Genomic DNA, 57,128 nt, shown 5'->3' with positions numbered 1-57,128 from the left:
GCAGAGCCGGCATCATCGGCCAGCTGATCGTGATTGCCGCCTTGCTGGGCGCTTGGCAGATCGGCATTGCCAGCCTGGGCGGCGCGCTGCTGCTGGGCCTGTTCCTGGGGGTGGCGGGCGCTTCGTTTGCGGTATCGCTGCCGCTGGCCTCGCGCTGGTATCCGCCGCAGCACCAGGGCACGGCCATGGGCATTGCCGGGGCGGGTAATTCCGGCACGGTGCTGGCCGCCCTGTTTGCCCCGGCGCTGGCGCTGGCCTTTGGCTGGCAGAACGTATTCGGCCTGGCCTGCATTCCGTTGGTTGCTGCGCTGTTCATCTTTGTGGTCTGTGCCAAGGACGCGCCGAATGCCCCGCCAGCCAAGAAGCTGGCCGACTACCTGGCCGTGCTGAAGGAAAAAGACGCCTGGTGGTTCATGTTTTTCTATTCGATGACCTTTGGTGGCTTCTCCGGTTTTGCCAGCGCGCTGCCGGGCTACTTTCACGACCAGTTTGCCTTTGATGCCAAAACAGCCGGCATGTACACCGCAGCCTGCGTATTTGCCGGTTCGGTGATGCGTCCGCTGGGCGGCATGCTGGCCGACCGTCTGGGCGGCACCCGCTCGCTGCTGGCGGTGTACCTGTGCTGCGCGCTGCTGATTGGCGCGGCGGGTTTCAATGTGGGTGGCCCGTCGGTGGCGCTGCTGCTGTTCATCCTGGCCATGCTGTGCCTGGGCGCGGGTAATGGTGCGGTGTTCCAGTTGGTGCCGCAGCGCTTTGGCAAGGAAATCGGCGTGATGACCGGCCTGGTAGGCATGGCTGGCGGGGTAGGTGGCTTTGCCCTGGCCGCCAGCCTGGGTGCCATCAAGCAGGCGACCGGTGGCTATGCCGCTGGCCTGTGGCTGTTTGCCTGCCTGTGCTGCCTGGCCTGGCTGAGCCTGGCCGGGGTGAAACAACGCTGGCGCAGCGGCTGGACCGTTGCCGCAGCCCGCGTATAAGAAGCGAAGGAGAACACGATGGATATGGCAGAACTGCAGGGCAAGACCCGGCAAAAGCTGGTGGTGGTGGGTAATGGCATGGCCGGCATCCGCACCGTGGAAGAGTTGCTGGGCTTGGCACCAGAGATGTACGACATCACCGTATTCGGTGCCGAACCCCACCCCAACTACAACCGCATCCTGCTGTCGCCGGTACTGGCCGGGGAACAGGACTTCAAGGACATCATTCTCAACAGCGTAGAGTGGTATGCCGAGCATGGCATCACCCTGCACATGGGCAAGAATGTGGCCACCATCGACCGGGTACGCCGCAAAGTCATTGCCGAGGATGGCACCGAAGCTGCTTATGACCGCCTGCTGCTGGCCACCGGCTCCACACCCTTTATCCTGCCGGTGCCGGGCAAGGCGCTAGACGGGGTGATCAGCTACCGCGATATCCGTGATACCGAGCTGATGATGGATGCCGCCAAGACCAAGCGTCAGGCCGTGGTAATAGGCGGCGGTCTGCTGGGGCTGGAAGCTGCCAATGGCCTGAAGCTGCGCGGCATGGAGGTGACCGTGGTGCATCTGGGCGACTGGCTGTTGGACCGCCAGCTGGACGATGTGGCCGGCGACCTGCTGCGCCGGGCACTGGAAGAGCGCGGCATCGGCTTTTTGCTGGGCAAGCAGACTGCCGCCATCCTGGATGACGGCCAGGGCGGCGTGGCCGGGGTGCGCTTTAGCGATGGTGAAGTGCTTGATGCCCAGCTGGTGGTGATGGCAGTGGGCATTCGCCCCAATACCGCGCTGGCCGAATCCTGCGGCCTGTATTGCGAGCGCGGCATTGTGGTGAGCGATGCGCTGCAAACCTACGACCCGCGCGTATACGCGGTGGGCGAGTGTGTCAGCCATCGTGGTGTGGCCTATGGCCTGGTGGCACCCTTGTTCGAGCAGGCCAAGGTATGCGCCAACCATCTGGCCCAGTTGGGCATTGGCCGCTATCAGGGCTCGGTGCTGTCCACCAAATTGAAAGTCACCGGCATCGACCTGTTCTCCGCCGGTGACTTCATGGGCGGCGAGGGCATGGAGGACATCGTGCTGTCCGACCCGGCTGGCGGCGTGTACAAAAAACTGGTGCTCAAGGACGACAAGCTGGCCGGGGTCTGCCTGTATGGAGATACCGCCGATGGGGCCTGGTATTTCAAGCTGCTGCGCGAGGGCCGCTCGGTGGCCGAGTTGCGTGACACGCTGATGTTTGGCGAATCCACCATCGGTGATGCCGGGGTGCAAGGCCAGAGCAAGGCAGCCAGCATGAAGGACAGCGACGAAGTGTGCGGCTGCAACGGCGTGTGCAAGGGCAGCATCGTCAAGACCATCAAGGACAAGGGCCTGTTTACCCTGGATGAGGTGAAGAAGCACACCAAGGCGGCCAGCTCCTGCGGCTCCTGCTCCGGGCTGGTGGAACAGATCCTGATGAGCGTGGTGGGCACGGATTTTCAGGAAACGCCCAAAACCAAGGCCGTGTGCGGCTGTACCGAACGCAGCCATGGCGAAGTGCGCAAGGCCATCCGCGAACAACATCTGCTGACCCATGCCGAAGTGTTCCACTTTCTGGAATGGCGCACCCCCAATGGCTGTGCCACCTGCCGCCCGGCCATCAATTACTACCTGCTGTCCAGCTGGCCGCACGAGGCGGTGGATGATCCGCAAAGCCGCTTCGTCAACGAACGGGTGCACGCCAATATCCAGAAAGACGGCACCTTCTCGGTGATTCCGCAAATGAAAGGCGGCGTCACCACCGCCAGCGAGCTGCGCCGCATTGCCGACGTGGCCGACAAATACCAGGTGCCAATGGTGAAGGTGACCGGCGGACAGCGTATCGACCTGTTGGGCGTGAAGAAGGAAGACCTGGTCAATGTCTGGCAAGACCTGGGCATGCAGTCCGGCCACGCCTACGGCAAATCCATCCGCACGGTAAAAACCTGCGTCGGCAGCGAGTTCTGCCGCTTTGGCACCCAAAACAGCACCCAGATGGGCATTGATCTGGAAACCATGCTGGCCAATATGTGGTCGCCGCACAAGGTGAAACTGGCGGTGTCCGGCTGCCCGCGTAACTGTGCCGAAGCCGGCATCAAGGACGTGGGGGTGATCGCGGTGGATTCCGGCTGGGAGCTGTATGTCGGTGGCAATGGCGGCATCAAGACCGAGGTGGCGCAGTTTCTGTGCAAGGTAAAAACCGCCGAGGAAGTAAAAGAATACAGCGGCGCCTTTTTGCAGCTGTACCGCGAGGAAGCCTATTACCTGGACCGCAGCGTGCACTACATCGCCCGTGTCGGCCTGGAATACATCAAGGCCAAGGTGGTGGCCGATGCCGCCACCCGACAGGCACTGTACCAGCGGCTGCTGTTTTCCCTGCAAGGCCTGCCCGACCCATGGGCGGCGCGCATTGCCGGGTCGCAGAAAAACGAATTCATTCCGATCAAGCTGCAGGCCTGAGGAGCGCATACCATGACAGACAGCCAACACTGGGTACATATCTGCGCCCTGACTGATATTCCGCCGCAAGGCAGCCGGGTGGTGGAACGCGCCAGCGGCAATGTGGCGGTGTTTCGCACCCACGACGACCAGGTGTTTGCCCTGCTGGACCGTTGCCCGCACAAGGGCGGGCCGCTCAGCCAGGGCATCGTGCACGGCCACGGCGTCACCTGTCCGCTGCACAGCTGGCAGATTGATTTGGCTAGCGGCGAAGCACGTGCGCCGGACCAAGGCTGCGCCCGTCATTTTCCGGTGAAGCTGGAACAGGGCATGGTGCTGCTGGCGTTATGAACAAGGTGGATTGCAACGGGACCTTGTCATCAGAAAAGGATGGGCAAAATGGGCAAAACTGAAACCCGCTCCACCTGCTGCTATTGCGGCACAGGCTGTGGCGTGCTGATTGCCAGCGAAGATGGACGTATTACCGGTGTGCGCGGCGACCCTGAGCATCCGGCCAATTTTGGCCGGCTGTGCAGCAAGGGGCTGAACCTAGCGGCCAGTGCCGTCAGCGACAGTGGCCGCGCGCTGTATCCGGAAATGCGGCTAACCCGCGATGCGCCGCGCCAGCGCGTTGCCTGGGATAGCGCGCTGGACAGCGTGGCGGAAAGTTTTGCCCGCATCATCCAGCAGCACGGGCCGGATGCGGTGGCATTTTATGTGTCCGGCCAGTTGCTGACCGAGGACTACTATCTGTTCAACAAACTGGCCAAGGGCGTGGTGGGAAGCAACAATATCGACACCAATTCCCGCCTGTGCATGTCCAGCGCCGTTACCGCCTATAAAAAGGCTTTCGGGGCCGATGGCCCGCCCACCTGTTATGCCGATCTGGAACAGGCTGACTGCGTGCTGTTTGCCGGCAGCAATCTGGCCTATGCCCACCCGGTGCTGCTGCGTCGGCTGGAAGACGCCCGTGCGGCACGGCCTGACACGCGCTGGATTGTCATCGACCCGCGCCGTACCGACACCGCCGCCATGGCCGACCTGCACTTGCAGATTCAGCCCGGTACCGATGTGGCCTTGTTCAACGGCATGCTGCATCACCTGATCTGGGAAGGGCTGGTGGCGGAGGATTACATCAACGCCCACACCGAAGGCTTTGCCGAACTCAAGCAGATGGTGCGCAATACCACGCCCAAGATGGCGGCGGAAATCTGCGGCATCCGCGAAGAAGACCTGATCCAGGCCGCCGAGTGGTTTGGCCACAGCCCGGCCAGCCTGTCGCTGTACTGCATGGGGCTGAACCAGTCCAGCCACGGCACCGACAAAAACCTGGCGCTGATCAATCTGCATCTGGCCACCGGGCAGCTTGGCAAGCCCGGAGCCGGGCCGTTCTCGCTCACCGGCCAGCCCAATGCCATGGGCGGGCGCGAAGTGGGCGGCATGGCCACCATGCTGGCGGCGCATCGCGATATCGATAATGCCGAGCACCGCGCACAAGTCGCTGCCCATTGGGGCGTGCCGTTCGAGCGGCTGTCCGCCACACCCGGCTTGCCGGCCATTGCCATGTTCGAAGCCCTGCAGCAAGGGCGCATCAAGGCCATCTGGATTGCCTGCAGCAACCCGGCGCATTCGCTGCCCAATCTGCCACAGGTGCGCGCCGCACTGGCGCAGGCCGAGCTGGTGGTGGTGCAGGACGCCTTTGCCCATACCGATACCACCGCGCTGGCCGACATCCTGCTGCCCGCCGCCACTTGGGGCGAGAAAGAAGGCACGGTCACTAATTCCGAACGCCGTATCAGCCGGGTGCGGGCCGCCGTGCAGCCACCGGGCGAGGCGCAAAGCGATGGCTGGATTGTCAGCCAGATTGCCCGCCGCCTGGAAGCGCTGCTGCATCCCGGGGCGGCCAGCCTGTTTGGCAATACCGCTATCGCCAGCGTGTTCGATGAACACCGCGGCCTCACCAGCGGACGCGATCTGGACATCAGCGGGCTGGACTATGCCTTGCTGGATAAGGCCGGGCCGCAGCAATGGCCGCTACCGGCCGGGGCGGTACAAGGCCAGGCGCGGCGCTATGTCGACGGTGTGTTTGCCACCGCCAATGGCCGGGCGCGCTTTCATGCGCTGCGCTACCAGCCCCCGGCAGAAAATGTGTCGGCGCATTACCCCTTCCGCCTGCTGACTGGCCGCTTGCGTGACCAATGGCATGGCATGAGCCGCACCGGCCGTCTGCCGCAGCTGTTTGCCCACCGTCCGGAACCAGCGCTGGAGATGCACCCGGACGATGCCGAACGGCGTGGCCTGCAAGCAGGCGATCTGCTGCGCATCAGCAGCAAGCGCGGCCAGCTGGTGCTGCCGCTGGCCCTTAGCCGTGAACTGCCCGGCGGCACGGTGTTTGCCGCCATGCACTGGAATGGCCAGTTCCTGAATAGTGGCGGCATCAATGAAACCAGCCAGCCGCAGGTGGACGGCCAGTCCTTCCAGCCCGAGCTCAAGCATGCGGCAGTCAAAGTGGAAAAAATCAGCCTGCCGTGGCGGGTGACGGCGGCGCTGCGCTGTGATGATCTGCCCGCCATGCAGGCGCGGCTGGCCCCGCTTCTTTGCCAGTGCCGCTATGCGGCGATTGCGCTGCATAGCCCGGATGTCTTGCTGTTGCGCGCCGCGCACGAGCAGGCACTTGAGGGCTGGCTGCAGCAACTACTGGATGTGCTGGGCTTGCAGCCGGGGCCAGATGCACTTGAATACCGTGACGACCGCCGTGGCGTGGTCAAGCGCGTGGCATGGGCCGATGGCCAGCTAGCGGCCTTTGTGTTTGCCAGCAGCAATGCGACAGACGGTCCTGCAGCGGACAGCCTGCTGCAGCAACTGCAAGCAGGGGAACCATGGCAGGGCTCTCGCCTGACTGTGTTTTCCCCGGCCGGGCAGCCTGCAGTTGTAAGGGAAAAAGTCATCTGCCAGTGCAAGCAGGTGGGAGAAAACGCCATTCGCAAGTGTCTGGAGCAAGGCGATAGCGTGGAACAGCTTAAGAGCACACTGGGCTGCGGTAGCGTTTGCGGTTCCTGCGTGCCGGAAATAAAACGCATGGCCGCCAGCGTGGCGCAGCCTGCCTGACAACAGGAGTAACAGCATGAAACGCGTAACAGGTAAGGTAGTGCTGCTGGGGGCCGGCCCCGGCGATCTGGAACTGCTCACCCTCAAGGCTGTGCGGCAGTTGCAGGTGGCCCAGGTGCTGCTGCTGGACGAACTGGTAAACCCGGACATTGTCAGCTTGGCCCCGCAGGCGCAGGTGGTGCGGGTGGGCAAGCGCGGCGGTTGCAAGTCCACGCCGCAGGATTTCATCCAGCGTCTGATGCGCCGCTATGCGATGCAGGGCAGGCAGGTGGTGCGGGTAAAGGGCGGCGAGGTGCTGTTGTTTGGCCGCGCTGGCGAGGAAATCCGCTATCTGCAACAACACGGTATTGCGGTGGAAGTGGTGAACGGCATCAGTTCGGCCCTGGCCGCTGCCGCCAGCCTCCGCGTATCGCTCACCCATCGCCAGCATTGCCGGGGCGTAACGCTGGTAACCGCCCATGCGCAGGATCACAGCGAGCCGGACTGGCAGGCACTGGCAGCCACCGGCACCACGCTGGCCATCTATATGGGCATGAGCCGCATTGCCAGCCTGAATCAGGCGCTGTTGCAACATCTACCGGCCAGCACCCCGGTGGCCGTGGTGCAGTGGGCCAGCACCCCGCAGGAACAACGCCTGCTGAGCACGCTGGCCACACTGGAAGCTGATGCTATTGCTGCAGACATGGGCAGCCCAGCTATCATCCTGGTAGGTAAGGCAATCGGTGAGTCAAACGGGTTTGTATTACCAGAAATCGATGGTCTGCTATCAACGCGAGCCTAACAAGCCTGATATGTACTTAGTGAATAAGTTGAAATCCGATGCTGAGTGTGTCCGAACTCTTGTGGAAATCGGTCGCTACGCCTCATCATGTGAAGGGCTGCTTTGGCCGGATTCTGTTGAAAAACACGTCAAGAGCAACGACTTCCCTTGGCTGATTAGGCCCTGTTCTTGATTTTCAGCCCCAAAATGGCCGAGTCAGCCCGCTTTTCTGTGCTATTTCACCGTATTTCACTTCCTACAGGCGCAACTTGCCCGCCGAAAGGGGACGTTGGACTGCTCAACTTGGCCAGTCGGCGCAAGTTCTGAGCAGTCGCCGCCAAGGTAAATTCATCTTGCGCACCCAACCGCCCTCGAAGGCGAAGGCGGTCAAGTTTTAGAATCCGTTTTAGATGGGCGAACAGCATTTCCACTTTCTTACGCTTGCACCGGGATCGCTCATAAGCCTCGGTTTCTCGGATTCGCCTGGCAACATCACGGGCATTCTCGTAGAGGCTGCGGGCGATCTTCCGGAAGGTGGTATTCGGGCAGCATTGCTGTTTCATCGTGCAGGCCTTACAGTCCGACTGGCTGGCTCGGTAAATGACGGTGGAGCGTGTCCGAAATTCTGTGTAAACCAGCCGTTATGCCCAGCCACTCTCATTGACCGCTTTGGCCGACTAACAGCCCGTAGCGAGGCCTGGTAGGCGGCAGTTCGGCCAAAGCGGCCAGTCATCGGTATGGTACGCAACGCCGGGTTTGCAAATAGTATCGGACACGCTGAGTTCATGCCGTAGCAACGCAGCGATCAGGATCGCATGCAACTTGCGCTTAATTCAGACTGAGCGCTGCCGGAGTAACAGCCATGCCACTCCGGCAATGATAGCGCCGGCATAGAAGGTTGTTGATGCACCCCAGTACTGCCACAGGCTGCCTGCAATCACGCTGGCCAGCAGCATGGCCAGTCCACTGAGCAGGTTGAAGACGCCAAAAGCCGTCCCCTTCATATCACTGGGCGTGGTATCGGCGACCATGGTGGCCAGTATGCCCTGGCTGAAGCCCATGTGTAGTCCCCACAGCGCGGCACCTACATAGACGGCGCTGATGCTTGTTGCCTGACCTAGTACCAGATCGGCGACCACCAGCAAGCCCAGACCGTAGCCCAGCAGATGCCGACGGCTGATGCGGTCGGACAGCCAGCCGGCAGGATAGGCTGATGCCATATAAAACATCGACATGACCACCATTACCAACGGTACCCAGCTGCTGCCAATCCCCATCTGTTGAGCACGCAAGATAAGGAAAGCCTCGCTGAATCGCGCAAGGGTGAACACGGCACCAATCAGGACGATCCACCAGTAATCTGCGCTGAACCTGCGCAACTGCTCACGATGAATCGGGGAGCGGAAACGTCCTGTTGCTGTCTCCCGTACCGGTTCCTGCACCCCGAAAACGATCAGTACGATAACCAGAGCTGCCGGCACGACAGCAAACCAGAGCACCTGCTGGATGTTGTTCAACCACAGCATCAGGGCAATGGCCAGGCCCGGCCCCATAAAGGCCCCCACCGTATCCATGGATTGGCGCAGCCCAAAGCAGGCACCACGGATTTCTGCTGGAGCCACATCTGCCACCAGCGCATCACGTGGAGCCCCCCGGATACCTTTGCCGATCCGGTCCAGAAAGCGCGCCGTAAGTACGGTCTCGATGGAGTGTGCCAGCGGGAACAGTGGCTTGGTCAGGGCGGCCAGCCCGTAACCCAGCAGCAGCAAACCTTTGCGTTTGCCGATGTAATCGCTGAGCGCTCCGGAAAACACTTTAATGATCAGTGCGGTGGCTTCGGCGATGCCTTCGATGATGCCGATGGATAGTACGCTGGCCCCCAGCGTTGTTGCCAGAAAAACCGGTAGCAGGCTATGGACCAGTTCCGATGACACATCCATGCACAGGCTAACAAATCCCAGCGCCCATACCGTTCTGGGTATGGTGGGCAAGGCCGTTTTGGGGGTGGTGACCGGGCTTTCCATCTGCATCCTTAATACGGATTCATGGTAATGGCGAGGTATGAGGCCAGGTTGGGCGATGCAATCGGTACTCGTTACCGTATCAGCGGTAGCCGACCGATTTTGACATACATTTTTTCAAGAACAGCGACCAGTCGGATGCCCTGTTGGCGATATTGCAAAAATTGCATGAGCAGCCAGGCCGTAGGTAATGCAAGCAAACCGGCTCCAATGATATCCAGTGGAAAGTGCACACCAAGAAACACGCGCGCCCAGCCAACCAGAATGCCAGCAAGCAGGACAAAACCACCCAGCTGTCGCAGCCCTGCTAGCAGCAAACCAAAGCCAAGAGCAAAAAATACCGTGGCATGGTCACTGGGAAAGGAGGCTTCTGGCTTGTGCTCCAGAAATTGATGCCCCAGTCCCACCATGAAGGGCCGCGGGTGTGGCCACACCGCGATGATCATTTGTCCAATAGCCAGGGCTACGCCAACAGTGAGTGCAGCACTGACGGCTGCTTTTCTTTCTAGATGGCTGCCTTTCACCCATAGCCAGATAAGAAGCACGGGAACGCCGTAGATCAGCCACTGAGCCAGGAATATTGCAAATAGCAGCGTAGCGGAAGACGGCTCGCTCCCCGCATTGATCAGTAAAAACAGACTGTGGTTCCAGTTTTCCATATGCATCACCTTGATATCGTCCAGAACACAGCTGTTCCAGTGGCAATGCACACTAGCAGACACAAACTTAAGCACTGCTGAAGATAACTGCATTTTCAGTAGCACTTCAGCTGGGTGCGATTATCATTCGGCTTGCACAAAGAGGCCGGCGAAGATGACGCTGGTGCGTATTGCACCGCCGGCCACGTGCTATGCGATGGTATGTGGTATCAGTCAATGAACAGGAAGAGCAAATGCGCGTATTGCTGGCGGAGGATGATGCCATGATCGGTGCCGGTTTGCAGCAAGGGCTGCGTAAAGCCGGATTTACTGTGGATTGGGTGCAGGATGGACACTCGGCCTTGCTGGCCGTGAAAACGGTTGCCTATGAGATGCTGCTGCTGGATCTTGGCCTGCCCCAACAAGATGGCATGGCGGTACTCAATGCACTGCGGCGCAAACAGGACAATTTACCAACCATCATCATCACTGCACGAGATGGCTTGACGGATAGGCTATCCGGGCTAAATGAAGGTGCGGACGACTATCTGGTCAAGCCATTTGCACTGGAAGAGCTTGTCGCCAGGATTCATGCTGTTAGTCGGCGTCTGGCCCGTCGGGCCCAGGCAGAAATCCAGATCGGCTCGTTGAGGCTCGATCCAGTCAGCCACTTACTGTGGTTGCATGAACAAGAAATGACAGTCTCGGCAAAAGAGTTTGTATTGCTGCATGAGCTGATGCGAGAGCCCGGTGCCGTGATTTCGCGTGAGCAGCTGGAAGATCGCCTGTATGGCTGGGGGGAGGAGGTCGGGAGCAATGCGATCGAGGTTCATATCTACAACTTGCGCAAAAAAATGGGGGCGGGGATTATCAGGACGGTCCGTGGTGTCGGCTACCGCATAGGAGAACTTTGATGCGGCTGTCGCTGCGTGAACTTCATGGCTGGCTGATTTCGTCGTTACGACGTCGTTTATTGCTGTGGTTGCTTCCTGCCACATTCATGGCTGGCGTGCTGGCTAGCATCGGTACCTATTGGGGTGCCTTCCTCCGGCTGGATGATCTGCTGAATGATCAGATGCAATACCTTGCAAAGCATGTTGATGTGGAGAATGGCAATCGCATTTCCCTGACGCACATTGCTGACCTGAAACAGCAGCAGGATACTGACAAGGCGGACGAGATCCTGCTGCAGGTTTGGCGTGCAGGTAAACTCGAATACACCACAAATCCCGATCTGGTACTGTCCCCTCCGCAACATGCAGGTCTGGCAGACATGCAATTCAATGGGCAGACCTGGCATACCTATTCTCACTTGCGCGATGGACGACTCATTCGCGTAGCCCAAACCAAGGATGCCCGCTGGGAGGCGTTGGCTGGACTCGCCGTCAATCTGTTTTGGCCAGTATTGTCGCTACTCCCCTTGCTGGCATTGTTCCTGTGGTTTGGCATCGGCTATGGGCTCCGCCCCTTGCGTAAAATATCTACTGAACTGGCGCAACGCGATGCTGACAGCCTGAGTCCGATCGTCATCAACACATTACCCAACGAGATAAAACCCTTTGCCGAAGAGCTAAACCTGCTTTTGCAGCGGCTGGACGATACATTTTCACAGCAAAAACATTTCATTGCCGATGCGGCGCATGAATTGCGCACCCCGATCATGGCGCTTGGCATTCAGGCGCAGCTGCTCAAAGATGCGGACACGCCAAATGAGCGCGAGCAGGCACTCGAACAGTTGCAGGCTGGTATCACCCGGCTATCCCACTTGGGACAACAACTGCTGACCATGGCGAGAATCGACCCGGCACTCCCGTCTACGGGATATCAGTCTGTTGACTTGCTGCAGATATGCAAAGAGGTCATCAAGGAAAAGATCTGTTTTGCTGAGTTGAAAGACATCGACCTTGGCTTGATCGATTCTAAACAGATCCGGGTGGATGGGAATGCAAATCTACTTGGTATTTTGCTTGGCAATCTGGTGGACAATGCCATCCGTTATACACCACCCCATGGTCAGATCGATGTGGCAATCCGCCAGACTCAAACCGAAATATTGCTGGAGGTCAGCGACACCGGTCCAGGTATCCCTGAGCAGGAACGCGAGCGCGTACTGGAACGTTTCTATCGTGGCAGTCATCCTGGCGTAGAGGGAAGCGGGCTTGGACTGGCGATTGTGAGTCGTATCGTAGAGCAGCACGATGCTCGACTTGAGTTGCTCACGGGCTCCACTGGGCGTGGATTGCTGGTGAGGGTCAGATTTCCCCACGCTGGAAGTGCCAGCGCCTTACACCAGGGCTGAAATTTGGAAAGAAGGCAGGATATCAGACAATACCTTGGGTCATTTGCCAAAGCCTTGGCTGACAGGCAAGTGCCTGCACTATAATCGGCCAGATGTACGCATGCCGACTTGTGTTGATCCTGCTCCTGACCCTGGTGCTCTCCCTGATCGCCTTGGGGAGCGCACGTGTACACCCATCCGATAGCGATGCCGCATCCCATATCGCCTGTGCCACGCTAGCCGGGCATGTAATCTCCCCGTCGCGAAGCACGCTTGCTTCCCCGTCTGCAGGGCAGCATGCCTGCCAGCACAAGCTGGACTGCAAGGCATGCTATTCCCTGCTGGCTTTGCTCATCAATCAAACCCTGTTGCGTTCGGGCAATGCGCAAAGCGCGCCACCACCGCTGCAAAAACCGCAGGCCATTCGCGCCGAACCTTTCTGGCGTCCACCCATTACGGTCTGATTTGTCTCTGTCTAGCTGAACAGGAATGCTCTGTTCCTGCCCATTGCGCGGCAACACCCAAGCGGTAGCGACTTACTTGTGCGACCGACTGGGCTGATTGCGGCCAAATAAACGATGACAATGAATGCTCGTAATGCTTGTGAAGCGTAAAGGTGGTCTTTTATCACCAGTGGCTCTCGACGGCCACTTCTGGCAGTGCAAAAACATGATGTGCTGGCTGGTGCTACTGTTGCTGAGCCCGCTGGCATCCGCTGCCGACCATGAGAAAACCGTTGCCGTGGAGGAACCCCAGCCGGCAGTACCGTTACAACTCCAGAAAGATCTGGCAGGCGAAGTACTACTGCAGGCCATGAGCCTGACCGGCATCGCCTACCGTTTTGGTGGACAATCACCGGCTACCGGCTTTGACTGCAGTGGTCTGATCCGCTTTGTGTTTCTGAAGTCGGTAGGATATGAGCTACCCCGAACGGCGGCAGAACAAGCCCGGCAAGGTAAGGCCGTGGGTATGGGTGAATTGCAGGCTGGCGATATCGTGTTCTTTAATACACGGGGATTCCGGTTTTCGCATAGCGGCATCTATCTGGGTAAAGGCAAGTTCATCCATGCCCCAAGAGCGGGTAAAACGATAGGTATCAGTGATATGACCCAAGCCTATTGGGTCAAGCGCTTTGATGGTGCTCGCCGGATTCTGCAGCATACCAAAGCAAAGCCGCCGGAGGCCCCGGCCAAGTGAGGTCGGGACATGGTCGTGGTGCAACTGATCCAGATCAACAATGCGATAGCAAAGAATTATTTTGCATTCACCTTTGCCTCATAACAGTGCTATCTTGGCAAATATGAAAGCCTTATACCGTTTCCTGCTCATGCTTCTGCTCACGCTTCCGGCACTTAATGTGCTGGCAGCCAGTGCAGATATGGCCATGGCCGGCGAGGCAATCCTATCCACAGACTGCATGGCCCATGAAACCCATGCGGACTGCCACGAGGAAACAGCCGGCAAGATGCCGACACATGCCGCCAGTGCAAAAGCTGCGCATGGCATGTTGTGTAGCGGTGCTGGCTGCGTGCAACTCTGTGCACCTTCCTTGTTCCAGCAAACAGCCTGGTCTGCCGCCCCGCTAGCCCAGGTTGGTATTTTTGTCCCCACCCAGCCCATCGCGTTGGCTGGTATCACCCTTTCTCCGCCGCATCGCCCCCCTTTGCTCGCCTGACAGCATTTTCTGACCTGCCGGCCTGTTGCCGGTCATCCGAATCCTTGTCATTGTCAGAAGGAGGGCCATCATGGCCACCATCCGTACCCGCGTTCTTGCCGCTTTGATCGGCGCGTTCAGCACCACCGTTTTTGCCGCTACTCCAGTCACCCTGTACAAGAGCCCCACTTGCAGCTGCTGCGAGGCTTATATCAGCTATCTCAAGCACAACGGCTTTGATGTCACCGCCATCAATCGCGACGACATGCAACCGATCAAGCAGCAGATGGGTGTTACACCCGGCCTGGGCAGCTGCCATACCGCCAAGATTGGCCGCTACACCATTGAAGGCCATGTGCCAGTGGCCGCCATCAAGAAGCTGCTTGCCAGCAAGGCTGACGTGGTCGGCTTGTCAGCCCCCGGCATGCCATTGAACAGTCCCGGCATGGGTGAAGAAAAGCCAGGCACGCTGGCCATCTACACCATGACTAAAGACCAACGTACCGGCGTGCTGTTCGGCCGATTCTGAGTCATTGCCCGACGGGGTGTGGGCGGGCTTAGGCCAGTTCCATCCGAATCTCGCCGGGCGGGAGCTACACAATGAAATATCAAAGACCCCTGCTGCTGACACTCCTGCTGCCCGCAGCCGCCATGGCCCAGATGCAGGGCATGGACATGCCGGAGCAATTTGCCTTCGGTCAGCCGGCGGAGGAATCTGCTGCCACACGGACCATCCATGTTGAAGCCACCGACACCATGCGGCTGAAATTCGACTCCATGAGCATCCGTCGTGGTGACGTGGTGAAATTCGTGGTGAGAAATAGCGGCCAGGCTCCGCATGAGTTCGCGATTGGCGATGAGTCATTCCGTAAGGAACATCTGCTGGAAATGCGAAAACAGATGGCCGGCATGGAACATCAGGATGTCAATGTGCTATCCCTCAAAGGGGGCGAGACTAAAACGATTGTCTGGCGCTTTGATCCGGTCAAGAGCAAGTCCGTCCTGTTCGCCTGTTATGTGCCAGGGCACTTCGAAGCCGGCATGTATCACCGACATGTCATGCTGAAACAAGCCTTGCCCAATTGATTGGCCTTTCACGTGGAGTAGACAAGATGCTCGCCTTGCACCGGATACGCCAACAGCTGCATACCTGGAGCCGGCTACTGCTGGCGGCCTGGGTATTGGCGTTTGCGTTGGTCTCGGTGGCAAATTGTCACTCCCTGCCGGTGGAGCCGGATCATGCTGAAGTCAGCCTGCAGTCACCATGGCAGCATGCGCATGACCAGCCCCACCATGAGTTGTGTAGCAAGGTGTGCGCCGATGCCCAGCATGGCTTGATAAAGGCCGATCCACATTGGCAGCTGCACATACCCTTGCTGCTATTGGCCATCAGCCTGATCTCGCTTGCCGGGCAGGGCATCACCTTTCTTTTGCCGCAGGCAATCCGAGCCTGGCCACGGCCACCTGCCCGGCCACTACGCCTGCAGTTTTCCCGCTTCAACAACTAGCCCCCCATGCGGGATGGTACAGCCATCCCCATACCCCACGTTCCTGCCATTGTGGCAGGGCAATCCTTTGTCACGTCTATACGGAGTCGAATCATGAAAACCCAATGGAAAACCGTCATCGCCCTGGCTATTGCCGCCACTACCTTTACTGCACAGGCAAATGAAGCCCATCACCAGGATGCTTCCGCCGCCGTCGTCACCAAGAAAGCTGCCAAGCCCTCTGCCAAACAGATGGCATCAAGTAAGGAGATGGAGGCCCAGATGGAAAAAATGAATGTAGTACACGCCAAAATGACGGCTGCCAAAACGCCTGAAGAACGGCAAGCCGCCATGCAGGAAGGGATGGCCGTAATGAAGGACAGCATGGGCATGATGAAGCAAATGCACATGGCCCACTGTCAGGGCGGCATGTCCAATATGGGCATGAAGAAGGGGATGAAGCAGGGTGATGACATGCCGATGAAATCCATGATGCAGGGTGATATGCGCATGATGGACATGATGATGCAGATGATGGATCAGCAGTCGTCAATGATGAAAATGCCGATGGCGCAATAAAGGCGAGGCTAATCATGCACAGACGTTCATTCTTGAGCGGCATGTTGCTGGCCGGCGTGGGGGGCTTCAGCCTGAAGTCCCTCGCCGCCTCCATGTCACATACCATGCTGGCTGATGGCAGCCCCATGCCCTTGCTGGATCCTGCATTACTGGCTTCTGGTACGGATCAGGGCGGCATGTCCATGCTCGCCAATGAAAGCAGCCAGCCCCGCTTGTTCAAGGCCACGCTGACGGCAAAAGCGGTACGCGTCCCACTGCTGAAAGACGGACCTACCGAATTCTGGACCTATAACGGCAGCTTGCCCGGGCCACTGATTGATGTCATGGAAGGAGATACGGTTGAAATCACGCTGCACAACCAGCTGAGTCAACCGACCTCTATTCACTGGCATGGACTGCCGGTACCGCCGAGTCAGGATGGTAATCCACAGCAGGCCATCGCCCCCGGCCAGAAGATTACTTACCGTTTTACCTTGCCGGAAGGCAGTGCCGGGACTTACTGGTATCACCCTCATCCGCATGAATTCACGGCAGAACAGGCCTCTCGTGGCCTTGCTGGTGGGTTTATCGTCCGGGCCAAGCAGGATCCGCTTGCCGGGGTACCTGAGCGTTTGCTGATTCTGTCTGATCTGAAGCTGGATCACATGGGTCAAATTGCGCCAAATAACAGCGATGACTGGATGAACGGGCGCGAAGGACAGTTTGTCCTGACCAATGCACAGAACAAACCGACCGTCCATTTCGATGCGGGAGGGCGTGAGCGCTGGCGAATCTGGAATGCCAACAGTGCGCGCTATCTGCGCCTGCAGTTGCCTGGCTCACAGCTGGCCCTGATTGGAACAGATGGTGGTTTGCTGGAACACCCCATCACCGGTTTGACCGAGCATGTGTTGGCACCGGGCCAGCGTATCGAATTGATTGTTGATGCCGGCAAGCGGCGTGATCAGGGCAAGCTGATTGCTGCGGTGTATGCGCGTGGGAAAATGGGTGATGTCGCTCCTGATAAGCCGCTGGACATTCTGACTGTCGACTTTTCACGGGTTGCGACAGGCCAGGTTGTGTCATTGCCGGCCAGACTCGCCACGATCAAGGATCTGGGACGCCCTGTCGCCCAAAAGCGGGTTGTCTTCTCCGAAAAGATGACCATGACCAATGGTCAGCATGGCATGCAGTTCCTGGTGAACGGCAAGGAGTACGACATGCATCGTATTGACTTGACCAGCCGAGTCGACGAGGTCGAGCTATGGGAGATCGTCAACCAGTCCGACATGGATCATCCCTTCCATCTGCATGGCACGCAGTTTCAAGTGCAATCCCGTGAAATGGACGGTGTGGTCAAGACCGAATCCTATCTTGCCTGGCACGACACCATCAACCTGAAGTCGGGTGAAACCGTGCGTATCAAGACAGTTCAGCACTGGCCGGGCATCCGGATGTTCCATTGCCACATTCTTGAACATGAGGCTGTTGGAATGATGGGCCAATTGGAAGTGGTGTAAGTACCTTGGTAAGCACAGCACCATTAGGTGCTGTGCTTACTGTCAGAAATTCAGGGAGAAATAAAATGGACGCGCATCATGGTTTTGTTCCCTCAAAATTTAGATGGGTATTTTGGGCTTTTGTCGCCATTGCTGGATTTTTCCTGTTTACAGAACACCGGACCCACGTACTCGGCATCTTGCCTTACTTGCTACTGGCTATTTGTCCGCTGATGCATCTCTTCATGCACCACGGGCATCACCATGGCTCACCCAAGAATGAGCCTGTCGAACATGAGCATCATCACGATGAGGAGCATCAGTCATGAACTGAATCGCCCCTCATTTGCTAGGGAAGGTCTGAACAAGTCCCGACCTTCCCGTTAAAATCCATCACCCCCCCGCACCAAGGAATGGCGATGCGCAAGCAACTGAGCTTCACCGATCTCGAACAGTCCACCAAGAAAAAACAGACCCGTCGCGAAATCTTCTTGGTAGAAATGGACAAGGTCATGCCGTGGGACACGCTCGAAGCCGCCATCGCACCCTTCTATCCCAAACCCGGCAATGGCCGTCGACCCTATCCCTTATCCAGCATGCTGCGTATTTATTGCCTGCAGCAGTGGTACGCCCTGTCTGACCCATCCATGGAAGAGAGCCTGTACGAAATCGCCTCCATGCGGCATTTCGCACAGATCAATATCGAAGCGGTGCCAGACGAAACCACCCTGCTTAATTTCCGGCATCTGCTGGAAAAACACACGCTCACTGAAACCCTGTTTCACACCATCAACCAGCATCTCGCCGCCAAAGGGCTGACGCTTAAGCAAGGCACCATCGTCGATGCCACGCTGATCAATGCACCCAGCTCCACCAAAAATGCCAAGGGCGAGCGAGACCCGGATATGCACCAGACCAAGAAGGGCAAGCAGTGGTATTTCGGCATGAAAGCCCATATTGGCGTGGATGCACAGTCAGGTCTGGTTCATCACCTGCACACCACCCCAGCCAATACCGCTGACGTGACTGAAGTCGATCACCTATTACATGGCAGCGAAACAGACGTCTTTACCGATGCCGGTTATATCGGCGTGCAAAAACGTAAAGAACATGAAAACCGCAAGGTGAACTGGTGGATCGCCATGCGTCCGGGAAAGCGCAAAGTACTGACCGATAGTGAGGATGATAGCTGGGCCGAGAGGGTTGAAAAGGTGAAAGCCAAGATCCGGGCCAAGGTTGAGCATCCGTTCCGGGTAATCAAGCAGCAGTTTGGCTTTAGTAAAACCAGATACAAAGGCCTGGTCAAAAACACCGCGCAGCTGTACATGCTGTTCGCGCTATCCAATATCTGGCAGGCCAGAAAGACGCTGCTTGGCTGAAATGTAAGGACAAAGGCCCGGTTTCCATCGCTTTTTGGATACTCATTCTTTCCTGGCACTACCTAAATTGGTTTACTGATCGGTTGGCACATCGCCTGGATGTGCTCTGGCTCAGCAGAATGTAGGCTTATTCAGACCGTCCCTAGGCACGTCATGGCTGTTGTGAAATCATGAGCGGACATTCTTACCCATGTTTACCATTGTCCGCTTAGGCCGAAACTCGGTCTCCCCCCATCACAATCGCAAAAAAAAAACACTCTCCGACTGGGGAGTGTTTATGTCGCCAGCTCAGCGTCCCCACAGGGTGCTGAGCTTGTTGGCCATCACGTCCTTGCCCTTGCGGGCCAAGTCACCCATGCGGCTACGCAGTAGCTGCCACAGGCAAGCCAGGCATAGCTGCCAGGTGGTGTTGGAGATCTGTTCCGGCTTGGTTTCCCGTACCACCCCCCACGTTCTCTCATGCGGTAACACTCGCACGATGTTCTCCACTAGTTCTGGTAAGCCGTAGTTTTCTGCAGCGGCAACCACGCAGATGTGGCTGTTCGGGATGTTGAAGGACTCTGCGATTACCCGTTGCTTCAAAGCAAGATTCTCTTGCTGTAATGGACCGGGACGATGCTGTTGTTCATCCCACTCCCGGCAGGGTTCGATCTTGTCGGCCTGGCTGATGACAAACAGTACCGGGATGGGATGCTTCGCCAGGTGGGGCTGCAGCAGCTCCTGGTAACACAGCTGGTCCAGACTGAGGGCACGGTCATCGGCTTTAATCAGCCACAGAATCAGATCCAGTTCTGGCAGCAGCGCCTTGTACTGCTCGCGGTATTCCTCATGGCGCTCCATGCTTTCTCCCACACCAGGCATGTCGATCAGCGAGATGCCTCGTCCCGACTGATAGGCCAAGGTGATCTCTTGTGGGGAGCGGGTACCACCGGTCACGTCACTGACTGCACTCTCCTCCTGACCGAACAGCGCATTGCATAGGGAAGACTTACCGGTACCACTCTTGCCCATCACGCCGATGGTGGCCTGGTAGCTAACGATCGTCTGCAGTTCATCTTGCAGGTACTGGCGGTAATCGGCAGACAAGTGACGAGTTTGCTTGTCCAGCCATTGGCTCAGGCAGCTTTGTAGTGGTGGGGTGGATTCGGGTGGGTTGGCGGGCGTGCGCATGTCAGGCCTCACTTTCGTTCGATGAAATAAAAATCGCCACCTCAGGAGAGATGGCGATCTGTTTGGGAAGAGAATGCCGTTGCAGGCTTACCAGCTTTCGCACTGCGCCTTAGAAGGATTGGCAGGCAGGACTGTGGCCGCACCTGCAACAGGAACCACCATGCTGGCCTTACCTGCATGAACGATCACTTTCTTGCCTGCGCGTAACGCATCCCAGGCAGCACGGAAGTTGTCACCACCAGCATTGCTGCCTGCATCAGAGGGAAACAGCTTTTTGCTGCCAACCTGCATGCTGAAGTCCTGCGGGTAGCCCGGGCCGTAGTAACGCTGGTTCAGGCTGATATGCATGGTGGCAGGCTCTTTACCGCATTGGATATCGAGCGAATTGCCTTTGTCGTCAGTGACGCCGTAATGCATGGTCTGGCCATCCAGGGCCACAGATTTGTTCCATTGGCCGGGCTGAGCGGCCAAAGCCGAAGTGCTGAGTGCGATGGCGATGAGCGCGAGGGAGAGAGATTTCATGTCTTGCCTTTCTATAGATAAAGACCGGCAGGTTCGGAGAACCACTGCCGGGTTGTATCGGATGACTGTGCTGTCGGACTTAGCGATCTGGTCTGGGTTGTGCTGGGTCTTGCCGGTGCAGGCTGTCGCCAAGCGCAATGCCAAGCAGTAACAGGCTGAGCGAACCGATACGGTCGGCCGAGGCGTGCTTGAGTAGCAGCACACTGACCACCATCAGCAAGGGCAGCTGCATGGGATGACGTCGCGGGGGAAGCAAGCTGTTGAGCATGATGTTGTCCTTCTCTTGCTCAGAGACCAATCCAACCGTTGTCGGATCTGACCATGCGCATATTGTTGTAGGTGTAATCGATATGGATGGTGCTGGCGTAGGACGCGATATTGGCTTGAGCATAATCGCCGTAGACATTACGCGGCATGTTCGGACAGGTACGGTGCAGGTTGGCCATGATGGCGGCACGGACCTTGATCACATAGTCGTCGCGCTGCCATGGCATCCAGTCGGTCTGGCTGGCCAGACGGGAATTCATGTCATCCAGCAGCTTGGCATTCTCTGGCAATGGTGCAAATTCCAGTGCGTACTTCACCTGGAGCGTGTAACGGTTATCGCCATCGGCAATACCGTTGACCTTGTCGAAGCTACTGATGGTGGCAATGCTGCAGTCACCCAGCGACTTCTGGATGGCCTGCTTGGCTTCGGAAGATGAAGGCGAGCTGGATCCAGAGCAGCCGGTCAGTAGTAACAGGCTGCCAAGTACGGCACCAAGGCAAAGGGTATGTTTAGTGGTAGGCATATCAAAAACTCCTTGAGGAATTTGAAATGGATTGATGATTGGTGGTGTGGTGATATTCAAATCAATTGTTGAATATACACAACAATTGATGATGTGTTTAGAGCGTCGTTAATCCATCGTCAACTCGGCATCCTGTGCTGCATGACCGATGCACACAAAAGCACAGCTGCAGCAGCTCCCTCTCCGATGGCTGTCGCTTTAGGCAAACGCCTGAAGGAATGCCGTCATGCGGCTGATAAGTCGCAGGAAACCCTGGCATTTGAAGCCCAGGTGGATAGGACCTATATCTCTGCCATTGAGCGTGGTGCCGCCAATCCTTCGATGGAAACGCTGGCGGATATTTGCCATGCGATGGGAATCAGCCTGGCCGAATTCTTTGTGACATTTACGGAGATACCGCAGGCACCAGATGGTGAGCGGCGCAAGAATGCGGCGAAGCCAAAAGAGATCAAGCGCAGCAGGCTGCGCTGATTGAGTGTGGACGATCGGTTTGACTAGGCAGTCCTGACGGCACCTAACTTGGAGGTGAGCCGGGTAGGGCGAGATGTGGCCTTCGGTTTCTCTTCCGGTTCACCGCTGCCTTCCACCGCTGGATAAAACTCCTCCAGCAGCTGCGGTACTTCCTCCTCGGTATCCTCGAATTGACCGTTCTGCAGCAATAGCCGGGCGGCTTGCTCCAGCTCGGCGGTATCGATGCCTGCTTCCAATTGCTCGTCAGCTGTCTTGCGTGCCGTACTGACCGCTTCGGCCAGCGTCTGGCCATCGCGTAGCGTCAGATCCACGTAGTACACCGGGGTACGGTGCGACTGGGTGGTGCTCTTGGCGCGTAGACGTAACAGCAGCGGCAGATGCTTGGTATTGCCGCCACTGGCTGCTTCGTAATACTTCAGCCGTGCTGCCAGGGTGCGGACCGAATTGTAGCCGGTGGTGCGGAAGATGAAGCTGCCCAGCTCATCCTGCTGACCTTCCACCTGGACGTTGAGCCGACCGTACAGCTTGCAGCCCAGCTCCTTGGCTAGTGGGCAACGATCTGGTCCGGCACACCCGATATCTTCCATGCCCTGAGCCGTGACACGACGTGCCGTCTCTCCGTTACCGACACATACGGGCCGACCGTTATTCCGGTCGAAGGCACTGTATTCGGCCCGCAGGTTCAGCTCGCTGTCGTTGAACAGCAGCTGGATCGGTATAGCGCGGATCTTGCCGTTTTGTGCCTGCTCCGACAGGGCTTGGTGCAACGGGTGCAGCAACCAGCCATCGCGGCTCTGTACCTGGGTAGTGAGTGAAAAGCTGTCGTCTTTCTCTGGCAGCCACCGTTCTTGTTTCTGCACCAGCTTGCCAATGCTGATGCGCCCGATCACGGGCGGGGTAATGGCGAGACCCTTGATCATGCTGATTTCCTTTCCGTCTGAATGACAAAGCGCCGGGAACCGGCAATGGACTTGCTGTACTGGGCGAGCAGGGTGGGATGGTCTTGCGACAGCCGTTCGACATCAGGGGAAACGCGGTCCTTTGAGCGCTTCCAGGTGATACGGCCCGACTGGAATACAGCGGCAGAGGCATGACCCAGCACGTTCTGGATCTGCTGACGGATTGCTGCTTCCTTGGCCTCGGCATCCTCCTTGCGCTGCCGCTCAGCCAACAAGGCAGAGAACAACCGGTTTCCTTCAATCGATTCCGACAGATCGATGGTTTGGCTATCGTCACGGGGGAACAGCCAGGACAAGGCAGCCCCTGCATCATCCGAACCATCCGGAGCGGGCTGGGTATCCATCAAGACGTGCTGCCAGAACACCGTCTCTCTCGCGATCAGATCGGCGATCTTGTCTTCGTCGCGATTGACTCTATAGATACGGAAATCCTGACCACCGATCAGTACGGCGACGTCGGCCCAATCGTGTCCTGTTACAGCGAGTTGATGCAGCACCTGGCACTGATAGGCAACCGGAATCCCTTCTTCCCACTGCGGTGCCGAGTGATAGCTGGCCGTCTTGATTTCCAGGATGCCCCAGCCTTCTTCCGGGCAACGGACTTCCCGATCCAGATTGGCCAGCATGAAACGATGTGTCGGATGCTGCAGTACCGCATTCACGCGCCGTACCTTGCGACCGGTACGCTCGGCATACACCCGGGCCAGGATGGGTTCCAGAATCGTGCCCCAGATCACCGCTTCCTTCTCCGACAGATCTTCCAGCTCCTTGCGACCGGTCTTCTCCAGCCACAAGGACAAGGGGCACTTGTACGGCGACAGCCCAATCGCCGGGGCAGCATCAGACGAACCAATGCCCAACTGACGAATGCGCAGCCATTCATCACGAGACAACTTCAGGGTAGAGGCCAGACGAATGGCCTGTGCGTAGCGTTCAGCCATGGCAAAACACTCCTTATAAAGGCATAAAGCCCGGCAGCAAGGCTGACCGGGCGATGAATGAAATAAACAGGGATGAGCAGAAACGAGAGAAGTGACCGAAGCGAGAGAAACGAGCAGGACTACAGAAGCTGCTGGAAGAAGCAGACCAACATCAGACCAACCGCAGATTCACGATGGAGCTACCGGTACGATCACCGGCAGCTCAGGAGAGAGCGTCAGCAGGATCTGTCGAATGGCCGGCCACTGTTGCGGCTGACCCCGCAGCATGAACTCCCCGGCCAGTCGCACCAGGCAGGCTTTAACCCAATCGAGGGAAGGAGCCAAGCCATCATGCAAGATGATCCACTCAGCAATGGCGCTACCCAGCGCTTCGGTCACCTCGTAATGCCAGACTCCAGGTGCGCCCTGATCCAGCTGGTCGTACAAGGTATCCGCCAGAGCAGCCACCATCGGGGCGTACTGCACCAGCTCGGCATGCAGTTCCAGACAGCCAGCACCCCAGATCACCAGCAGACTGCGCTCGGCATCGGGGCCGTCGTATGCCACACCCAAGCCGTTCCAGGTACAGAAGTCACGCATGCCCGCCGTCAGGCAAGCAGCAGTCAAAGCAATGGATTGCACGGAGGCCATGGCATTACTCCACCAAGGCCAGTGCATGCTCCAGTGCCTTGCCCTTAAGCTGTGCACCCTGACCGAACCAGGCGGAATCGAGACGGTAGTCCTGACTGCGAGCACGACGGCGATGGTCTACATATTCAGTCATTGCATTCACCAGGCCCCATGCGGTTCCTTTGGTGCCTGCCAACAGCGAACCCATGCCGCCACCGCTATACAGCGCCGATACCTGCTGCAATGCCTTGGATGTGACGGCATCCTCACCTCCTGCCACCAGTGGTTCGTCCAGTACCTCGCGGAAGAAGTGGCAAGCTTCCTCCGGCGAAACCGAGCGCTGCGACAGCTGCTTGATGTTGCCGATGAAGCGGTCCCAGGCCGACAGGCCAAGGCCCAGTGCGTCTTTCACTTGCTGCGGATCGAACACGGTGGAGTGGGGCACCTTCACCGCACCGGTTCGGTCCTTCACTGCCATCTGCAGGGTGTTGTTGCACACCACCCGCACAGAGGTGAACTGGGCCGTAGTGCACAAGGTGCCGTCACAACTGGTGGCTAGTAGTAGATAAGCCTTCACCCGATCCCCACCCTTGAGTAGGGCTTCCTGGCCGGTTTTGGCCAGTGCCCACAACTTGCGGCCACCCTTCAATACCCCAGCAGTTTCCAGCTCAAACCCGCCAGCACTGACCAGGTCGCGATAGAACTCCAGTACTTCCGACGGCTGTACGACCTTGTAACGCGGCGAGACCACCGACAGTGGTGCCAATGAATCCGAGCGGTACAGCACTTTGGAATCAGCAAACGGCCGGATGTGCATGCCGTCGGCCGCCACGTTGAACAAGACATCACTCTGCTCGATACGCCAGTCCATACCGGCTTCGGTCAGCCACACTTCCAGAGGCTGCTGCGGGGACAATGGATTACCCAGACCATGCCAGGGCGTGGCTCCGACGAAAGCCATGGATTCGATGAGATGGGACATAGATCACTCCAATGAAAACGCCCCAGGCAAGGCTGGGGCGAGGGCATAAAAGACACCCGGAGTGGGTGTCGTGTGCGTGTTCAAGGGAGTGATATAGGTCTGAAAATAATTAGATTGATGCCTTTTGCAGGCAGCGCTAAGAAATGGTCCGGTCTCTATAGGAAACTGGGCCCATCGGTATCCTTTGGCGCGTCGTCAGCCTGGATTCGGGTCGCCAGCTTGATTGGATGGTGCACTATCGGCTGGTAGCGGTGCCTCGTATTGTGGTGATTGATCCGCCGTGCCCTCGGATGGTTGCTGGTTCTTAACTTTTTTGTGTTTTTTCTTCTTCTTTTTTGGATGTCCATGCGCTTTTTTGGGCTTGGGATGAGGTGCCGGATCTGGTGCTTGTTTAGCGGTTGGAGTCTGTAGCGATGACACCCAATTGGACAAGAAATGATATCCGGGCACAGCCACCACTACACAGCCTAAAAGGATCAAGCCTGCAATGGCCTGCCGTTGGGTAGGGCGCCAGCGACTGGGGAGTACATGGTGAATTTTGGCTGGCTGGAGCACCAGCTGTGGACGCTCAGGACGTTGTGGGGAGACGATGATGGGTGCAGGTACAGGTACAGGTACAGGTGCAGGTGCAGGTGCAGGTACAGGTACAGGTACAGGTACAGGTACAGGGCGAGATGTGGGCTCTTGCTTTTCAGCAAGAATGATACTTGGGTCGAGGGTGATTTTTGCAGGAGCATTTTGAGATACTTCACGATCTTGCTCAGCCTGAATGGCTAATTTGGCTTCTTCCAACGTGCAAGAAAAAAATTCGCGCCAATGATTGACCCGAAACTCCTTCAAAAACTCGTGAACTCGCTGTTCCGTATCAAATGCGTGCTCGAAACGAGCAGCAAAGGCAACCTTGAAATTCTGGGGAACTCCCCAGCACTCATATTCCCAGTAATACAAATCCTCTGCGCGCTCCTTGGGCTCTTTGCGTGTATAGCCAATCTTCAGTAGAGGCGCATGGCCGTCATGGTAGACCTCATTGGTGAGCACATAAACATAACCCGGTGTATCTGTTCGCTTATTTTTGGACCATGCCTTTCCGGCGGCCTCCTCCTCTACAATATCAGGTTCTTTCAGCGCATCGGGGTTAAAGGCTGTGTCAGCGCTGTAAAGTTCGGGAGGTCGTTCTGCTTTATAGGTAATATCCCCTTGGACGGATAACTCAACGGCATCGATAGCTTCTTGAATCGTGCAGTTAAAAAAATCTCTTTCATTGTTCAAGCGTTGAGCATGCAGGATTCCGTGAGCATGGCGCATCGTTGCCCGTGCCTTCCACACCATTGCTTGATACTTAACTTCGAATGGAAATGGCACGCCAGTGCTGTAGATCTGTCGCAAACTTGCTGCCATTGAATGGGTTGTATACCCAATTTTTATAACTGGTATTCCATTTAGCTGATAGCCAGGATTTGCAAGCACATAGACGTATCCGGGGCTTTCAGGGATGGAGGCTTGGAATTTGCAGTCAAGTCCTATGAATTTTGAGCACCCAAAAAATAGGTTCCCATTACTACGGTTTCTACGAATTGTGATGCGGCCCCTGTTACAGCGAGGGCAGATCACACCTTCTCGAGGGAGAGGTTTACCGCTATGTTTTTGGCTTCGGCTAGGCATTAAAATACGGCGTTGAGGCTAAAATACCAACGATACCGCATTTAATGCCAAATAATTAATTTTTGTGATTTATGTCTTGTCGGATGCTCTGCATGGTTGCCAGCAGCATCCCCGCCGGTAAACGCTGCCAGACACCATCGGCGCAATTCACCCCTTCACGCAAAGCATGCCATTGCTCTTCCGTTATTATCATGGTGTCAGACTCTGTGTAGCACTGCCCCAGCAAGCTAATCATGATAGCTTTTGCTTGTCCCAATTTGACTGGTGGAGATTTGAACGCTCGACAGGCTCCTTGCCACGCTGTTTCCAGGTAGCAGCCTAGCTCCCCCGCTTGAGTGATGGTCATCGGTTGGTGGCGAGCAGTGTCCAGCACCAGATGGGCGCGCAGCGCGTAATGGTCTACGGTACGACACAGAGCGGGATTAGTGTTGAGAGGTTTGTACATTGGCAGATTTTGCCTGAAGTGAAGAACGATAAAAGCACAGCATCGGAGTTGTTGGTATTAATTATAGAAAGCTTGTGTACTTGTACCGGGTGGTACTGCCTGGCCGGTAAATACGATCCAGCCGAGCACACTGGGGGCACCAGCTCCCAGTCAAGACACGCATAGGAGGCGCTATCCAGAAGTGGCCTCTATGACATTCCCAGACCATCTTGGTATCCACATTTGTATAGAAGGTCGACCAACACTTACCACCACGTGCTTCCGCCATATGTTGCATCGTGGCCAAGGTGTGATATCGCGCTGTCCTATAGCACTCAGGGCAGCCTTTGCAGGCTTTGATGTTCTTGCTGTTGCTCAGCCAGCGATGTCCTTTATCGCACTGCCAGGACATTGGGGTGACCTGATCAACAAATGCATCGGAAAGGCATAGCCAGCCACGCCTTAGTGCCCAGGCCTTCAGGCGCTTTAGGGTAACAGCTTGCCGACTACTACATTCTGGACAGAAGTGTCCCGCCAGTAATGTCGCGGGTGTTCGCCCCCACACATGCCCATGCTGGCAGGCAAATAGCAGATGCCCTTGAATACCCAGGTATGTGTCTGACAGGCATTCCCCACCCCATGCGTGAGCGATGGCCTGAACTTGAGCTAACAATTTTAGTCGCTCAGCCGACGTGGGATGGTAGCCGGTCGGGTAGGATTGCCAGCCCTGAATTGCATGCTGGACAGCCGTTGGCAATGTGTCGAATTTCCTGGAACGCGCCAAAGTCATGTTCAACATGGTTACTGCTTACTGCAATTGGCAGCACCATTCATCAACACTGCACCGCAGCTGGTTTGATGGCCCTCATATGCGACAGGGATGCCATCGATAGTGGCACTGGCATCGCCCCCAACAATCACGCAATGCGAGTGGCCCTGCATAGGGCAACTGCAAACATCCCCCACTCTGGCGACCTTCTTGCCATTGATGGTGACATTACTGCTACACGACACCACCTTGCCCCCATGACTGGTGTCTGAACCCTCTACGATCACATTCGGCATGCTGTTACAGTCTTTTTTCCACGAATGGGTCATACGGTTTGGACGGATCTAGTGCCGGACCGCCATTGTTATCATTCGGCTTGTTTTTCGCTTTCTCGGCCGTAGACGGCGGTGACACCATGATGATGCTGGCACGGCCGTCCTGGCGCAGGTTCAGCGTGGCGCTCACTCCACCCTTGTCGTAGCTGCGCATGGTGGCCAAGCCCAACTGGATAAACGGTGAGGAGGCTCCAGTATCGGCGACACGGCGGGTCAGGTTGTAGCTGCGCTTGGCATCGCTAAAGTCGAGCTTGTGCGGGGTGTCGGGCAATGCCATGGCACTACTGAACGGAATAATCCGCTTGTCGTTGCCGGCCGTATCGTAGAACAGCCACTGCGGGGCCTGACCATCTGGCAATGTTGCCAAGGCTGCTTTCCAAGCTACCGCCATGGCTTGCGTCTGTTGATGCAGATCACCCGTCAGCTTCACCTCGATGGGGCGATGCAGATAGCCCACCAGTGGGGCCCGGTCATACTCCTCTTCCAACTGCCACTTGGTCCAGCGCACTGGCATCCACGGGGTGGGCTTGAAGCCTTCCTTGCCCTGATGCCAGAACGGAATCATGCCACCTTGTCCGGCATTCGGATCAACCTGGCTGATCAGGGTTTTAGCATGTTCATTCCAGTAAGCGGTGGGCATAACCTGCTGGCCCTTATTTGCTGCGGTATAAGCACGCTCGGCAGGAAAGAAGAAATTCCACAGTTTGATCACGTCATACTTGGTGTCGTTCTTGTTGATGTCATAAGGCACATCGACGGCGTAGGGACGGATGAATTGGTTCACTCGGTCGGTACGGGTGACCAGGATGGCCGCCATGCTGTCTGGCATGGTGGGGATAAAACGCTCCTTACGACCATAGGGCGGATGATCCTCTTGACTGTCAAAGCTGAGTAGTACCGCTGCAGGCAATGTCGGATTCTCGTCAAAGAAACGGAACAACTGTTGAACCAGCACATCGCCGCCTTCCCCCTGATGTGCCCCCAAGCCAGTAAACATGTGGATGCCTAAGCCCGAGCCGTTCTGCGCCCATAAAATCCGGTTTGTCCTCATCTTGATACCGTCAGAAACTAGTACCGGGATAGGCCAGCGCTCTACCCATAATCGCAGAGTGTTCTCAAGGGTTTTGTTGGCTCTCTGGGTATTAATCAAGTCACGTTCATGATCATCCCAAGGATATGCTTGTGGATCTTGTACAAGGACGTTCTGCCACGGATTGTTCACCTCATCAATCCGCTGCCACAGCTTCATCTGACGGAAGCGGTCCACGGTCACACCGATACTGCGAATCTCCAATGCAAACTGCTGCTGCGCCTTGGCATCGGCGACTGCCTGTGCAGCTTGCGCTTTTTGCGCTTCCTCTTCTTCAGCCTGCTGTTGCTGCTGGGCCTCGGCCGCATTCAGGCGGGAACTGGCCAGCGCCCATTGGCTGGTAAACAAGGTGGCAATGAACAGTAAGGGCGGTAGCAGCCACCAGGCAAGTCGTTGCAACATCGGTGTGGACTCCATAATCAGCGAGGAAGGACGGATGGCGGTTTCCACCACCACCATCCAGATGGCAAGAGCGGTTACACAAGGGATCAGCCACAGCCACAAACGGGGGCGGGTATCGAAACGGAACATCATGCGCTTTGCTCCCTCTGCCGATCGCCACGGGTTTTGCTGACGATGGGGGCGGGAGGCTTTGCTGGTACCAGTCCAGACGGGAACTCTCCTCCGCTGTAATACGTGTAAGTTGCCTCCACAATAGCCTTAACACCATTATCCAATTGATCATATTTTTTCAACTTTGGAACAATTTTGTCTTGATCAAAATTAGATCGCCAATCTGCAATCATCATCAATAATTCACGCCATTCTGGATCATCCATGCAGTTCGCTTGACCAATGGCCACGTCCATCGCCGTTACCCAGCGGTGGTGTTCACGGTTGGCCACAATGGAGGAGTGGTAGGAGTTATCAAATGTCCCTTCATCCTGATAATGCTGCAATGCCTCTTTTTCTGAATTCTTGCCAGCCAGTCCACCTTTGACGATGGCATCTGTCGCATCAATTGGGTCCATATTGATTACCCCGGCATAACGAGGTCCATGGCTCTCGGCCTCTTTCTTCGCATTGATGGCTTTGGCTGCGCCACTGTCTTCCCCATGGTGTAGGTTTGGAGGGAAAGGTGGATTCAAGGCTTCGCCAGTAACCTGTACCGACTCTCCCGGTTTCAAGGCAACCCGTGCCAGCGTGGGGAAAAAATCAACGCCATCATAGGCATCCTCACCGTTTGCGCGAGGTGCGTATTTTCCCGGTGGGGCTCCGACAGGCGTACCTCTTCGCCAGGTCCATACACGTTGAAAGAACCCAGCACCCAATCTACTCAGGACTGGAGCAGGTGTAGGCTCGGAGCGTGCGCCACCTGTTTTGTAGGCCGGCTGGGTGTTGACCGCTTCTGGAACGCCCAAGGTGCCAATTCCCTGGACATTGGCCAGGCCAACCGTCTGGTCATGCGGACAAAAATATAGGTAGACCTTCCCACGATTGTCTCGCTCGGCAAAGCTCACGGCTTTGGCACTGTCGCCCACATTGTCATAACCATTCTCATCCCGCCCATCTTCAGTATCACGTCCCATGCGCTTGCCAGTTTCCGGCGTCCAGGAAGAACCTGTGCGGCCAACCTTGCATTGATCTGGAGCGAGCGTGGTAAATGCAGGTAGCGAATGCTTGTTGTCCGTAATTAATTTAACCAAATTCACCAAAGTCTCTACCCGCGCCTCGGTGGTTTGCTGTTCGTGGCCACTTTGCGAAACATAGTCAATAAACGACTCATGCAAACCGTAGGGCGGGTGGTTCATGATCAAGCAGTCGGCATAGCCCACACCGCTGTTTTCTGAATGCAGGAAGGCTTGCGCGCAGAGGGAGATCAGGCAGCCCTGACTGTGAGCAATCAGGGTAATGGTTTCATTGCGGTCAATTTTTCGTATTTGTGTGATCAGTGCGGCCAGGCGCTTGGCAGCTAAGGCCATATACTGTCGGTCAGGGCAAGTCTTGAGGCTATGCGCCACATCCATCACCCCTTTGTCTGTTAGCCAGGTGAAGAAACCCGACTTGAAGTGCCCGCCGAACATATCCGGGATGTTACTGGTTGCGTTGGCAAACATGCCGCCCATCTTGGCCCCGCGAACATCCAGACGGTTGCCGTTGATGTCTACCACTTGTCCATGCACCTTCTTTTTCGCGATATCGTCTTTGATTGCCCGATAGCCCCAATGGAAGTGGATGACAGGACTGTTGGTGCGATCGTTGGCGACGCGCTGATAGAACACGGCGTCCGGGTCAGTGACAACGGCCTCTTTTTCCTTTGGAAGACGGAAGTCATTGGGGAACAGATCCACTCGATCCAAACGCTCATTCAGACCCGCGCACAGGCCAATATCCATCTCCGGATAACTCACCCCGACATCGTTGACACCATGCACCAGGATATAGACGCCAACGTGATTCCGTTTCACCTCGACCGGGTGATCCTTGTAGCGGTTCGGCATCAACAGGGCCGAACTTTTACCAGCATAAAAAGTATTGTTTTCAGTCGCTGTACTCGACATGACTATGAACTCCGCTTCGGCAGGATGGCAACCTTGGCCACCTGCATCGCCTGATCTTGCAAGATGTTGGTTTTGCCTTCTGCATCCGAAGTGCCGGTCAGCTTGCTACCGTCTTTTAGCGTGACTTCGTATTCACGATGAGCGGCAATTTGCGCTTTCTGCCCGTCACTGCCGGGATAGTGCAGCTGGAACTTCTGATCGGTTGGCCCCGATTGAAAGTTGGGGGATGGCACGCTATCCGTTGCTGGTCCACTCATGGATTTGCTAGCGGCCTTGATCAATACCTGGCCGGACGTCCCCAGCGTGATATTGCTGTCGATCTTGATGAAGGCACCGGCAGCGGAAACCAGCCGAATCGTTGGGGCATGAATCAATACTTCGCCGTTCACGGCCATGATGCGGACGTTCTTTTCGGCTTGTGCCACCATATCGTTGGCCTGTGCCTGCATCAGAAACTGCCCTTGATGCGCAATGAGGCGGAAGTCACCAGATTGGGCGAACTGGCTGATGCCGTTGCCGGCATTGAGCACGTACTGTTCTCCACTGGTAAACTGCAGATGCTTCTTGGCAGCCAGATCGTAATTGAGACCGGCATAGCCAATAATCCCTTTGGGCGAGCTGTAAGATAGACCGCCCAGCCCCGCCAAACTCAGAACGGACTGACCACCGCCTTGGGATTTGGGGTCGGTATTACTGCCTTTCTCCCAATTTTTAATGCTCTCGATCAGGTCTGTCTGTGACTGAGGATCAATCTTCAGCGCCTGACTGCCACTGGCATAATCGCCAACAGACTTGAACAGTTCTGCACACTGGTCCAGCAGCTCAATCATCTCCTTACGATCCAGCTGATTGCCGCTGGCTTGCACTTTCCCATAGGTGGTCAGCAACAAGCCCTGTGCGGCTCGGATGGCAATGCTGGCGTCAGAGCGTAACTCCGCCCCCTCGCCGCGTGGCTGGGCTTTGCCGTTGCTACGCGGGTGGGTCAGGAAACCGAGATTGAGTTGTGTCTTGTGCGTTTCACTGGACAGCTTGGCGCGCACTTCACCGGGGGTGTCGTCGAATAGCAGCTCGTTGTACTGGCCGCCCTGGTGTTCTTTGGACTTGATGCCGGACAGCGTCTTGTTGGCCGGCAGTGCGCCCGCGCCGCTAAAGGCCGGGGTGGCGTGGCTGCCGTTGTACAGCACGCCGACAATCACCGGGCGGTCAATATCGCCTTCGATAAAGTCGATCAGCACTTCCTGACCAATACGCGGGATGAACTGGTGGCCCCAGCCAGCACCGGCACTGGGCATGGCCACGCGCAGCCAGCAGGAGGAGGTGTCGTCGAGACGGGCACCGATGCTCGGGTGTTCGTCGGCGCGCTGCCAGTGGAACTGCACCTTGACGCGGCCCAGTTCATCGGTATGCACTTCTTCGCCCACCGGACCGACCACGGTGGCGGTTTGCACGCCTTTGGAAGTCGGCTTGGCCAGCGCGCTGTGGGCATAAGCCGGGGTGAGCGGGATGCCACGACGCTGGGCGGTGATGGTGGTCTGGAAAGGGCTGCTGTTCTGGCTATCAGTCGATGTGGTGTCGGCACCGTTTGCCAATAAATTACGCAGGCTGCTGGTCAGCTCGCCCGGCAGATTGTTGTTGGCACGGAAGGTCTGGCCGGTGACCACGAATTCACGCTGCTCGCTGCTGTCGCCCTCGTGCGCCGGGTGTTCGTCCAGGCGGAACCATTGGCCGGCCTGCAGGCTGCGCACACTGCCGCTACCAGAGAACTGCTTGGCCTGCACATCGTGCGCCTGTTGGCGCAGCTGCGCGTAGTGCGACAGTTGGTCGGCATCGCTGGCGTAGTACAGCGACTGCGGATCGTAATCCTGCAGGGTGGATTGCAGCGCATCGCCGCCACGGCCTTGCTGGATGCGAGTCTGGTCGCCGGTGTGCTGGGTGCTCACCGGCTGGTAATCGAAGCTGGCCAGCGCCACATTGCCCGATACCACCTGCCGTGCGGCCGACCAATCGATCAGGCCGTCTTCTTCCTCGGTGGCGTCGCTACGGTGAAAGCGCACGCGCTCGCTGGCGGCCGGTGGCAGGCTGTAGGCATCGTCGAACACCACCAGCTTGACCTGCGGATGCGCGCCATCGACATGTTCAAATCTCCATGCATAACCCTCTTCATGGAGTAGCCGCACGATGAAGTCGAAATCACTCTCGCGATACTGCAGACAGTAACTGCGCGGGCTGGCTGATGCGGTGTGGAACTCCAGCGTCTGCACCTGGGCGAACACCGGATTATTGGCCTGATGCTCGGCCAGGATCTGCTTGACGATGTCCGGCAACGACAAGTCCTGGAACACCCGCGAGGTACGGCGCAGCCGCAGCAGGGCAAACGGCGGTTCGATGGTCAGGCCGTACTTGGCAAACCCGCCATCAGAACCCAACAGCTCGGCGCGCGACACCACGCCACAGCGCACTACCTCGTTGCCATCGGCATCAAGCACACCGAGACGAGCCGCTACACCCAGCAGGGATTTGAGTTCGATAGTGCCGTCGGGGGATAAGCAGGTGAGCTGATAGCGATAGGCCTCCGACACGCCCTCGCTGCCGTCCAGGGTGTGGGGCAGTAGCTGCTCGGCGGCGATCTGTCCGCCATCCAGCTGCAGGGTAAGCAGGCGCTGGTGCTGGGAAAAGGCGGCGGCGAAGCTGGCGAGCAGAGCGGAAAAGTCCATGGCGTCTCATCACGTCTGCTGACGTGAATCTTCACATTCTGTTGAAAGTCCAACAGTTTATGCGCCTAACATGCTCCGAACAAGGTGGAATGGCATGAATGCGTAGTTCTACGGATGGCCCTCTATACTGGGCAAAAGACACAAGAGTGATCCCGTATGGTATTCACACACTGGCAAATCATCGGCCTAAGCGGTCCTTCTGAGGCTTGCTAGGCAACGGCCGGTTTACACAGAATTTCGGACACGCTCCTTGTTGGACTACAAAACTAAGTGCTCTCACTGTCCGGTGATGGGAGCGGTGGCTGTTATATCTTTAACGACCACTATGCCTGTTGATTGACACTCGTCACGAATGCCGGCCAGAGCCAATTTGAGTTCGCTTGAAAGCTCTTGCAGTTCCAGGATCTTTCGATCGACCACACCAATCTTGTCGGCAAGAATGGCGCGCTTCTGGTCCGGTCTGAAGCTGTGATTGGCCCATGCGTCCAGCAACTCTTGGATTTCTCCCAGTGAAAACCCCAAAGCCTTGGCCTGCTTGATCAGGCCCAAGCGTCGAACAGTTGACGCATTGTAACGGCGGTAGCCGTGGCGGCCTTCTGGTCCGCGTTCGGGCCTGATAAGGCCTATCCGCTCGTAGAAACGAATAGCATCACGTGTCATCCCCGTCTGCTCGGCCAATTCTCCGATTCGCACGATCGAACTCTCCCGACAAATTTAGTCTTGACCCTGGACTATACACCAATGTTTACAGTGCCCTTTTAACAGCCTTGGCTGGCTTTCGAAGTGCCCCTTATGGGCTGACGATCAGGGAAAAACATGACGCAAGAAAAAATCGCATTTGTCACGGGTGCTACCGGGTTGCTAGGTAACAATCTTGTTCGTTTACTGCTAACGAAAGGCTATCGGGTCAAGGCTTTAGCCAGGTCAAAACTGAAAGCCAAGGAGCAGTTCGGGGAGTTGATAGGCAACCGTTTGGAGGTGGTGCCGGGCGATCTCACGCATGTCGAGGGGTTTGCTGCAGCATTGCAGGGCTGCGATGTCATGTTTCATACCGCGGCTTACTTCCGTGAAAGCTACAAAGGTGGCCGCCATCTGGCCGCCCTGCGCAAGACCAATGTCGAGGGTACGCAAAACCTGCTTGACGGGGCATACGCAGCTGGCATTCGACGCATGGTCCATATCAGCTCCATTGCAGTATTGGGCCGCAATGATTCTGGATTGACCGACGAGAGCATGGTGCTACCCATCGCGGAGGCACCGGATGACTATTACCGCAGCAAGATTGAAACTGACGAGGTGATATTCACTTTTCTCGATAGTCACTCGGATATGCACATTTCCCTTGTCTTGCCCGGCTGGATGCATGGCCCGGGCGATCTTGGCCCCACTTCGGCCGGGCAGTTCGTAGCGGATTACCTGCAGCAGAAAATTCCGGGGGTGGTCGATGCGGCTTTCTCCGTGGTGGATGCCCGCGATGTGGCGCAAGTCGCTTTGGCAGCCAGTAAAATGGGGGAGCGGGGCGAGCGCTATCTGGCCGCCGGCCATCCAGTCAGTATGGCCAGTCTTTTGCAGGCGATGGAGTCGGTCAGCAGCGTACCCGCCCCGCGCCGTAAACTGCCGCGCACCATGTTGTATGTCATCGCTTTTTTGCAGGAGGTTTATGCACGGCTGACGGGTAGGCCGGTATTACTCAGCCTGGCTACGGTAAACAATATGGCGAACGACTACGGAAGAAAATTCTCGGCGGACAAAATCCGGAGGCGCTTCGGTCTGGGCTTCAGACCCATGGCAGAAACGTTGGCAGACGAGGTGATGTGGATCCAGCAAAGAGCCACGCGCGGGGAAATGCACCAGTCTGGCAAAGTACACCCCGGTTAATAACTACGAGCAGTCGGTCATTCCAGATGGGATAGATGACGGCTTGGGCCTATCTGCCGCTGGCCAGGTTGACGCATTGTTATGGGTCAGCCTGGCCAAACACTCGCACCGCTATGGTAGTTACTGTTTTACGGAGCCAGGTTGACATTGTGAATCCGACAACACCTTATCTGAATCAGTCTGCCTGTCAGCTCGGGGCTTGCTCCGTTTCCTGCCAGCAATCCAGTGCCTGAATCTGCTGGAACCATCGCCCGATTTGGCTAAATTGCATGAGTGGAAGCTTGGCACGATGCCAATCGCCCAGCGGTGCTGCAATAGCAAGATCAGCAAGAGACAGTCGGCTGCCACTAATCCATTCCCGCCCGACAAGATGTGTGTCGAGAACCTGGCAAGCCTCGACAAATATCGCTTCAGCGCGCGCCACTTCAGTCTGGATGGCGAGCCCTAGGCCTGCCATCCCCTTGATTGAATTTTCCCAGTTAAGGGTGCTGATCGCCGGCATCAGATGTTGGCTGCACCAGAACATCCAGCGGCTCGCATCTGTCCGTTGTTGTGCTGTTTCAGGATGCAGGGACTGATCCTGCGCCAACTCGGCCAGGTACTGCATGATGGCGTAAGACTCCCAGAGCACATATTCGTCATCTTCAAGAACGGGAACCTGATGATTCGGGTTCAGCTTCAAGAAGGGTGGCGTATTTTGCTCGCCACGAAACAGGTCAACCGATATCAGCTCAAGCGGTATGCCAAGATGGCGTGCCACGAGAAGCACCCGGCGGCTACAAGAAGAAAGAGGATGGTAGTAAAGACGCATGGCTCACACTCCAGTGGTTGATCAAAGTGATGCCATCGTATTCGCAGTTACTGACAGTTTCTGTCAGCAGTCATGCTGTTGTTAATCTGGGCCTAGTTGTTTTTGCCGATTTTGTTGTTGCTGGCCTGCTGGTAGGCATCACATGTCCGCCACTCTTTCAGCAAGTCTTGCTTTCTGCGCGGATAGTGATCTTGGGTAATGAGTAGTGTCGAGATCCGGTCTGTCCTGAAGTGCCGGAAATCCTGACGCACTTCACACCACCCGGCCAGCATGCGCACATGATCGAAATAGCCTAACGCCAGTGGCCAGATTGTTCGCTGCGTGACATTGCCCTGCACATCACAATAATCGATACGCAGTTTGTACTCACTCCGAATGGCCCGGCGGATTATCGATAAGTCGACTACATCAGTTTCCGCCTGTGAAGCTGTTCCCACCATCAGAGAGCTGCTATCCAGGTTATGGCGCAATTCTTGTGGCAGAACTGAGGAAATCTTGGCTAGTGCATTCTTTGCCGCACTGCCCAGATGCGTATCTGTTCGTTTGGCTACCCATTTCGATCCAAGTACCAGCGCTTCAATTTCCTCTGCAGTGAACATCAAGGGCGGCAACATGAATCCAGGCCGCAGGATATATCCCAGCCCAGGTTCACCCTCAATATTGGCACCTTGTGCCTGCAAAGTGGCGATATCACGGTAAAGTGTTCGCAGACTGACCCCGAGCTCATCGGCGAGGCTGGCCCCGGTGACCGGGAAGCGGTGGTGCCGCAAGGCTTGAAGTAGGGTAAACAATCTTTCCGTACGAGACATGAACACTCTGCTAGGCGATCAGGATTCACTATTTTGTCATATCTGGTCAGGCGCCAAGCATTCATTTCCGGGGGTAATAACAGCATTTATTCCAGATCAGGCCGGATTGCGGCCAACCCCGTCACGCATCCAGCAAACTGAAAAGGCTGCTGCGAACCGATAGCAGTCAGGCTGGCGTAACAGCATTGTTACTGTTCTGGCCGAGCTGCCGCCGATCAGGCTGAAGAAGCTCAGTTGGTCGGCTACACCCACCTTAGCTTTATTCTGCATCGGTGCCGGGTTGTACTTAAAGTTCGTTACGACTGTTTAAGCAAAATCCTCAGCATGTCTTCTCATTATTTGATAAATGTTCAAAATACTGCTCCAGTTTTCTAGAAAACTGTCGAAAACAAAATGCAGCGGAAGTTTTACATTTCTTTTCTAAAATGAGTCATTCTTAGGAGGCGAACTTATGTCCATCGCACCCATTTCCGCTTCAGCGGGACAATCCGTTGCTCCGGTCAGCAGTAAGTCGGTTGCTTCTACAAGTGATACCGATAATGACACAAAGACCAGTAGTGCCCAGCCCAAGCCCATAGTCGACAAAGTTACGATAAGTCCTGCCGCCAAAGCCCTACAAGAAGCCACTGAAACAGCCGCGCAGACTGCTAAAGAGGCCAATTCCGGGGATGCTCAAGCAAAACGCAAACTAGCCACGGAAAATGCAAGCAAAGCGTAGTTTTTCTCTAGGCTAAGCTTTCCACTTTGAGATAAAAAGGCCGCTTTTATAGTGGCCTTTTCCATTCGGATTAAGCACATTTGCATTTGACATGAATCGTCCTAGCTCCCGCAGACAGTTCGAAGCGACACTTTAGCTACGCATACCTACCGCTTGATACACGGCGGCTGGATGGCAGTTTTAGCCGGGCTTGGGTCAATATCTTCAGAAAGTTGGGACGACAAGCTTCTGTTATTGAGGTTGCCAGACTCTACAGCACCTTCGCCAGCAGTCGGACCAGGCGGCTTGCATGGTAATGGACGGGGTGCTCCATGAGGTGATCGACATACAGCCAAGCCAGAGCCACCAGTGCTCCGGCGAAGTTCAGCCATGTCATTTTCGAAAATCGCCTGCTCATCACATTGCTTTCATCTCGACTTACCCGTATCTGACCGGCCGTGTCGGTCATTCGTGCAAGGCCTTGTCCATTTTCACGAAGCTGTACCGCTGGCATTTCTGCTTCGCGTCCAGCCTTTGCTAGGGTAATCGCGTCCGAATTGCGATCAACCATCACGCCGCCGCTTGCGTGCATGTTCATTGCCCCGCGTCCTGGCAGAAGGATTGTATGCCGCTCATGCTGGCATTGCATCAATGCTTTGCTACACCCGACTGGGCATGGTCGATGAAATCCGGTTCAAGCCGAATAAGAATGCGATATTTACAACAATTAACATGCCATTTATTTGCGGCAAATCAATAGATGTCGTACGCCGAATGCGCATTTCCAGATAGGGCTTAGGCTTGCATTAGGTAGTTCGCCTTAGAACAATTATGGGAGCTGGACATGAAAAAACTCTACCGCCTCGCCTACTTGTCTGTTTTGTATCCCTTGTTGATGTTGATCTTCCAACAGCAGGCTTTTGCCTTGCCCAGCTATGCACGGCAAACAGGCGAAGCGTGTGTCGCCTGTCATGTCAGCTTCCCCGAACTGACGCCTTACGGTCGGCTGTTCAAATTATCCGGCTATACGCTAGGTACCACACAGCTGTTTCCCGTTGCCGCGATGGCAGTGGCTTCTGTCAGCAAGGTGTCCAATACGCAGGGCAATGACAGCAGCTACCCGCGCAATAATCAATTGCAGCTGGAGGGCGGCAGCCTGTTCATCGCGGGCAAGCTTGGTGACCACGCAGGCATGTTTTCCCAATGGACTTACAACAATCTCAACAGCACAACCCAAGCCGATGGCAGCACGGCCTTCAATGGCAAAACCACGGTCGACAACAATGATTGGCGGCTGAGCTGGCATCTTGCCAAGGCCGACCTGGATTTGATCTACGGCCTGACACTGAATAACAATCCGACGGTGCAGGATGTATGGAACTCCACTCCGGCATTCGGCTATCCCTACCAGTCATCGCGGCTGGCTAGCGTATGGGGGATCGGGCCACAGGCAACCCTGATTGAAGGCGGGCTGGCCCAGCAAGTAGCCGGGCTCAGTGCCTATGCTTTTCTCAACAAGAACTGGTATGCCGAAATAGGCAGCTATCGCGTGGCAGATGGCCCGTTCTCCTTCCTCAGCCATGGCGTAGACCTGAGCAACCGTCTGAGTGGCAATAATCCGTACTTGCGCTTTGCCTATAACCGGGACTGGGGCATGCACTCCCTTGCGGTCGGTGTGTTCGGTATGGATGCCAAAGTCCATGCGGATGGCACTGATACCAATTCACCGCTCGACCATTACCACGACCGTGGCATTGACATGCAGTACCAGTATTTGTCTGATCCGCATATTTTCACCACCCAGCTCTCTTATATCCATGAGAGTACCGACTGGGATGCCTCGCATATCGGCAATGACCGGGCAACCGCCAATAGCAAACTGAATAGTTTTCGCGCCAAGGCAAGCTATTGGTATCAGCACACCTACGGGCTGAGCATCGGTTATTTTGGCGAGCATGGTACGACAGACTGGACGGCCTGGAGCAATACCGGCAGTCCGGACACCACCGGTTATATCCTGGAATTGAACTACATGATCAAGCCCAACTGGCGCGTTGGCTTGCAATATACCGGCTACACCAAATACCAGGGAGCTAGTCTCAACTACGATGGCAATGGGCGTAATGCGCGGGACAATAGCACGACCTATCTTTATACGTGGATAGCTTTCTAGGAGCGATGGCCATGAAAATCACTAAAATTGCGCTGTTCGGGATGATTTCCCTGCTTCCCCTGCAAGTCATCGCGGCAGGTAGTGCAGAAGATCTGGCGCGGCAGTGGTGTGCCAATTGCCATACCGCAGATGGCAATAGCAGCTCGCCCCTGTTCCCGCGCCTGGCCGGGCAGCAGGCAGGCTATATCGTCAAGCAGCTGCAGGCACTCAAGAACCATAGCCGCAGTGATGAATCTGCCCATGACTATATGTGGGGAATAGCCGCGACGCTGGATGACAAGACCATTGCCGACATCGCGGAGTATTTCTCCAGCCAGAAACCGCTGCCGAATACCGCTGCAGTGGAGCCAGGGCTTGCCACACAGGGAGCGCAACTATTCCGTAACGGCAATGAAGCCAAGGGCACACCGCCCTGCATGGCCTGCCACGGCCCCAATGGCGAGGGAAGTGAAGTCGGACCGCGACTGGCTGGTCAGCATGCGGCTTATGTGGAAAAACAATTGCATGTATTTGCCAGTACGCAACGACCTTCCGCGGTAGAGATGCAGGCGATTGTCAAAACACTGGATGACAAGGAAATTCAGGCACTGGCGGCTTATATCCAGGCTCTGCATTAGCCGTGCAGAGTGAGTTTCTAGGTCATAGATCCAAGGGAGGGGGTCCGCAGCGCTGAGTAAACTGGTCATTATTACAGGCCATTGTCACTGACCGCTTAGGCCGAGCTGCTGCCGACCAGGACGACAAACCGTCAAATGGTGGTGATATGTCATTGTTCCTGATTCAAGCCAAGAGAAGCCATCACCCTAGCGGCATTCAGCTTGCAGTCCATGTCTTCCGGTTTGGATTCAATCAACTGGATCAGATGCTGGATAAGCGCCCTGTTTTGTGCTAAGCGAGTTTGCAATATCTCAATATCCGCTACCTTGCGCTGCAGGATGGTAATCAGCTCGTCGTGCAGCCAGGAGCTCACATCCGCCGGCAGCAGCTGCTTGATTTCATCCAGCGAAAAGCCAGCCTGCTGGGCATCACTGATGATGGTCAGTATGGTTACTGCCTCCTCAGGATAATCCCGGTAGCCATTGCTTTGCCGGCTGGCCACCTTGAGCAAACCCCGGGATTCATAGAAGCGAATTGCCGAGGCTGCCATGCCAGTGCGTTTGGCAAGCTCTCCGATTTTCATGCTCTTCCTGAGTTGACTGTTAGATGACGCTGTTGGTGCTGAAGGCATTACGGCTGCTTGCCATTTTGCAATGTGGTCAGCAATGCCTGCGCCACTTCCTTGCTGGAGCCGGGGTTCTGTCCGGTAATGATACGGCCATCGGTTACCACGAAGCTGCCGAATGGAATTAGCGACTTCTCGTAGCGGGCCCCCTTGGTTTCCAGCTCATCCTGCAGCAGATACGGAACCTGGCTTTTTATCCCAACCAGTGTCTCTTCGACATTAGAAAAACCGGTCACACGATGCCCGACAATCAGCGGTATGCCGTCCTCCGTTTCCAGATCAAGCAGCCCTGCGGCACCATGGCACACCGAGGACACAATGCCACCATGGCGGTAAATTTCTTCGGCAATGTGCTTGAGCGCCTTGTTGCCACGGAAGTCCCACATCGTGCCATGGCCGCCGGTATAGAAGATGGCGCGATAGGCCGCGGGGTCGATGTCTGCTGCTGCCCGGGTGGATTGCAAGCGCTCCATGAAAGCCGGGTCATCCAGGTATGCCTGAGCGGCAGCATCCCTATACAGCCAACCCAGGCTGCGCTGATCCAGTGGCACCTTGCCACCTTGCGGGCTGACGAAATCCACGGTATAGCCGGCAGCGGTCAGCACATCGTAGACGTGGGTCAGCTCGGTGAGCCACAGCCCGGTACGGTCACCGCGGGACGGGTATTGGTCGTGGTTGGTCATCACCACCAAGATCTTGCCGGTACTGATGGGCAGTTCAGGACTTGTTTCGGCAATCGCGGTTTTCATCATCAGTAATGAGAGGGCAAGAAGGACGATCTGCTTCAAGATGGACATGGGGCATACCCTTCGGATGATAGAACATTTCACCAAACCTTCCCGGCTTCGATAGTCGCCAGAGCGACCAGTCAGCATTGGTGTGATGCCATGTTAAGTTTAAAGTCAACTTTAATGTCAATAGCCGGACTTCAAGTCGGTCTCCCATCGCGTGACAAGAATAATCCACCATGCCCGGGCCAGATCCGTGGCTGGCCACACCGTAACAGAAGCGATCTTCACAAACCGGCTTGACCTTCAAGTTAACTTGAATATTATCGTGCAGTCATCGTTACTCAGGAGACCACGATGACCCCCTTTACTTCCCTGCACCTGCCTAATGGCACCCAACTTCCGAACCGCCTTGCCAAATCTGCCATGGAAGAAAACATGGCCGACAAGGACCACGCGCCATCCGCAGCGCTGATCCGTTTGTATCGCTGTTGGGCAGAAGGTGGGGCGGGTTTGTTAATTACCGGCAATGTCATGGTAGACCACCGCGCCATGACCGGACCTGGTGGGGTGGTACTGGAGTCCACACAGTTTGGCAGCCGTTTCAAACAGTGGTCCGCAGCGGCCCGGGCACAGGGGGCACAGGTGTGGATGCAGATTAACCATCCTGGTCGGCAAATGCCGGCCGCACTGGGGCAGGAGGCGATCGCCCCATCAGCCGTGGCGATGGAGTTGGGCAATTTCTCCAAACAGTTCCAACTCCCCCGCGCCATGACAGAAGCCGATATCGCAGAGGTGAAGGCGCGTTTTGTCCGTACTGCGTTACTGGCAGAGCAATTTGGCTTTAACGGAGTGCAGATTCACGCTGCACATGGCTATTTGCTTAGCCAGTTTTTGTCTCCCATCACCAATCGACGCGTGGACCGTTGGGGCGGCAGCATCGTAAACCGGGCACGCCTGCTACTGGATATCGTGAAGGAAGTACGTCAGGTGACAGGCAACAGTTTTGCCGTTGCGGTAAAACTCAACTCGGCCGACTTCCTGCACGGCGGCTTTAGTGCCGATGATGCCAAACAGGTCGTGGCAATGCTGAACCCGCTGGGGGTGGATCTGATCGAGTTGTCCGGAGGCAGCTATGAAGCACCGGCCATGCACGGCCAGACCCGTGATGGCCGTACCCTGGCGCGTGAAGCCTACTTCCTAGAATTTTCCCGTGATATTGCCAGCGTCGCAACCATGCCCATCATGGTGACTGGTGGCATCCGCCGTTATCAAATTGTCGAGCAGGTATTGCAAAGCGGCATTGCCGTCGCTGGCATGGCTACCGCCCTGGCCATTGATCCATCCTTGCCTCACACCTGGCGTTCCGACACCACTGCCACGGCTCAGCTGCGTGCCATTCCGTGGAAAAACAAAGTGCTGGCTTCAGTTGCCTATATGGCCATGGTGAAGTATCAGATGAGCCGTCTTGCGAGGGGCAAACACACCCAGCCTGATGTGGCTCCTGCAATCGCGCTGGCAAAACAGCAATGGGATACGACCTTCAAAAACTGCCGTTACCGCCGCTGGATGCATACCCAGACCGTTGCTGCATGATCACTTCGACAGGTGAAATATGACGACTCCACATGAAGCAAATACCCAGTCTGTGATAACCAATAAGCTCAGTACCTTGTTGGAGCGCTGAACTGGCGGCATAAGACACTCCCAGCCGGAGAGTGTCTTTGCTGTTGCGATGGAGAAATAACCAATTTTCGGCCAAAGCCGCCATCTGAGTACGACTTATTGATCGACCAGTTTGTTGTACTCAACACTCATCTGAGTGGCAAATACTAGGGAGATTCATACTTCTACTCCATACAGTTGATAGGCACATTATGCTCTGATTGTTATGCTAGGGGCTTACATGCAAACTTATACCCTATGCAATTAAACACTACTTGGCAGACTCGCATGGAGCGTGGGTGCAAAACCACGTTCTTGATCAGCATCACTTATGTCATCTTAGGCAAACTCAGTTTGCTGCTAGCTATTCCCCCGGGGTATGCATCTGCAATTTTTCCGTCTGCCGGAGTAGCTGTTACAGTGTCTTTCATTGCCTGCAGCGGTGCGGTTCCTGGAATCTTTTTAGGCTCATTCTTTCTCAATCTATGGATTGCCTATGGTCATACTGCGCAGCTGACTCTTCCTGGTTATAGTGCCGCACTGTTGATCGCACTTGCCTCTTCATTGCAGGCGATACTGGGAGGTCGCATCTTACGGCGCAGTGTAGGCTATCCAGTTACCTTCGATAACTTGCGCGATGTATTGCGCTTTCATTTCTTGTCACCCTTTATTTGCCTGATAAGTGCAACGCTGTCTGTGAGCGCTTTGCAGTTGTTGGGGCTGATTCCCAGTAGTGGCTTCTGGACCAGCTGGCTCATTTGGTGGGCTGGTGACACCTTGGGATTGTTGGTCTTTTTGCCATTAACCATGGTGGTAGTCGGTGCGCCACGAGCCCTTTGGCGCAAACGGTTGGGCACCGTGGCCTTACCAATGATACTTGCCTTGTCGTTACTGGTGATTTTGTACTTCACTGTCAGCCACTGGGAAGAAAAGGAATCCCTAGTAGAGCTAAGACTGCAGTCCCAACGGCTAGCAGACACCATGCAGGCTCGACTAGACGAGCAGGAGTCACTGTTGGACCAGACTCGCGGGCTCTTTGCAGGGGATGATCGAGTGAGCCAGGAAGAATTCCATCAGTTCACACTGCTGGCCCTGAAGCGATTTCCAATGATCCAGAGCATCGAATGGGCACCACAGGTGACGACTACGGCGCGCTATCTCAAGGGCACGCGCCACCCGTCAGTACCAAAGTCTGTCCACTATCCGATTACCTATATCGAACCGCTAGAAGGGAATGAAGCTGCCAAAGGGTTTGACATCATGTCAACACCAGATCGGGCGGAAGCAATAAACACAGCTAACCGGAGCGGGCGAAGTGTGGCAACTGCTCCGCTGCACTTAGTACAGAGTCCACATAACTTTGGTTTTCTCTTGCTGGAAGCAGTTGATACATCACATGCCGGCCCAGGCGTCGTACTAGTTGTCATCCGAACCGATGCATTTTTGGATAAGCTGCTGACGCAATCCGACCGAGCTCAGCTACGACTACGCCTGACTGATAGTGCCACACGTCAAGTGGTGTACAACAATTTTCCCACAGGGCAAATGCGGGTAGCTTGGCAGCACCGGTTACTGATAGGCCAACGTGAGCTGTTGCTGGAAACGATGCCGAGTACAAGCTACGTGGAACAACACCGAGAATGGCAAAGCACGCTGGTATTAGTAGCTGGTCTGCTGGGGACTGGCTTGCTAGGGGCTTTTCTCATGCTGGGGACTGGCTACACCGCACGCGTGGAAGCTCAGGTGGATGAAAAAGTCGCAGAATTATCAGAAAGCAGCGAAAAACTTAGTGGTCTGTATCAGCTATCTCCCCTGGGTATCGTACTTACCGATATGCAAGGACGTTTTATCGATTTCAATGATGCCTTCTTGCACATATGTGGATATTCGGCAGAGGAGCTGAAAACACTTAATTACAAGATCTTGATGCCCGCGTGTTATCAAGCTGATCTTGAAATGCAATATACGACCTTACGACAAAGTGGCCGTTACGGGCCCACCGAGCAAGAATACCAGCGTAAGGATGGCTGTCTCGTACCAATCAGCTTGAACAGCCTACTACTGAGAAGTCGCAACGGGGAAAAGTATATCTGGACCATCGTGGAAGACATTACCCAGCGCCGGCAGGCCCAAGCTACCCTGCGTGATAGTGAAGAGCGTTGGAAATTTGCGCTAGAGGGGGCCGGAGATGGCGTGTGGGACTGGAATCTACAAACTGGAGAAATGTATCTGTCCCGTCAGGAAATGGCGGTATTAGGATTCGATGGCAAAGATGCGCAGTGGATGCATGCCTCCGAATGGGAGGCTCTGCAGCACCCGCGAGACCGCACCCCGCGCAAGCTAGCACTGGAGCTTCACCTATCAGGCAAGACCCCTGTATACAGTTACGAATTCCGTATCCGTACCCCAGAGGGACGCTGGAAGTGGTTACTAGCGCGGGGACTGCTGGTCAGTCGCAGTGACGACGGGAGGCCCTTGCGTATAATAGGCACTCACAGCGATATCGATAGTCTGAAACGCCAGCGGGCAGAAAATGCCCGGCGTAATGCCGTGATGGAAATGCTGGCTAGGGGGGGGAAGCTGCATGAGGTGCTAGGCAATATCATCTCCAGTCTTGAAGCCGAAAATAATGAGTTAACTTTTCTGGTATTTAGTTTCGAGGCGGGCGTGCTGGCGGAGCACAAACAGTTGTTCCCCCTTGACTGGCTGCATGCTTCAGAACCAACCGATCTACGCGGAGGCAGTGGACTGGAAGGGAGCATGACGGTATGGCAATCCATTGCCGATGTCGGCTATCGCATCAGAGTACAGGAACTGCTGGGCTCGATGGGACTAGAGTTGTGTTGGTCCGAACCTATCCTTGCCGGCGAGTCTACTCTGGAAGGTGTGCTGGTATCCTGCCGTCAACAGGTAGAGCAGCAGGCACTACCAGATTTGCTACACCAACAGCAAGCTGCCAATCTCCTAAGTATTGCCATCCAGCATGAGCGCAGCACAAGGCAGCAGCAATTGGCTAACCTTGTTTATCTGCACAGTAGCGAAGGAATTGTGGTTGCCAATAGGAAAAATCTGATCGAAGCAGTCAACCCGGCTTTCGAAATAATTACCGGTTATAGCGCAATAGAGGTAATTGGCCAGGAAACCAGCATGCTACGTAGTGAGCGGCACTCGACCGACTTCATGCATAGTTTATGGCAGACTATTCTGACGATGGGGGCCTGGCAAGGTGAATACTGGATAAGGCGCAAAGATGGCACAGCCATTCCTCTGTCTTTGAGTATCAACACCATTAGTGATGAGGACGGCAGGGTATTGAGGCGACTGGCTGTATTTACCGATATTTCTGCCAAGATGGAAGCGGAGGCTCAGATCCACCATCTGGCTCACCATGACTTGCTGACCAACCTACCCAATCGTGCGCTATTCACCGAACGACTGTCGCAGGTTGTTGCACAGGCTCATCGTAATCAGAGTCATTTTACTCTGTTATTCATCGACCTGGATCACTTCAAGCCTGTTAATGATACCTACGGCCATGCAGTAGGCGACCTGCTTTTACAGGCAGCCGCAAACCGTATGCGGGCTTGTACGAGAGAAAGCGATACTATCGCCCGGCTAGGTGGGGACGAATTTATTGTCATCCTGCCCGGTGCTGGTAGCATTGAGGATGCTAGCAGAATTGCTGAGAAAATTGTCCATGCACTTAAACAACCTTTTAGCATCAAACAGCAAGATATCCAAATCTCTTGCAGTATAGGTGGGGCGATTTATCCAGTTCATGGAATGAATGAAGATCAGCTAATGCAGCATGCCGATCAGGCAATGTATCGGGCAAAGACAGCAGGCCGAAATCAAGTTATATTTTTTGTAGCATAGGCAAATCATACCGAAATTTGAGCGAGCCTCATGTATTAGAGACATACCCTTTCCTGTGTTTAAAAAGTTCAACGCACCCCACCTTCAGATTGGCTAGCTCATACAGGCGGGATGCGGGATAGGACTGACGCCCCCCGTTTTCAGTAGCGAGGGGACGTCGCTTATCAGCTAGGAAAACGTTGCTGCGACTCAATCTTACCTTTACACTCATAAGAAAAATTACGGATGACAATCCCGAATTTGATTTGTAAAGTTAACACTCACCGAGTCATAGCCACATTCCCAATGCCCGCCAATACAATCTTGAGGCCTGTCAAGCTACTCGATATACCCAAGATTTTTGAACTGATACAGCAGGGAAGCGTTGCCGGCGCATTTCCAGATTGCTACCTGAACGCACAGGGACATGTGGCCTTACTCAGGCAACTTTTGTGGCTCAGTGTTTCAACCTAGTCAGTGACATCACCATCTCGTCCGAATACGTCAAAGCTGTTGATCTGTGAACGCATGGATAACCTAATCGGCTTTGCTTGGCTATCACGCTCAACTGAAGAGAATAGGGAAATCAGCCTCAGCATGTTTGCGGTTGCTCCCGAACACATGGGGAAGGGGCATGGCAGAACGCTATTGGAGAAGATCGATATGATTATCCCCAAAGGCATGGCCCTGCGTGCGGAGTGCACCCCCTATTCGCCAAGCATGAAGACCATGCTCAAGCATTCCGGATTCCGTCGCCTGCCACAGAGCATCGTACCTACAGGCTGCCGTGGCCTAGATGTGTATATCAAATATCGCTGACCCTACCTCCGCCCTGGACAGTCCATTCCTGAAGGACTACTTACCAGCGGCAACCTGTTATTCCGCGCATGAAAACTGGATGCCCGCCTCAGCTGACGAACTGATAATGCGGCGACCTGGTAAGCGGAAGTTCGGCCTAAGCGGTTTTCTATCCCACTAGTCGTCAGCTTCGGCTCAAGGTCACATACCAGCCGTTTGGGGTCAACTTGAACTCAAAATTCTGACTCGTGTTATGCCGCTCTTTTCTTGAACCCGTCCATCCAGGCCTGCACCGTTAAGAAAAATAGCACCCCTTCGGGGGTGCTATTTTTAAGGAATAAGGATGTGGTTTGGCCCGCTCCATCACACTAAGCCCATCGCAGAGTACGGAGCCTACTTCTTCCTTATATGATCCAACGCCTCTTTGGAGTCCGTGTTGCCTGACACCGCACCTCGTTGATACCACACTTCTGCAACGAATGGATTTGGTGCTACGCCTAATCCTTTCTCATAAATTCGCCCAAGCGCAAGGCATGCTGCACCTTCTACGTGCCGACCATCAAGAGGGGCTGCTTTCTCATACAAAGCGATGGCCTGCTTAAAATCCTTGGTGACACCCAAACCATTCTCATACATAAACCCAAGCCAGTAGTTTGCAGTAATGTCGCCTCTACCAGCCGCAAGGTTTAGTAAGGATGAAGCTTTGGAAGCATCCTGATGAACACCGTGCCCATTGAGATACAGGAGGCCTAACCAGCGCGGTGCTTTCATATCGCCCGCTGCAGTAGCCTTCTCCCATAGCATCCTTGCTTTATTGAAATCCTGCCCTATACCCGTACCCTGAAAATACAGAATACCCAGTTCAGTCAACGCACGCTGACTACCCTGCGAGATGGCCAGATCATCATACTTGGCTGCAGCCTTGTAATCTGGTGCACCCATACCTCTACCGGACGCATATATCGCTCCAAGCATCTCGGTTGCCCGGGCATAGCCCATTTCTGAAGCGCGACTGAAATACTGAATGGCTCCGAATTGATCACCATCCTTGGACAGTGCATCACCCAATTCAAAAAGCGATGCAGCGGTCTGTCCAGAGTCCTTGGTCTGGGCCAGAAGCCAATCACGAATACCCGCGATACTATAGGCATGTTGCCATGTGTAACGGTGATCCCCACCTTTGAATACCGTGTAGTTGATCGTTGCTTTTCTGGCCAACATACTCGCGACCGACTGGTTTAGGCTGTCCGCTGAATCCTCTGCCGACCACGTTGCCTTAGCCACAGTCGAGCCCAAGGATTTCAGTTTGTCGGTTATGGCATCTTGGCCTGGCTTGGCTTTGGTATCCTCTTCGCTAACAACAATCCAGAGTGGCTTCTTGGCAAGTGGGGCTACTTTTTCTGGATTCCACTGACTTGCTACCAGCAGGGATGCTGCGAACACATCTGGATATTTGATATCCATCGCAATCGAGGTCATCCCGCCCATTGACTGGCCAGTGTTATAGAGCCGGTTGGTATCAAGGTTGTATTGGGCAGACAGGGCCTTTACCAGATCGACTGTGATATCCATCTGGTCGGTCGTACCAGATGCATCGTCTGCAATCACACGATCGTACTGGGGGGCGAGAACGAAGGTTTCATGCTTTGACTGCTCCTCTGGCGTTGACCAGATTACAGCGCCAAGGCCTTGAGTCAGCGTTTCAGTGGGCGCATTGCTCACTGCCCCGGCATCATGCATGAACAACACCAGCGGAAAGTGTCGGGTGGGGCTGTAGTCTTTAGGAATGTACAGATTGTACTTGAGAGGCTGATCAGGGAAGCGTGGATCGATAAACACTCGCTGCTGAAATTGGCCAATCATCAGGTCAACGGTCTTACTGCTCGTCCAGATGCTCCCAGCCTGACCGGCCTTTTCCCCATCCGTCCGCATTACTGGCGATGACTGACGGACTGTCACATTGAGCTGTTCGACCATTGCAGGCTTGTTGCTTTTCTCTCCCAGCTTGGGGCCACCACCACCTGGTGGACGGCCCGAACTTTCCCCTGCTTGAATCAAAGGTCCAGCTGGCTTTTTCGTGTCGGCGGCAATGCTTGTGTCGAGTTCCAAAATGACATAGGAACCATTCTTGCCCGCATTGCTGCGCTCACCTGAAGTATTCGCATACGCCCGAATAACCTTGTGGCCATCGACAGAGAACGACAACGGGGATATCGAACTTGCTTTGATTGACTGTTTGTATTGAAGAATGACGTAGGAAACCTTCTGTCCATCACCGAAGATTTCTGTCATTACTGTCGTAGCAGGCGTCGTTACGGAAGCAAAAGACTGTGCGCAAAGCACTAAACCAAGCGAACAAAGCAGGCCACGAGATAAATTAAAGGTCATGCATAAGCCATCAAGCGTCATTGATGATGGATTCTGGCTTACGTAGTCACATCAATACAATCTAAAAGTTGCTAAGAATGTTGAACATTCAATCTCAGTGTGACCCGCCCCGGCTTGCACCATCCGAAACACTGTTCGATGCATTTGCGTAGTCGCTGGCTCAGCGCGTAGCGCTCGATGGCGCGTGGTGTGACTGTCAATCCTACTGCCTCCGGTTCATCAGGTATTGCGTGCCATATGCGGCGTCACCTTCATCTTGCGACATGCTCCGTCGCGCTCAATCTTGAGTGGGCAATCTGGCTTTCACCTTCTACCTGATCGGAGCGTGTCCGAAATTCTGTTTAAACCAGCCGTTATGCCCAGCCACTCTCATTGACCGCTTTGGCCGAACTGCCGCAGAACTAGTCGGCGCGCACCAAGCTGTTGGTTGAAGTTACCTGTCAACCTGGAAGAGAGCCCTGGTCAGCTTGCACATGTTTTACGTAATCAGTTGGCTTGTATTCTGACGTAAGCCTGTGGACTCATCCCAAGCGTTTTGCGGAACAGGGCCGTAAATGTGGACGGGCTGCCATAGCCCAGCTCCAGCGCCACTGACGTAACACTTTGCCCTTCCTCAAGCCGCCTGATGGCGGCCAGCAAGCAGGCCTGCTGCCGCCATTGCATATAACTGATGCCGGTTTCCTTCCTGAAAAACCGGGTAAAAGTGCTACGGCTCATGGCCATGCGCGCCGCCATGGCATCGGTATCCATCAGCAGAGTCGGCGCTGCCAGTAGTGACCTGCACAACGCGGCAAGGCCTTCATTCATTGGCAACGGGGCATGCAAAGGCAACACGGTGGCCATCGATATCTCGGTGAGCAACAATCCCATCAGGTGATGGCTACGGCCGTCCATCGGGTACACCAGGGGGAGTTCAACCGCCTGCAGCAATAGCTGGTACAGCAATGGGCTGACGGCACACACCTGGCAGTGCGTAGCCAGGCCAACCCTGTCCGCTGCATCCACACTCACAAAGGTGTTCAGCATGACAACCGGCCCCAGCATCTGCATTTCGTGCTCGATACCTGCCGGCACCCACACCGCTCGCCCTGGCGGCACCAGCCAATGCCCGAAACGGGTCATCACACTGATGGAGCCCTGCCGGGCAAAAGCCAGCTGCCCCCGCTGGTGGCGGTGCGCCGGATAGTGGCTACCCGCGGCAAACGCGCGCTCAATCACCACCACATCGCGCGGCACATCACCCAACAATTCAAGTTCCGCATCTCTCATGCCCCAAACTCTATGGCATTTGACCTAACAACGAAAGCAGGTCAAGCGCCAAGCACTTACCCTTTGTGCTTTACACCATGCACTAAACACAGGGGGAATAATGCCGAACTCGTATCATCGCGTAGGGAATGGCCCGCACCATGTCATCGTTCTGCATGGCTGGTTTGGTGACCGCCATTCTTTTGCACCGCTGGAAGACATGCTGGATCAACAGGCATTCAGCTATCTGTTCATGGACTATCGCGGTTATGGCGATATGCAAGACAGCAAAGGCAACTTCACGATTGATGAAATTGCCCAAGATGCCCTGGCACTGGCCGACACGCTGCAACTTGACCGCTTCAGCCTGGTGGGTCACTCAATGGGGGGAATGGCCATCGAGCGGATCGCCAGCCTGCAAGCGCAGCGGGTGATATCGATGGTAGGGATAGCCCCGGTTCCCTGCGGCGGAGTCGCACTGGACGACTTGGCCATCAGCCAGCTGCATGCCGCAGCAACCAGTACCGAGAAGCGCCTCGCCATCATTGACCGCAGCACGGGCCACCGCCTACCCCAGAAGTGGCTGGAATGGAAAGCAGCATACTCATGGCAGCACGCCACCCAGCAAGCCTTCGCGGCATACCTGACAGCCTGGCTGCACACCGACTTCAGCCATGCAATAACAGGCAAGGCCATCCCATTCAAACTGATTACCGGAGCGTACGACCCGGTGTTCAACAGCGCACTGATGCAAGCCACCACCATGCAGCGCTACGCAAGCGCCAGTCACGAAGAGCTAGCCAATGCAGGCCATTATCCAATGAATGAAACACCGCTAGCGCTGCTGGCCAGCATGGAAGCGTTTTTGCATGAGTCATGAAGTCTAGATGCCGAACGCACTGACCAAAGCTTCGATAAAGCTCCGTATTTTTGCCGTTGGTTTGCGGTGGGAAGGGTAAAGCACATGCATGGGCCTGGAAGGGCCCATGTAATCGGGCAGAACCTGGACCAGGCGTCCTGCATTGATTTCAGGTACCAGCACGTCTGCGGGGCCCAGCGTAATGCCAAAGCCCTCTGTTGCCGCATGCAACAAGGCTTTCCAGTTATCGCTGCGCAAGCGGCCCTTGATTTTAACCTCATGGGTAGAACTGTTCCTGGTGAAAGCCCAGCGGCATGGCATGGCCGATCTACCGTTCATATATGCCAGACAATCATGGAGCAACAAGTCCTCCGGGGTTTCTGGCTCGCCATGCTGTGCAAGGTAGGATGGTGATGCACAGGCAATCAATTTATACGGTGCCAATGGCCTGGCAATGAGAGAGGAGTTCTCAAGTTCACCGATGCGAATCAGGATTTCGTAGCCATCCTCAATCGGATCGACATAGCGGTCACTCAGTGACAGGTCAATCTGGACATCCGGATAGCGGGCCAGATAGCGTGTGACAAAAGGAGCCAGGCTGAATGCTCCAAAGGTGATGGGGGCACTGATCCGCAACACGCCTTTGGGGTGGGATAATATTTCCTGGGCTAAGGCATCAGCGGCCTCCACTTCGGCCAACACCACTTTGCAACGATCGTAGTAGGCAAGACCGATGTCGGTGAGACTCTGCCTCCGGGTCGTCCGGTTGATGAGGGTGACACCTAAGTCGGCCTCTAGGCCCGCCACATGCTTGGCCACCATTTGTGGTGATATGTCGAGCGCCTGGGCAGCAGCAGCGAATGATCCCAGTTCAGCTGATTTTGCAAACACACCCATGCTGACTAGCTTATCCACGATTCCCTCATACTGGTTGTTAGTTATCCAATAAAGTACATATTTATCTACCAATAATGAATAAATACACTCCAGATGTCACTTTTATCTGGAGTCATCAGCATGAAAATCGGAATCATTGGTGCCGGCGTTGTCGGACGCACGCTCGCCAAATTGGCAGTAAAGGCGGGGCATGAGGTCATGCTCAGCAATTCCCGTGGACCCAAGTCCATGTTTAGCCTGCCGTACTCGACCGGTTGCATACTGGGCACCATCGAAGAGGCTGCTGAGTTTGGTGACATCCTTGTGCTGGCTGTTCCTTTCTATGCCTACACTCAGCTGTCGGCAGCATTGCTGGCTGACAAGCTACTAATCGATTCGTGCAATTATTACCCGGAGCGTGATGACCATATCGATGAGCTAGATCTACATCGAACCAGCTCCAGCGCCTTGATAGCCGAGCATTTTTCGCACTCGCGCATCGTCAAAGCCTTTAACGCTATCCCGATGAACGATCTAGAAAATGATGGGTTGCCAACAAAGAGCCCCAGGCGCCGGGCCTTGCCGCTTGCTGGAGATCTGGAAAGCGACAAGCAGCTTGTCGTGCAGCTATACGAACAATTCGGGTTTGATGCGGTAGATGCAGGCAGGCTGGTTGAGGGGGTACGCTTTGAGCCTGGGACTCCGATATACTGCAAGCCACTTTCAAAAGAAGAACTACAAGCCGCATTGGCTGAATAGCTACTCTTTTGTGAGATACGTCGTGGCTGCTATGACCGCAGAAGTGGACGTTCTCACTTACGTCGGTAGCTGCCCGCTTTGGCCGAACTCAAGCTATTCCTGCCATGCATAGCCCGGACTGTTCTTCTCAGCGCCTGCGCGCGTGTAAGGCGCCACACCGGTGTGTGTACGCTAGTGCTACGCGAGGTAGCCTGGCCACTGCCGTGCTATTCATGCGTAATTCCCTGGCTTGCAGGTGTGGAGAGTTTCTGCTGAATTGATGTCAGGGTGCGACGCCGAATCCATCCGCTGGCCAGGCGGATTGCCAGCCAGTAAGGCGTAAATAGCATTTTTGTACGTGTATTTGCGCAATACACGAAGGTCTCGGTCCGAAGCGTGTGGCTGGCATGCGGATGTGCAATGACCTGAAAGCGCAGCACCAGTTTGGCTAAGCGTGGATCGTTCTGGGCCTCGAATTCCCGGGCAGTCGGGATATGACAGATATCAAGCTTGGGACGCCAGAAACGCCCAGATAGACCCAGGGAAATTTCGTTGTCGGTGCGCTGAAGCAAAGTGAAGGTGTTAAAGCCAAACGGCGCGACATCCTGCTGCTTGCCGAAATGTCTCAAACATTTTGATGGTAGTTCGCGGATGGCTAACAGCGCACGTATGATGCGGTCGTCGCGCATGTCCAAGGGCGGCAACGGCGGCGATGATTTCATCTGGTCGCGCATGGATTGCACCCGACTCGTGCATCTCATGAAAATTGAACACCGGCAGAAATGGCGATGGGGAAAGCCATGCTTGATGCGCGTCATTTGGGATGATTCCAAGCGCCGTCCTACATTTTTTGTTCACGAAATAACCTTCTCTTGCATGCAGAGTCCTTAAACCAAAGGGGGGGGAATAGTATCCCGTCCGGGTAAAACACACCACTCGTTAACCTGGCACTACGCGCTGCCTGTTCTGCGCGCTCCTTGCGTCATCTCAAGTTGATCGCGGCATGCTTAATGCTGCGATTCCAATGCAATACGCGCAGCCAGTCCGGCAAGCACGGTGCCCATCAGCCAACGCTGAATCAGTGCCCAACGTGGCCTCTTGGTCAGAAATACCGCGATTGAACCAGCCATGCATGCGATGAGCGCGTTGATGCTGATGCTCACCGCGATCTGCACACTGCCGAGTGCCAGCGATTGTGCAAGCACGCTGCCATGTCCTGGCGAAATGAACTGCGGCAAGAGTGACAGATACATCACTGCAATTTTTGGATTGGTGAGGTTTGTGATGAAGCCCATTGTGAAGAGCTTGCGGCGGCTATCATTTGGCAACTGCCGAACCTGAAACGCCGAACGACCACCCGGTTTTAGAGCTTGCCAGGCGAGGTACAGCAGATACAGTGCGCCAAAGATCCGTAATGCGTCGTACGCGTATGGCACGGTCAGCAGGAGCGCGGTGATGCCGCATGCCGCTGAAAACATATAAAACACAAATCCGAGTGCAACCCCACCAAGCGAGACCAGACCCGCATTGCGGCCCTGGCAGATTGAACGTGAGATAAGGTAAATCATGTTTGGTCCGGGCGTGAGGACCATGCCAAGCGACACAAGTCCGAAGGCGAGCAGGGTGGGTAGGG

General features: G+C 55.6%; 54 protein-coding genes and 2 pseudogenes (1 of these 56 running past the window's edge). 27 read left to right on the top strand and 29 right to left on the bottom strand.

All coding sequences use genetic code 11. From position 1 onward, the window contains the following. The 5 genes in view from H2Z84_RS12120 to cobA are tightly spaced (at most 48 nt apart) and all read left to right on the top strand, a layout consistent with a single transcriptional unit that may run on beyond the window. Positions 1-974, top strand: the 3' portion of a protein-coding gene (locus H2Z84_RS12120; protein WP_181836202.1) for a nitrate/nitrite transporter. 229 nt of this gene lie to the left of the window's left edge; 974 of the gene's 1,203 nt are visible here — the last part of the coding sequence; its start codon lies off the left edge, out of view; it ends in the stop codon at positions 972-974. An 18-nt stretch (positions 975-992) separates the two neighbouring features. After that, complete coding sequence (gene nirB, locus H2Z84_RS12115; RefSeq protein WP_258869390.1) at positions 993-3,449, top strand: nitrite reductase large subunit NirB; 2,457 nt, start codon at positions 993-995, stop codon at positions 3,447-3,449. A 12-nt stretch (positions 3,450-3,461) separates the two neighbouring features. Beyond that, positions 3,462-3,779: a nitrite reductase small subunit NirD gene (gene nirD, locus H2Z84_RS12110; RefSeq protein ID WP_181836201.1), complete on the top strand. Its 318-nt coding sequence runs from the start codon at positions 3,462-3,464 to the stop codon at positions 3,777-3,779. Between the two features lie 48 nt (positions 3,780-3,827). Further along, positions 3,828-6,536, top strand: coding sequence for a nitrate reductase (locus H2Z84_RS12105; RefSeq protein WP_181836200.1), 2,709 nt, complete (start codon positions 3,828-3,830; stop codon positions 6,534-6,536). A 16-nt stretch (positions 6,537-6,552) separates the two neighbouring features. After that, complete coding sequence (gene cobA / locus H2Z84_RS12100) at positions 6,553-7,317, top strand: uroporphyrinogen-III C-methyltransferase (protein WP_181836199.1); 765 nt, start codon at positions 6,553-6,555, stop codon at positions 7,315-7,317. A gap of 218 nt (positions 7,318-7,535) precedes the next feature. Here the strand turns inward: cobA and H2Z84_RS12095 are convergent. The 3 genes and pseudogenes from H2Z84_RS12095 to H2Z84_RS12085 all read right to left on the bottom strand — a co-directional run. Continuing rightward, positions 7,536-7,910 (bottom strand): annotated as a pseudogene (locus H2Z84_RS12095) (transposase); the annotation flags it as partial. 219 nt (positions 7,911-8,129) lie between these two features. Then, the gene (locus H2Z84_RS12090) at positions 8,130-9,320 is read right to left on the bottom strand and encodes an MFS transporter (protein WP_181836198.1); all 1,191 of its coding nucleotides are present in this window, start codon (positions 9,318-9,320) and stop codon (positions 8,130-8,132) included. Between the two features lie 71 nt (positions 9,321-9,391). After that, positions 9,392-9,976 (bottom strand): undecaprenyl-diphosphatase, encoded by a 585-nt coding sequence (locus tag H2Z84_RS12085; RefSeq protein WP_181836197.1) that lies wholly within the window; start codon positions 9,974-9,976, stop codon positions 9,392-9,394. 233 nt (positions 9,977-10,209) lie between these two features. Here H2Z84_RS12085 and H2Z84_RS12080 point away from each other — a divergent pair, with 233 nt between their 5' ends. The 12 genes from H2Z84_RS12080 (at position 10,210) to H2Z84_RS12025 (ending at position 18,810) form a co-directional block, all read left to right on the top strand. Further along, positions 10,210-10,869, top strand: a complete 660-nt coding sequence (locus H2Z84_RS12080; protein ID WP_181836196.1) for a response regulator — start codon at positions 10,210-10,212, stop codon at positions 10,867-10,869. Beyond that, positions 10,869-12,254 carry an ATP-binding protein gene (locus tag H2Z84_RS12075; protein ID WP_181836195.1) on the top strand — a complete coding sequence of 462 codons (1,386 nt, stop codon included), beginning with the start codon at positions 10,869-10,871 and terminating at the stop codon, positions 12,252-12,254. Before H2Z84_RS12080 ends, H2Z84_RS12075 begins: the two co-directional genes overlap by 1 nt. A 110-nt stretch (positions 12,255-12,364) precedes the next feature. After that, on the top strand, positions 12,365-12,697 hold the full coding sequence (locus H2Z84_RS12070) for a hypothetical protein (protein ID WP_181836194.1): 333 nt from the start codon (positions 12,365-12,367) through the stop codon (positions 12,695-12,697). 133 nt (positions 12,698-12,830) lie between these two features. After that, positions 12,831-13,430: a C40 family peptidase gene (locus H2Z84_RS12065; RefSeq protein WP_258869389.1), complete on the top strand. Its 600-nt coding sequence runs from the start codon at positions 12,831-12,833 to the stop codon at positions 13,428-13,430. A gap of 61 nt (positions 13,431-13,491) precedes the next feature. After that, positions 13,492-13,908, top strand: coding sequence for a hypothetical protein (locus H2Z84_RS12060; RefSeq protein WP_181836193.1), 417 nt, complete (start codon positions 13,492-13,494; stop codon positions 13,906-13,908). Positions 13,909-13,978: 70 nt separating this feature from the next. Continuing rightward, positions 13,979-14,416, top strand: coding sequence for a DUF411 domain-containing protein (locus tag H2Z84_RS12055; protein WP_181836192.1), 438 nt, complete (start codon positions 13,979-13,981; stop codon positions 14,414-14,416). A 71-nt stretch (positions 14,417-14,487) separates the two neighbouring features. After that, positions 14,488-14,973 carry a cupredoxin domain-containing protein gene (locus H2Z84_RS12050; protein WP_181836191.1) on the top strand — a complete coding sequence of 162 codons (486 nt, stop codon included), beginning with the start codon at positions 14,488-14,490 and terminating at the stop codon, positions 14,971-14,973. Between the two features lie 26 nt (positions 14,974-14,999). Continuing rightward, entirely contained in the window at positions 15,000-15,395 is a 396-nt protein-coding gene (locus H2Z84_RS12045; protein WP_181836190.1) for a hypothetical protein, read from the top strand. 93 nt (positions 15,396-15,488) lie between these two features. Next, entirely contained in the window at positions 15,489-15,953 is a 465-nt protein-coding gene (locus H2Z84_RS12040) for a hypothetical protein (RefSeq protein ID WP_181836189.1), read from the top strand. A 41-nt stretch (positions 15,954-15,994) separates the two neighbouring features. Then, a complete protein-coding gene (locus tag H2Z84_RS12035) occupies positions 15,995-17,452 on the top strand; it encodes a multicopper oxidase family protein (protein ID WP_258869388.1) in 1,458 nt (485 codons plus the stop codon). A gap of 65 nt (positions 17,453-17,517) precedes the next feature. Then, a complete protein-coding gene (locus H2Z84_RS12030; RefSeq protein WP_181836187.1) occupies positions 17,518-17,760 on the top strand; it encodes a DUF2933 domain-containing protein in 243 nt (80 codons plus the stop codon). Positions 17,761-17,850: 90 nt separating this feature from the next. After that, entirely contained in the window at positions 17,851-18,810 is a 960-nt protein-coding gene (locus H2Z84_RS12025) for an IS5 family transposase (protein ID WP_181836186.1), read from the top strand. 288 nt (positions 18,811-19,098) lie between these two features. Here H2Z84_RS12025 and H2Z84_RS12020 read toward each other — a convergent pair whose 3' ends face one another. The 4 genes from H2Z84_RS12020 to H2Z84_RS12005 all read right to left on the bottom strand — a co-directional run bounded on the left by H2Z84_RS12020 (position 19,099) and on the right by H2Z84_RS12005 (position 21,293). After that, on the bottom strand, positions 19,099-19,980 hold the full coding sequence (locus H2Z84_RS12020; protein ID WP_181836185.1) for a GTPase family protein: 882 nt from the start codon (positions 19,978-19,980) through the stop codon (positions 19,099-19,101). Positions 19,981-20,067: 87 nt separating this feature from the next. Further along, positions 20,068-20,634, bottom strand: coding sequence for a YfjT/YkfB family phage-associated protein (locus H2Z84_RS21150; RefSeq protein WP_220272815.1), 567 nt, complete (start codon positions 20,632-20,634; stop codon positions 20,068-20,070). Continuing rightward, a complete protein-coding gene (locus H2Z84_RS12010; protein WP_181836183.1) occupies positions 20,582-20,770 on the bottom strand; it encodes a hypothetical protein in 189 nt (62 codons plus the stop codon). Before H2Z84_RS12010 ends, H2Z84_RS21150 begins: the two co-directional genes overlap by 53 nt. Positions 20,771-20,789: 19 nt before the next feature. Beyond that, positions 20,790-21,293, bottom strand: a complete 504-nt coding sequence (locus tag H2Z84_RS12005) for a hypothetical protein (protein WP_181836182.1) — start codon at positions 21,291-21,293, stop codon at positions 20,790-20,792. 141 nt (positions 21,294-21,434) lie between these two features. Between H2Z84_RS12005 and H2Z84_RS12000 the strand changes: the two genes are divergently transcribed. After that, complete coding sequence (locus H2Z84_RS12000; protein WP_181836181.1) at positions 21,435-21,764, top strand: helix-turn-helix transcriptional regulator; 330 nt, start codon at positions 21,435-21,437, stop codon at positions 21,762-21,764. A gap of 23 nt (positions 21,765-21,787) precedes the next feature. Here H2Z84_RS12000 and H2Z84_RS11995 read toward each other — a convergent pair whose 3' ends face one another. The 11 genes from H2Z84_RS11995 to H2Z84_RS11945 all read right to left on the bottom strand — a co-directional run bounded on the left by H2Z84_RS11995 (position 21,788) and on the right by H2Z84_RS11945 (position 35,443). After that, a complete protein-coding gene (locus tag H2Z84_RS11995; protein WP_181836180.1) occupies positions 21,788-22,684 on the bottom strand; it encodes a recombination directionality factor in 897 nt (298 codons plus the stop codon). Further along, the gene (locus tag H2Z84_RS11990; protein ID WP_181836179.1) at positions 22,681-23,664 is read right to left on the bottom strand and encodes a YqaJ viral recombinase family nuclease; all 984 of its coding nucleotides are present in this window, start codon (positions 23,662-23,664) and stop codon (positions 22,681-22,683) included. The genes H2Z84_RS11995 and H2Z84_RS11990 overlap by 4 nt, the downstream gene beginning before the upstream one ends. A gap of 168 nt (positions 23,665-23,832) precedes the next feature. After that, the gene (locus H2Z84_RS11985) at positions 23,833-24,294 is read right to left on the bottom strand and encodes a hypothetical protein (RefSeq protein ID WP_181836178.1); all 462 of its coding nucleotides are present in this window, start codon (positions 24,292-24,294) and stop codon (positions 23,833-23,835) included. Between the two features lie 4 nt (positions 24,295-24,298). Beyond that, the gene (locus H2Z84_RS11980) at positions 24,299-25,255 is read right to left on the bottom strand and encodes a DUF932 domain-containing protein (protein WP_181836177.1); all 957 of its coding nucleotides are present in this window, start codon (positions 25,253-25,255) and stop codon (positions 24,299-24,301) included. 195 nt (positions 25,256-25,450) lie between these two features. Next, the gene (locus H2Z84_RS11975) at positions 25,451-26,917 is read right to left on the bottom strand and encodes a GIY-YIG nuclease family protein (RefSeq protein WP_258869387.1); all 1,467 of its coding nucleotides are present in this window, start codon (positions 26,915-26,917) and stop codon (positions 25,451-25,453) included. Between the two features lie 55 nt (positions 26,918-26,972). Beyond that, complete coding sequence (locus H2Z84_RS11970) at positions 26,973-27,362, bottom strand: hypothetical protein (RefSeq protein WP_181836175.1); 390 nt, start codon at positions 27,360-27,362, stop codon at positions 26,973-26,975. Between the two features lie 780 nt (positions 27,363-28,142). Then, positions 28,143-28,406 carry a PAAR domain-containing protein gene (locus tag H2Z84_RS11965; protein ID WP_181836174.1) on the bottom strand — a complete coding sequence of 88 codons (264 nt, stop codon included), beginning with the start codon at positions 28,404-28,406 and terminating at the stop codon, positions 28,143-28,145. A gap of 4 nt (positions 28,407-28,410) precedes the next feature. Beyond that, on the bottom strand, positions 28,411-29,985 hold the full coding sequence (locus H2Z84_RS11960) for a type VI lipase adapter Tla3 domain-containing protein (RefSeq protein ID WP_220272814.1): 1,575 nt from the start codon (positions 29,983-29,985) through the stop codon (positions 28,411-28,413). Positions 29,986-30,065: 80 nt separating this feature from the next. Continuing rightward, positions 30,066-32,036, bottom strand: coding sequence for a T6SS effector phospholipase Tle3 domain-containing protein (locus H2Z84_RS11955; RefSeq protein ID WP_181836172.1), 1,971 nt, complete (start codon positions 32,034-32,036; stop codon positions 30,066-30,068). A 2-nt stretch (positions 32,037-32,038) separates the two neighbouring features. Beyond that, positions 32,039-34,750 carry a type VI secretion system Vgr family protein gene (locus H2Z84_RS11950; protein WP_181836171.1) on the bottom strand — a complete coding sequence of 904 codons (2,712 nt, stop codon included), beginning with the start codon at positions 34,748-34,750 and terminating at the stop codon, positions 32,039-32,041. Between the two features lie 276 nt (positions 34,751-35,026). After that, positions 35,027-35,443 carry a MerR family transcriptional regulator gene (locus H2Z84_RS11945; protein WP_181836170.1) on the bottom strand — a complete coding sequence of 139 codons (417 nt, stop codon included), beginning with the start codon at positions 35,441-35,443 and terminating at the stop codon, positions 35,027-35,029. Between the two features lie 123 nt (positions 35,444-35,566). Here H2Z84_RS11945 and H2Z84_RS11940 point away from each other — a divergent pair, with 123 nt between their 5' ends. After that, the gene (locus H2Z84_RS11940) at positions 35,567-36,628 is read left to right on the top strand and encodes an SDR family oxidoreductase (protein WP_181836169.1); all 1,062 of its coding nucleotides are present in this window, start codon (positions 35,567-35,569) and stop codon (positions 36,626-36,628) included. A gap of 187 nt (positions 36,629-36,815) precedes the next feature. On the opposite strand, the gene H2Z84_RS11935 is transcribed toward H2Z84_RS11940, so the two are convergent. Both H2Z84_RS11935 and H2Z84_RS11930 read right to left on the bottom strand, forming a co-directional pair. Beyond that, positions 36,816-37,439 carry a glutathione S-transferase family protein gene (locus tag H2Z84_RS11935; protein WP_181836168.1) on the bottom strand — a complete coding sequence of 208 codons (624 nt, stop codon included), beginning with the start codon at positions 37,437-37,439 and terminating at the stop codon, positions 36,816-36,818. A 92-nt stretch (positions 37,440-37,531) separates the two neighbouring features. Beyond that, positions 37,532-38,248: a helix-turn-helix transcriptional regulator gene (locus H2Z84_RS11930; RefSeq protein WP_181836167.1), complete on the bottom strand. Its 717-nt coding sequence runs from the start codon at positions 38,246-38,248 to the stop codon at positions 37,532-37,534. Between the two features lie 451 nt (positions 38,249-38,699). Here H2Z84_RS11930 and H2Z84_RS11925 point away from each other — a divergent pair, with 451 nt between their 5' ends. Next, positions 38,700-38,966, top strand: coding sequence for a hypothetical protein (locus H2Z84_RS11925; RefSeq protein WP_181836166.1), 267 nt, complete (start codon positions 38,700-38,702; stop codon positions 38,964-38,966). A 250-nt stretch (positions 38,967-39,216) separates the two neighbouring features. Here H2Z84_RS11925 and H2Z84_RS11920 read toward each other — a convergent pair whose 3' ends face one another. Then, a complete protein-coding gene (locus H2Z84_RS11920; RefSeq protein WP_181836165.1) occupies positions 39,217-39,543 on the bottom strand; it encodes a hypothetical protein in 327 nt (108 codons plus the stop codon). A 246-nt stretch (positions 39,544-39,789) separates the two neighbouring features. On the opposite strand from H2Z84_RS11920, the gene H2Z84_RS11915 reads away from it, so the two are divergent. Both H2Z84_RS11915 and H2Z84_RS11910 read left to right on the top strand, forming a co-directional pair. Beyond that, entirely contained in the window at positions 39,790-41,118 is a 1,329-nt protein-coding gene (locus H2Z84_RS11915) for a hypothetical protein (protein ID WP_220272813.1), read from the top strand. Between the two features lie 11 nt (positions 41,119-41,129). Then, the gene (locus H2Z84_RS11910; RefSeq protein ID WP_181836164.1) at positions 41,130-41,735 is read left to right on the top strand and encodes a c-type cytochrome; all 606 of its coding nucleotides are present in this window, start codon (positions 41,130-41,132) and stop codon (positions 41,733-41,735) included. Positions 41,736-41,884: 149 nt separating this feature from the next. On the opposite strand, the gene H2Z84_RS11905 is transcribed toward H2Z84_RS11910, so the two are convergent. Together H2Z84_RS11905 and H2Z84_RS11900 are read right to left on the bottom strand one after the other, a co-directional pair. After that, a complete protein-coding gene (locus H2Z84_RS11905; RefSeq protein ID WP_258869386.1) occupies positions 41,885-42,346 on the bottom strand; it encodes a MerR family transcriptional regulator in 462 nt (153 codons plus the stop codon). Further along, the gene (locus H2Z84_RS11900) at positions 42,346-43,137 is read right to left on the bottom strand and encodes a type 1 glutamine amidotransferase domain-containing protein (RefSeq protein WP_181836163.1); all 792 of its coding nucleotides are present in this window, start codon (positions 43,135-43,137) and stop codon (positions 42,346-42,348) included. The genes H2Z84_RS11905 and H2Z84_RS11900 overlap by 1 nt, the downstream gene beginning before the upstream one ends. Positions 43,138-43,425: 288 nt before the next feature. On the opposite strand from H2Z84_RS11900, the gene H2Z84_RS11895 reads away from it, so the two are divergent. The 3 genes from H2Z84_RS11895 to H2Z84_RS11885 all read left to right on the top strand — a co-directional run bounded on the left by H2Z84_RS11895 (position 43,426) and on the right by H2Z84_RS11885 (position 49,407). Beyond that, a complete protein-coding gene (locus H2Z84_RS11895; RefSeq protein WP_181836162.1) occupies positions 43,426-44,664 on the top strand; it encodes an NADH:flavin oxidoreductase/NADH oxidase family protein in 1,239 nt (412 codons plus the stop codon). A gap of 384 nt (positions 44,665-45,048) precedes the next feature. Beyond that, the gene (locus H2Z84_RS11890; protein ID WP_181836161.1) at positions 45,049-48,609 is read left to right on the top strand and encodes a diguanylate cyclase domain-containing protein; all 3,561 of its coding nucleotides are present in this window, start codon (positions 45,049-45,051) and stop codon (positions 48,607-48,609) included. Between the two features lie 456 nt (positions 48,610-49,065). Next, positions 49,066-49,407: a GNAT family N-acetyltransferase gene (locus H2Z84_RS11885; RefSeq protein WP_309545472.1), complete on the top strand. Its 342-nt coding sequence runs from the start codon at positions 49,066-49,068 to the stop codon at positions 49,405-49,407. Positions 49,408-49,779: 372 nt separating this feature from the next. On the opposite strand, the gene H2Z84_RS11880 is transcribed toward H2Z84_RS11885, so the two are convergent. From H2Z84_RS11880 to H2Z84_RS11870, 3 genes and pseudogenes are all read right to left on the bottom strand, one after another. After that, positions 49,780-51,774, bottom strand: a complete 1,995-nt coding sequence (locus tag H2Z84_RS11880) for an alpha/beta hydrolase-fold protein (protein ID WP_181836159.1) — start codon at positions 51,772-51,774, stop codon at positions 49,780-49,782. A gap of 113 nt (positions 51,775-51,887) precedes the next feature. Beyond that, positions 51,888-52,041: pseudogene (locus tag H2Z84_RS11875) on the bottom strand (IS5/IS1182 family transposase); the annotation flags it as partial. Between the two features lie 219 nt (positions 52,042-52,260). After that, positions 52,261-53,043 (bottom strand): AraC family transcriptional regulator, encoded by a 783-nt coding sequence (locus H2Z84_RS11870; protein WP_181836158.1) that lies wholly within the window; start codon positions 53,041-53,043, stop codon positions 52,261-52,263. 100 nt (positions 53,044-53,143) lie between these two features. Here H2Z84_RS11870 and H2Z84_RS11865 point away from each other — a divergent pair, with 100 nt between their 5' ends. Next, positions 53,144-53,902 (top strand): alpha/beta fold hydrolase, encoded by a 759-nt coding sequence (locus tag H2Z84_RS11865; RefSeq protein ID WP_181836157.1) that lies wholly within the window; start codon positions 53,144-53,146, stop codon positions 53,900-53,902. A gap of 3 nt (positions 53,903-53,905) precedes the next feature. Here H2Z84_RS11865 and H2Z84_RS11860 read toward each other — a convergent pair whose 3' ends face one another. Beyond that, entirely contained in the window at positions 53,906-54,796 is an 891-nt protein-coding gene (locus H2Z84_RS11860; RefSeq protein WP_181836156.1) for a LysR family transcriptional regulator, read from the bottom strand. Between the two features lie 102 nt (positions 54,797-54,898). On the opposite strand from H2Z84_RS11860, the gene H2Z84_RS11855 reads away from it, so the two are divergent. Continuing rightward, positions 54,899-55,516 (top strand): NADPH-dependent F420 reductase, encoded by a 618-nt coding sequence (locus tag H2Z84_RS11855; protein WP_181836155.1) that lies wholly within the window; start codon positions 54,899-54,901, stop codon positions 55,514-55,516. A 206-nt stretch (positions 55,517-55,722) separates the two neighbouring features. Here H2Z84_RS11855 and H2Z84_RS11850 read toward each other — a convergent pair whose 3' ends face one another. Continuing rightward, the gene (locus tag H2Z84_RS11850; RefSeq protein WP_258869384.1) at positions 55,723-56,313 is read right to left on the bottom strand and encodes a hypothetical protein; all 591 of its coding nucleotides are present in this window, start codon (positions 56,311-56,313) and stop codon (positions 55,723-55,725) included. 189 nt (positions 56,314-56,502) lie between these two features. Further along, on the bottom strand, positions 56,503-57,128 hold a 626-nt coding region (locus H2Z84_RS11845), incomplete at its 5' end, for a LysE family translocator (RefSeq protein ID WP_181836154.1).

The sequence above is a fragment of the Aquitalea aquatica genome, assembly GCF_013911085.1.
Classification (GTDB): Bacteria; Pseudomonadota; Gammaproteobacteria; order Burkholderiales; family Chromobacteriaceae; genus Aquitalea; species Aquitalea aquatica.
This window is presented reverse-complemented; position numbering and strand designations above follow the sequence as displayed.

What these genes read in the sequence shown, in the direction of transcription:
- H2Z84_RS11880 (WP_181836159.1), bottom strand. Translation starts at nt 51,774, where the DNA reads ATGACCTTTAATTTATCTCGTGGCCTGCTTTGTTCGCTTGGTTTAGTG.
- H2Z84_RS12025 (WP_181836186.1), top strand. Translation starts at nt 17,851, where the DNA reads ATGCGCAAGCAACTGAGCTTCACCGATCTCGAACAGTCCACCAAGAAA.
- H2Z84_RS11855 (WP_181836155.1), top strand. Translation starts at nt 54,899, where the DNA reads ATGAAAATCGGAATCATTGGTGCCGGCGTTGTCGGACGCACGCTCGCC.
- nirD (WP_181836201.1), top strand. Translation starts at nt 3,462, where the DNA reads ATGACAGACAGCCAACACTGGGTACATATCTGCGCCCTGACTGATATT.
- H2Z84_RS11980 (WP_181836177.1), bottom strand. Translation starts at nt 25,255, where the DNA reads ATGTCCCATCTCATCGAATCCATGGCTTTCGTCGGAGCCACGCCCTGG.
- H2Z84_RS12020 (WP_181836185.1), bottom strand. Translation starts at nt 19,980, where the DNA reads ATGCGCACGCCCGCCAACCCACCCGAATCCACCCCACCACTACAAAGC.
- H2Z84_RS12085 (WP_181836197.1), bottom strand. Translation starts at nt 9,976, where the DNA reads ATGGAAAACTGGAACCACAGTCTGTTTTTACTGATCAATGCGGGGAGC.
- H2Z84_RS12055 (WP_181836192.1), top strand. Translation starts at nt 13,979, where the DNA reads ATGGCCACCATCCGTACCCGCGTTCTTGCCGCTTTGATCGGCGCGTTC.
- H2Z84_RS12040 (WP_181836189.1), top strand. Translation starts at nt 15,489, where the DNA reads ATGAAAACCCAATGGAAAACCGTCATCGCCCTGGCTATTGCCGCCACT.
- H2Z84_RS11950 (WP_181836171.1), bottom strand. Translation starts at nt 34,750, where the DNA reads ATGGACTTTTCCGCTCTGCTCGCCAGCTTCGCCGCCGCCTTTTCCCAG.
- cobA (WP_181836199.1), top strand. Translation starts at nt 6,553, where the DNA reads ATGAAACGCGTAACAGGTAAGGTAGTGCTGCTGGGGGCCGGCCCCGGC.
- H2Z84_RS11925 (WP_181836166.1), top strand. Translation starts at nt 38,700, where the DNA reads ATGTCCATCGCACCCATTTCCGCTTCAGCGGGACAATCCGTTGCTCCG.
- H2Z84_RS11910 (WP_181836164.1), top strand. Translation starts at nt 41,130, where the DNA reads ATGAAAATCACTAAAATTGCGCTGTTCGGGATGATTTCCCTGCTTCCC.
- H2Z84_RS11975 (WP_258869387.1), bottom strand. Translation starts at nt 26,917, where the DNA reads ATGCCTAGCCGAAGCCAAAAACATAGCGGTAAACCTCTCCCTCGAGAA.
- H2Z84_RS12010 (WP_181836183.1), bottom strand. Translation starts at nt 20,770, where the DNA reads ATGCTCAACAGCTTGCTTCCCCCGCGACGTCATCCCATGCAGCTGCCC.
- H2Z84_RS11940 (WP_181836169.1), top strand. Translation starts at nt 35,567, where the DNA reads ATGACGCAAGAAAAAATCGCATTTGTCACGGGTGCTACCGGGTTGCTA.
- H2Z84_RS11895 (WP_181836162.1), top strand. Translation starts at nt 43,426, where the DNA reads ATGACCCCCTTTACTTCCCTGCACCTGCCTAATGGCACCCAACTTCCG.
- nirB (WP_258869390.1), top strand. Translation starts at nt 993, where the DNA reads ATGGATATGGCAGAACTGCAGGGCAAGACCCGGCAAAAGCTGGTGGTG.
- H2Z84_RS11990 (WP_181836179.1), bottom strand. Translation starts at nt 23,664, where the DNA reads ATGGCTGAACGCTACGCACAGGCCATTCGTCTGGCCTCTACCCTGAAG.
- H2Z84_RS11935 (WP_181836168.1), bottom strand. Translation starts at nt 37,439, where the DNA reads ATGCGTCTTTACTACCATCCTCTTTCTTCTTGTAGCCGCCGGGTGCTT.
- H2Z84_RS11915 (WP_220272813.1), top strand. Translation starts at nt 39,790, where the DNA reads ATGAAAAAACTCTACCGCCTCGCCTACTTGTCTGTTTTGTATCCCTTG.
- H2Z84_RS12080 (WP_181836196.1), top strand. Translation starts at nt 10,210, where the DNA reads ATGCGCGTATTGCTGGCGGAGGATGATGCCATGATCGGTGCCGGTTTG.
- H2Z84_RS12005 (WP_181836182.1), bottom strand. Translation starts at nt 21,293, where the DNA reads ATGCCTACCACTAAACATACCCTTTGCCTTGGTGCCGTACTTGGCAGC.
- H2Z84_RS11850 (WP_258869384.1), bottom strand. Translation starts at nt 56,313, where the DNA reads ATGACGCGCATCAAGCATGGCTTTCCCCATCGCCATTTCTGCCGGTGT.
- H2Z84_RS11865 (WP_181836157.1), top strand. Translation starts at nt 53,144, where the DNA reads ATGCCGAACTCGTATCATCGCGTAGGGAATGGCCCGCACCATGTCATC.
- H2Z84_RS12105 (WP_181836200.1), top strand. Translation starts at nt 3,828, where the DNA reads ATGGGCAAAACTGAAACCCGCTCCACCTGCTGCTATTGCGGCACAGGC.
- H2Z84_RS11955 (WP_181836172.1), bottom strand. Translation starts at nt 32,036, where the DNA reads ATGTCGAGTACAGCGACTGAAAACAATACTTTTTATGCTGGTAAAAGT.
- H2Z84_RS11970 (WP_181836175.1), bottom strand. Translation starts at nt 27,362, where the DNA reads ATGTACAAACCTCTCAACACTAATCCCGCTCTGTGTCGTACCGTAGAC.
- H2Z84_RS12090 (WP_181836198.1), bottom strand. Translation starts at nt 9,320, where the DNA reads ATGGAAAGCCCGGTCACCACCCCCAAAACGGCCTTGCCCACCATACCC.
- H2Z84_RS11920 (WP_181836165.1), bottom strand. Translation starts at nt 39,543, where the DNA reads ATGAACATGCACGCAAGCGGCGGCGTGATGGTTGATCGCAATTCGGAC.
- H2Z84_RS12050 (WP_181836191.1), top strand. Translation starts at nt 14,488, where the DNA reads ATGAAATATCAAAGACCCCTGCTGCTGACACTCCTGCTGCCCGCAGCC.
- H2Z84_RS12065 (WP_258869389.1), top strand. Translation starts at nt 12,831, where the DNA reads ATGCTTGTGAAGCGTAAAGGTGGTCTTTTATCACCAGTGGCTCTCGAC.
- H2Z84_RS11930 (WP_181836167.1), bottom strand. Translation starts at nt 38,248, where the DNA reads ATGTCTCGTACGGAAAGATTGTTTACCCTACTTCAAGCCTTGCGGCAC.
- H2Z84_RS11985 (WP_181836178.1), bottom strand. Translation starts at nt 24,294, where the DNA reads ATGGCCTCCGTGCAATCCATTGCTTTGACTGCTGCTTGCCTGACGGCG.
- H2Z84_RS11905 (WP_258869386.1), bottom strand. Translation starts at nt 42,346, where the DNA reads ATGCCTTCAGCACCAACAGCGTCATCTAACAGTCAACTCAGGAAGAGC.
- H2Z84_RS12075 (WP_181836195.1), top strand. Translation starts at nt 10,869, where the DNA reads ATGCGGCTGTCGCTGCGTGAACTTCATGGCTGGCTGATTTCGTCGTTA.
- H2Z84_RS12045 (WP_181836190.1), top strand. Translation starts at nt 15,000, where the DNA reads ATGCTCGCCTTGCACCGGATACGCCAACAGCTGCATACCTGGAGCCGG.
- H2Z84_RS12000 (WP_181836181.1), top strand. Translation starts at nt 21,435, where the DNA reads ATGACCGATGCACACAAAAGCACAGCTGCAGCAGCTCCCTCTCCGATG.
- H2Z84_RS11900 (WP_181836163.1), bottom strand. Translation starts at nt 43,137, where the DNA reads ATGTCCATCTTGAAGCAGATCGTCCTTCTTGCCCTCTCATTACTGATG.
- H2Z84_RS11965 (WP_181836174.1), bottom strand. Translation starts at nt 28,406, where the DNA reads ATGCCGAATGTGATCGTAGAGGGTTCAGACACCAGTCATGGGGGCAAG.
- H2Z84_RS11870 (WP_181836158.1), bottom strand. Translation starts at nt 53,043, where the DNA reads ATGAGAGATGCGGAACTTGAATTGTTGGGTGATGTGCCGCGCGATGTG.
- H2Z84_RS12030 (WP_181836187.1), top strand. Translation starts at nt 17,518, where the DNA reads ATGGACGCGCATCATGGTTTTGTTCCCTCAAAATTTAGATGGGTATTT.
- H2Z84_RS12035 (WP_258869388.1), top strand. Translation starts at nt 15,995, where the DNA reads ATGTTGCTGGCCGGCGTGGGGGGCTTCAGCCTGAAGTCCCTCGCCGCC.
- H2Z84_RS11995 (WP_181836180.1), bottom strand. Translation starts at nt 22,684, where the DNA reads ATGATCAAGGGTCTCGCCATTACCCCGCCCGTGATCGGGCGCATCAGC.